Source organism: Aliterella atlantica CENA595, from assembly GCF_000952155.1.
In the GTDB taxonomy this organism is placed as follows: Bacteria; Cyanobacteriota; Cyanobacteriia; order Cyanobacteriales; family Chroococcidiopsidaceae; genus Aliterella; species Aliterella atlantica.
The window spans coordinates 1-54,037 of sequence record NZ_JYON01000036.1 but is presented as its reverse complement, the minus strand read 5'-3'; the positions used below and the strand labels follow the sequence as shown (position 1 = coordinate 54,037).

42 protein-coding genes and 2 pseudogenes are annotated in these 54,037 nt (G+C 42.2%); 19 read left to right on the top strand and 25 right to left on the bottom strand.

The genetic code is table 11. The features are described 5' to 3' along the window. Positions 1-121 precede the first annotated feature (121 nt). The 3 genes from UH38_RS22560 to UH38_RS22550 form a co-directional block, all read right to left on the bottom strand. The gene (locus UH38_RS22560) at positions 122-1,081 is read right to left on the bottom strand and encodes an AI-2E family transporter (protein WP_045056960.1); all 960 of its coding nucleotides are present in this window, start codon (positions 1,079-1,081) and stop codon (positions 122-124) included. A gap of 82 nt (positions 1,082-1,163) precedes the next feature. Further along, positions 1,164-1,565: a hypothetical protein gene (locus UH38_RS26035; RefSeq protein ID WP_052672527.1), complete on the bottom strand. Its 402-nt coding sequence runs from the start codon at positions 1,563-1,565 to the stop codon at positions 1,164-1,166. 25 nt (positions 1,566-1,590) lie between these two features. Then, positions 1,591-2,637: an HAD-IC family P-type ATPase gene (locus UH38_RS22550; protein WP_045056953.1), complete on the bottom strand. Its 1,047-nt coding sequence runs from the start codon at positions 2,635-2,637 to the stop codon at positions 1,591-1,593. Between the two features lie 479 nt (positions 2,638-3,116). Between UH38_RS22550 and UH38_RS22545 the strand changes: the two genes are divergently transcribed. The 5 genes from UH38_RS22545 to UH38_RS27510 all read left to right on the top strand — a co-directional run bounded on the left by UH38_RS22545 (position 3,117) and on the right by UH38_RS27510 (position 7,127). Then, complete coding sequence (locus UH38_RS22545; protein WP_045056952.1) at positions 3,117-3,920, top strand: bacteriorhodopsin; 804 nt, start codon at positions 3,117-3,119, stop codon at positions 3,918-3,920. Between the two features lie 142 nt (positions 3,921-4,062). After that, complete coding sequence (locus UH38_RS22540; protein ID WP_045056951.1) at positions 4,063-5,076, top strand: DUF389 domain-containing protein; 1,014 nt, start codon at positions 4,063-4,065, stop codon at positions 5,074-5,076. A 156-nt stretch (positions 5,077-5,232) separates the two neighbouring features. Then, positions 5,233-5,586 carry a phage holin family protein gene (locus tag UH38_RS22535; RefSeq protein ID WP_045056950.1) on the top strand — a complete coding sequence of 118 codons (354 nt, stop codon included), beginning with the start codon at positions 5,233-5,235 and terminating at the stop codon, positions 5,584-5,586. Positions 5,587-5,615: 29 nt separating this feature from the next. Continuing rightward, on the top strand, positions 5,616-6,959 hold the full coding sequence (locus UH38_RS22530) for a ferredoxin reductase family protein (protein WP_200892580.1): 1,344 nt from the start codon (positions 5,616-5,618) through the stop codon (positions 6,957-6,959). Between the two features lie 15 nt (positions 6,960-6,974). Then, the gene (locus UH38_RS27510; protein WP_200892579.1) at positions 6,975-7,127 is read left to right on the top strand and encodes a hypothetical protein; all 153 of its coding nucleotides are present in this window, start codon (positions 6,975-6,977) and stop codon (positions 7,125-7,127) included. Positions 7,128-7,460: 333 nt separating this feature from the next. On the opposite strand, the gene UH38_RS22525 is transcribed toward UH38_RS27510, so the two are convergent. The 5 genes from UH38_RS22525 to UH38_RS22505 all read right to left on the bottom strand — a co-directional run bounded on the left by UH38_RS22525 (position 7,461) and on the right by UH38_RS22505 (position 14,204). After that, the gene (locus UH38_RS22525; RefSeq protein WP_045056948.1) at positions 7,461-9,032 is read right to left on the bottom strand and encodes a cation:proton antiporter; all 1,572 of its coding nucleotides are present in this window, start codon (positions 9,030-9,032) and stop codon (positions 7,461-7,463) included. A gap of 180 nt (positions 9,033-9,212) precedes the next feature. Next, a complete protein-coding gene (locus UH38_RS22520; protein ID WP_045056947.1) occupies positions 9,213-10,538 on the bottom strand; it encodes a DUF2254 domain-containing protein in 1,326 nt (441 codons plus the stop codon). Continuing rightward, positions 10,535-11,557: a mechanosensitive ion channel family protein gene (locus UH38_RS22515; protein ID WP_200892578.1), complete on the bottom strand. Its 1,023-nt coding sequence runs from the start codon at positions 11,555-11,557 to the stop codon at positions 10,535-10,537. The genes UH38_RS22520 and UH38_RS22515 overlap by 4 nt, the downstream gene beginning before the upstream one ends. A gap of 275 nt (positions 11,558-11,832) precedes the next feature. After that, complete coding sequence (locus tag UH38_RS22510) at positions 11,833-12,786, bottom strand: mechanosensitive ion channel family protein (RefSeq protein WP_045056946.1); 954 nt, start codon at positions 12,784-12,786, stop codon at positions 11,833-11,835. Positions 12,787-12,920: 134 nt separating this feature from the next. After that, positions 12,921-14,204 carry a DUF389 domain-containing protein gene (locus tag UH38_RS22505; RefSeq protein ID WP_045056945.1) on the bottom strand — a complete coding sequence of 428 codons (1,284 nt, stop codon included), beginning with the start codon at positions 14,202-14,204 and terminating at the stop codon, positions 12,921-12,923. 230 nt (positions 14,205-14,434) lie between these two features. On the opposite strand from UH38_RS22505, the gene UH38_RS22500 reads away from it, so the two are divergent. The 3 genes from UH38_RS22500 (at position 14,435) to UH38_RS22490 (ending at position 20,722) form a co-directional block, all read left to right on the top strand. Beyond that, positions 14,435-15,829 carry a sensor histidine kinase gene (locus tag UH38_RS22500; RefSeq protein WP_045056957.1) on the top strand — a complete coding sequence of 465 codons (1,395 nt, stop codon included), beginning with the start codon at positions 14,435-14,437 and terminating at the stop codon, positions 15,827-15,829. A 145-nt stretch (positions 15,830-15,974) separates the two neighbouring features. After that, on the top strand, positions 15,975-18,308 hold the full coding sequence (locus UH38_RS22495; RefSeq protein WP_045056944.1) for a glycoside hydrolase family 31 protein: 2,334 nt from the start codon (positions 15,975-15,977) through the stop codon (positions 18,306-18,308). A 98-nt stretch (positions 18,309-18,406) separates the two neighbouring features. Further along, entirely contained in the window at positions 18,407-20,722 is a 2,316-nt protein-coding gene (locus tag UH38_RS22490) for a hybrid sensor histidine kinase/response regulator (RefSeq protein ID WP_045056943.1), read from the top strand. Between the two features lie 225 nt (positions 20,723-20,947). Here the strand turns inward: UH38_RS22490 and UH38_RS22485 are convergent, their stop codons facing one another. From UH38_RS22485 to UH38_RS22465, 5 genes and pseudogenes are all read right to left on the bottom strand, one after another. Further along, positions 20,948-22,588, bottom strand: coding sequence for a tetratricopeptide repeat protein (locus UH38_RS22485; RefSeq protein ID WP_045056942.1), 1,641 nt, complete (start codon positions 22,586-22,588; stop codon positions 20,948-20,950). Next, positions 22,578-23,864, bottom strand: a pseudogene (locus tag UH38_RS28380) (P-loop NTPase fold protein). The gene UH38_RS22485 and the pseudogene UH38_RS28380 overlap by 11 nt, the downstream one beginning before the upstream one ends. Positions 23,865-23,918: 54 nt before the next feature. Next, positions 23,919-26,666 carry a family 10 glycosylhydrolase gene (locus UH38_RS22475; protein WP_052672526.1) on the bottom strand — a complete coding sequence of 916 codons (2,748 nt, stop codon included), beginning with the start codon at positions 26,664-26,666 and terminating at the stop codon, positions 23,919-23,921. Further along, the gene (locus tag UH38_RS22470) at positions 26,666-27,982 is read right to left on the bottom strand and encodes a TIGR03279 family radical SAM protein (protein ID WP_045056941.1); all 1,317 of its coding nucleotides are present in this window, start codon (positions 27,980-27,982) and stop codon (positions 26,666-26,668) included. The genes UH38_RS22475 and UH38_RS22470 overlap by 1 nt, the downstream gene beginning before the upstream one ends. A 35-nt stretch (positions 27,983-28,017) precedes the next feature. Beyond that, the gene (locus tag UH38_RS22465) at positions 28,018-28,974 is read right to left on the bottom strand and encodes an undecaprenyl-diphosphate phosphatase (RefSeq protein WP_045056940.1); all 957 of its coding nucleotides are present in this window, start codon (positions 28,972-28,974) and stop codon (positions 28,018-28,020) included. Positions 28,975-29,234: 260 nt separating this feature from the next. Here UH38_RS22465 and UH38_RS22460 point away from each other — a divergent pair, with 260 nt between their 5' ends. Then, positions 29,235-29,969: a DUF3120 domain-containing protein gene (locus UH38_RS22460; RefSeq protein WP_045056939.1), complete on the top strand. Its 735-nt coding sequence runs from the start codon at positions 29,235-29,237 to the stop codon at positions 29,967-29,969. A gap of 48 nt (positions 29,970-30,017) precedes the next feature. On the opposite strand, the gene UH38_RS22455 is transcribed toward UH38_RS22460, so the two are convergent. The 8 genes from UH38_RS22455 to UH38_RS22420 form a co-directional block, all read right to left on the bottom strand. After that, on the bottom strand, positions 30,018-30,932 hold the full coding sequence (locus tag UH38_RS22455) for a diacylglycerol/polyprenol kinase family protein (protein ID WP_045056938.1): 915 nt from the start codon (positions 30,930-30,932) through the stop codon (positions 30,018-30,020). 513 nt (positions 30,933-31,445) lie between these two features. Beyond that, complete coding sequence (locus UH38_RS22450) at positions 31,446-31,691, bottom strand: DUF6737 family protein (RefSeq protein ID WP_045056937.1); 246 nt, start codon at positions 31,689-31,691, stop codon at positions 31,446-31,448. Positions 31,692-31,918: 227 nt separating this feature from the next. After that, a complete protein-coding gene (gene rpmF, locus UH38_RS22445; RefSeq protein ID WP_045056936.1) occupies positions 31,919-32,092 on the bottom strand; it encodes a 50S ribosomal protein L32 in 174 nt (57 codons plus the stop codon). Positions 32,093-32,181: 89 nt separating this feature from the next. Further along, positions 32,182-33,105, bottom strand: a complete 924-nt coding sequence (locus UH38_RS25075; protein ID WP_052672525.1) for a hypothetical protein — start codon at positions 33,103-33,105, stop codon at positions 32,182-32,184. A 358-nt stretch (positions 33,106-33,463) separates the two neighbouring features. After that, positions 33,464-33,715, bottom strand: coding sequence for a Mo-dependent nitrogenase C-terminal domain-containing protein (locus UH38_RS22435; RefSeq protein WP_407640464.1), 252 nt, complete (start codon positions 33,713-33,715; stop codon positions 33,464-33,466). Between the two features lie 655 nt (positions 33,716-34,370). Next, positions 34,371-36,137 carry a ribonuclease J gene (locus tag UH38_RS22430; protein ID WP_045056934.1) on the bottom strand — a complete coding sequence of 589 codons (1,767 nt, stop codon included), beginning with the start codon at positions 36,135-36,137 and terminating at the stop codon, positions 34,371-34,373. 136 nt (positions 36,138-36,273) lie between these two features. Further along, positions 36,274-37,188, bottom strand: a complete 915-nt coding sequence (gene dapA / locus UH38_RS22425) for a 4-hydroxy-tetrahydrodipicolinate synthase (RefSeq protein ID WP_045056933.1) — start codon at positions 37,186-37,188, stop codon at positions 36,274-36,276. A gap of 26 nt (positions 37,189-37,214) precedes the next feature. Then, positions 37,215-38,264, bottom strand: coding sequence for an aspartate-semialdehyde dehydrogenase (locus UH38_RS22420; RefSeq protein ID WP_045056932.1), 1,050 nt, complete (start codon positions 38,262-38,264; stop codon positions 37,215-37,217). A gap of 534 nt (positions 38,265-38,798) precedes the next feature. On the opposite strand from UH38_RS22420, the gene tig reads away from it, so the two are divergent. The 4 genes from tig (at position 38,799) to UH38_RS22400 (ending at position 43,332) form a co-directional block, all read left to right on the top strand. Continuing rightward, the gene (tig, locus tag UH38_RS22415; protein WP_045056931.1) at positions 38,799-40,196 is read left to right on the top strand and encodes a trigger factor; all 1,398 of its coding nucleotides are present in this window, start codon (positions 38,799-38,801) and stop codon (positions 40,194-40,196) included. Between the two features lie 176 nt (positions 40,197-40,372). Then, the gene (gene clpP / locus UH38_RS22410; RefSeq protein WP_045056930.1) at positions 40,373-41,047 is read left to right on the top strand and encodes an ATP-dependent Clp endopeptidase proteolytic subunit ClpP; all 675 of its coding nucleotides are present in this window, start codon (positions 40,373-40,375) and stop codon (positions 41,045-41,047) included. Between the two features lie 13 nt (positions 41,048-41,060). After that, positions 41,061-42,410 carry an ATP-dependent protease ATP-binding subunit ClpX gene (clpX, locus tag UH38_RS22405; protein WP_045056929.1) on the top strand — a complete coding sequence of 450 codons (1,350 nt, stop codon included), beginning with the start codon at positions 41,061-41,063 and terminating at the stop codon, positions 42,408-42,410. 19 nt (positions 42,411-42,429) lie between these two features. Further along, positions 42,430-43,332: an alpha/beta fold hydrolase gene (locus UH38_RS22400; RefSeq protein WP_045056928.1), complete on the top strand. Its 903-nt coding sequence runs from the start codon at positions 42,430-42,432 to the stop codon at positions 43,330-43,332. A gap of 23 nt (positions 43,333-43,355) precedes the next feature. On the opposite strand, the gene UH38_RS22395 is transcribed toward UH38_RS22400, so the two are convergent. Then, positions 43,356-43,679 (bottom strand): ArsR/SmtB family transcription factor, encoded by a 324-nt coding sequence (locus UH38_RS22395; protein ID WP_045056927.1) that lies wholly within the window; start codon positions 43,677-43,679, stop codon positions 43,356-43,358. A 79-nt stretch (positions 43,680-43,758) separates the two neighbouring features. On the opposite strand from UH38_RS22395, the gene UH38_RS22390 reads away from it, so the two are divergent. The 5 genes from UH38_RS22390 to UH38_RS22370 all read left to right on the top strand — a co-directional run bounded on the left by UH38_RS22390 (position 43,759) and on the right by UH38_RS22370 (position 48,781). Then, on the top strand, positions 43,759-44,514 hold the full coding sequence (locus UH38_RS22390) for an SDR family oxidoreductase (RefSeq protein ID WP_045056926.1): 756 nt from the start codon (positions 43,759-43,761) through the stop codon (positions 44,512-44,514). 68 nt (positions 44,515-44,582) lie between these two features. After that, positions 44,583-45,800, top strand: a complete 1,218-nt coding sequence (locus tag UH38_RS22385) for an MFS transporter (protein ID WP_045056925.1) — start codon at positions 44,583-44,585, stop codon at positions 45,798-45,800. Between the two features lie 74 nt (positions 45,801-45,874). Continuing rightward, on the top strand, positions 45,875-46,576 hold the full coding sequence (locus tag UH38_RS22380; RefSeq protein WP_045056924.1) for a glutathione binding-like protein: 702 nt from the start codon (positions 45,875-45,877) through the stop codon (positions 46,574-46,576). A gap of 128 nt (positions 46,577-46,704) precedes the next feature. Then, entirely contained in the window at positions 46,705-47,877 is a 1,173-nt protein-coding gene (gene purT / locus UH38_RS22375) for a formate-dependent phosphoribosylglycinamide formyltransferase (protein ID WP_045056923.1), read from the top strand. A gap of 1 nt (position 47,878) precedes the next feature. Then, the gene (locus UH38_RS22370) at positions 47,879-48,781 is read left to right on the top strand and encodes an alpha/beta fold hydrolase (protein WP_045056922.1); all 903 of its coding nucleotides are present in this window, start codon (positions 47,879-47,881) and stop codon (positions 48,779-48,781) included. 281 nt (positions 48,782-49,062) lie between these two features. Here UH38_RS22370 and UH38_RS22365 read toward each other — a convergent pair whose 3' ends face one another. Then, positions 49,063-49,266 carry a hypothetical protein gene (locus UH38_RS22365; RefSeq protein WP_045056921.1) on the bottom strand — a complete coding sequence of 68 codons (204 nt, stop codon included), beginning with the start codon at positions 49,264-49,266 and terminating at the stop codon, positions 49,063-49,065. Positions 49,267-49,418: 152 nt separating this feature from the next. Next, positions 49,419-50,120: a tetratricopeptide repeat protein gene (locus UH38_RS22360; RefSeq protein ID WP_052672524.1), complete on the bottom strand. Its 702-nt coding sequence runs from the start codon at positions 50,118-50,120 to the stop codon at positions 49,419-49,421. 121 nt (positions 50,121-50,241) lie between these two features. On the opposite strand from UH38_RS22360, the gene bchH reads away from it, so the two are divergent. Next, positions 50,242-53,859, top strand: coding sequence for a magnesium chelatase subunit H (gene bchH, locus UH38_RS22355; protein WP_045056920.1), 3,618 nt, complete (start codon positions 50,242-50,244; stop codon positions 53,857-53,859). A 66-nt stretch (positions 53,860-53,925) separates the two neighbouring features. Here the strand turns inward: bchH and UH38_RS28375 are convergent. Continuing rightward, positions 53,926-54,037, bottom strand: a pseudogene (locus UH38_RS28375) (IS982 family transposase); the annotation flags it as partial.

Sequence of the window (54,037 nt, the reverse complement as noted above, 5' to 3'; positions counted from 1 at the left end):
CCGCAAAGCTTTCGCGGTTTGTCCTGAACAATTGGATGCGGCAGCGATGGGATGAATTTGATAACTTTCGTGATTGTGTTGATGCCGCCTTCAAAGACTGTCCTAATGTTCTTGCGTAGAGCTATAGCGCTAACAATAATCCTAAAAAACCAAAAAAGCTGGTAAAAAATATTTGCGCCGTGAGAGTTATCGCAGGTAATAGTGCTACCTGATGCGCCATGACAGTAGGAGTTAACCAATAGCTTTCAATATTCTGAATTGCTAGGTACAAAATTAAAACTGCACCTGCTTTCCAAGGAGCATCTAATAGAGCGATCGCCATTGGTAATACAACACTCAAGGTTGGTCCAATATTAGGAATAAAGTTGAGTACCCCAGCTAAAATAGCATGGGCGAGTATTAGTGGTACTTGCAAAATCCATAAGCCTATACCACTCAAAGCGGCAATAAATACCATTTCTATTAAAGCACCTACCGTCCAATTCTTTAAACCTGACTCACAAAGCAAAAGAATTTCATCAACTCGTTTGCGGTAGAAAGAAGGGAACAGTTTTATAAATCCTTGTCGATAAGGTTGGGGATTAACTAGCAACATAAGTGTCAAAACTAATACCAAAAGCAGTTGCAATATAGCGCTAATAGGTAGAAACAAAAAATTAAAATTATTCCTAAATAACTGGTTGGCTAAAGGTTGAACTTGCTGAACTATTTGTTGAACTAGAACATTTATATCGGGTAAATCTGGATACCATCCTAAAATACGATCTTCCAAAGTATTTAACCAATCTTGAATCCGTGTCAGTCCATTGGGGAAGAGTTTTACAAGTTCTTGAAACTGCTCAACAAAAGGCGGCACAATCAGCAACAAAAAGACAATAAACAGCGCAAATGAAGCACTGACACTTATAAAAATAGCCCAAGGACGCTTAATGTGTAGTTTTTGAAATTGTTGTACAAGCTGATTTATTGCTGTCGCTAACACCACTGCTGTAAATAAAAGTAATAGTATTTCTCGAATTTGCCAAAGAATGTAGAGAGAAATAATTGTAGCTAATAAGCCAATCCATTTACCAAGTTTCACAATGCGTTATCTCAATATTCAAAAGTAGGAATATCGCCCGCCCTATAAATAACGATATTTAAATAAACGGGTAAATATTTGTCTATTTATAAATATTATGTCTAGGATAATAGTCGGGGCAATTAATTGCTTCTGCTTTTAAAGCCAGGTCTGGATGTACCGCGCATTTAAGATAATAGTTGTGGCTAAAGAATCGACAAAGTTTACAAGGAATTTGGCTTGAACGTTTGGAGGTAGCATCTTGAATTTTTCCGGTTTGATAAGACTTAAATGATTTAATAATTATTAGCGATACAGCAAACACAAAAAAATAAATAACAGTTAAAAGCATTTCACTGCTATAACTTGTCGATTCAGATTGCACTTTTACATTTATTTCTTCTTTGTTCGGTCTTACATCAACGACCTTTACTAGCTCTAGAGCTTCTTGCCTAAAGTTTATTTGTGTTTGTGCAAAGTCATTTAATAATTCATTATTATTCATCTTAGTTATCTCTTTTGTAAGCCACTTAGTTATGAGGATATAAGCGATTGACTAAAGCAGATGTCGGAATCATTGGCAAGCCTACAACTAGATAGATAAACCACTGATTTAAGTTCAGTGTCGTTGTATAAAATAAGTTGTTCATAAAACTCAATTGACTGAACAACACTTGTAAAATTACAGCACCGATAATACCAATTACAATTGCTGGGGCAGTATCGATATTTACTGCTTTTCTTTGCAGCTTACCTATGAAATCATTACTTAATTGACTAATGCTCAAAAGATAGAAAATTCTGCCCGCTACTAAAGATTGAATTGCCATTGTGCGAGCTAAATCGATATTTCCCGTAGATTGTTGCACCCATTTAAATACACCAAAGATGACAATCCAGTTAAAGGCGGAGATAATCAAAATGCGCTTTAACAAATTGCCCGACAGCAAAGGCTCCTTGGGGTTGCGTGGGGGATATTCCATCTCTCGCTTGGACTTTGGCTCAAAAGGCGGTTGAGTGTCCTTTTCTACGGCAATTGATTCACCTGTCAGTGCTGATTCATTGACTTGCAAGTTACGGACTTTAATTAGTCGCAAATCTCCTGGTACTATGTCTCCAGAGGCGAGTAGCACTATATCGCCAGGGATTAACTCTGTAGAAGAAATTCGTACTTTTTGCCCGTTACGAATGATATTTGCTTCGGTGGTGACTGAGGAGGCTAAAGCAGCGATCGCACTTTCAGCTTTTGCTTCTTGCACGTAACCGATGATGGCATTAATGACTGTAACACCCCAAATTACCCACGCATTTGCCCAAGAGCCGAGTAAAGCCTTAATTGCTCCAGCTATCAGCAGTATGTATAGCAATGGCTGGTTAAATTGCCCGATAAATCGCAGCCAAGGGCTTTTTCCTGGTTTACTCTTGATTTCGTTAGCCCCAAAGTGCTGTTGGCGCTGTACCGCCTCGTTAGCAGTCAAGCCCAATTCTAGATCGCTCTCTAAATGTCTAGTGACTTTTTCTACTGACAAATAATGCCATTGAGATTCCAGCAATTGTTTGGTTGCGGTTGCTGTCATATTGTTCGCTCCGAGAGGGTATGGTAGGGCAATCCCACAACTAAAGCGGATTCGATAGTTTTACGCGATCGTGCAAGTCTCTACCTAAATTTAGTTTTAGAGACAAATGTGACTAGAAAGTGATAACTGTCATTTTTTACTCACTTTTCCAGACAATGCTAAAAATAGACTTTTTTAAATAAGTTGAACTTAATTAGAAACAATAAACTTTAGGCTGTAATCTTTGTGAAGTGTTGTATCTGTTCTTCCTCTAATAGAAACTCAAGAAAGTTTCAAGCTTTTAAACGCCTGTAAAAATTGTTTGTACTTCAGATTGACAGCAAAATTAATATTTAACTCACTCTGTAGATAGATAAAAAGCAAACTGTAATAATGATTCATTAAAAAAACGAATAGCCAGAAAGCAAATTGGACTTATAAGTAGACACAACGTCTTATTCTCTAAAAATGTCCAATTTTCAACGATTGTGAGGTAAATTATGGATTTGCAAGCTTTATTTCATTGGCTATACATTATTGGCATGGCGATCGGTGCTATTCACTTTATATTACTAGGCAAAAACCCGCGCGGCGTTCCCCGATACGAATATTTAGTTGCGTCTTTTATTCCTATTTGGTCAGGTTTAGCTTATCTGTCAATGACTTTGCCGCATGGGGAATTAGAACAGGGAAAAATTGAAGTTGCAGGGCAAATTGCCCATTTTGCCCGCTATATAGATTGGGTTGTAACTACACCGTTGTTGCTATTAGCCTTATCTTGGACAGCAATGCACCATCTACAAAAAAAAGACTGGACGCTAATTGCTTCATTGATGATGACACAAGTAATTGTCGTCGTTTGTGGCTTGGTTGCTGATTTATCGACAGTACCTTGGGTGAGATACTTGTGGTATATCAACGGAGTTATTGCTTTTTTGGTTGTTTTAGGCGGAATTTGGGGACCTCTGCGTGCCAAAACTAGAAGCCAAGGAGCGGAGTTATCAAGCTTTTACGATCGCCTAACGACCTATTTCACAGTGCTATGGATTTGTTATCCAGTTGTGTGGATTCTTGGTCCTTCTGGGTTTGGGGTTTTTAATCAAACCGTCGATACATTTCTATTTTGCTTAATTCCTTTCTTTTCTAAAGTAGGATTTAGCGTCATCGATTTACACGGCTTACGCAACCTAAGTAGCTCATCGCCAACTAGCGTTGATAACACTGTGAGCAATGTTATGCATTTTTTGGGCAGTATAACTAATGATTCAGAGCGGCGGCGTTTAGCAAGGAGAAATAGAGCCTAAAATTTGCAACAGGTATTAGCGATCGCTAAAAGATAAATTTTTATCAATGAATTTAGGTGTTAGTATCCGTTTTACTATAGGGTATTAAAACGCTTTTTTATGCCTCTTGCCTGCTTGCAACCAAAATACAAGGAATAGCAGCTTGTCAAAGATAAACAATATACGCGCTCGCTTTAATAACTTAAAAGATAAAAAAATTCCGCTACAGCAAGTAGAGGAAATGCGTCGAGGATTGCTAGAAGAATCGACCATAAGTATTACTTACCTGGTATTGATTTTAGGTTCCTGTGTAATTGCTACATTAGGGCTGCTTTCCAATAGTGCGGCGGTAATTATTGGGGCGATGATTATTGCTCCTTTGATGTTGCCAATTCGCGGAGTAGCATTTGGAGCATTAGAAGGCAATGTTATCCTTTTTCGTAAAGGTTCAATAGCAATCTTAGTGGGAACTTTTCTGGCAATTGCTTTAGCTTTTTTTATCGGCTATTTAGTAAGCTTGCCCGTATTTGGTAGCGAGATTATCAGCCGTTCAGCACCCACTTTACTAGACTTAGGCATAGCTATTGCTGCTGGAGGGATCAGTGGTTTTGCTAAAGTACAGCCGAAGATTTCTGAAAGTGTAGCAGGAACGGCGATCGCTGTTGCGCTGATGCCACCAATTTGTGTTGTTGGTTTAGGTTTAGCTCATGCTAATTGGGGGCTTAGTCTGGGTGCAACTCTGCTTTATTTAACTAATTTGTTGGGCATTACTCTTTCTTGTATGCTGACATTTTTAATTACAGGTTGTACTTCTGTAAGGCGTGCGCGTAAAGCTCTACTTTGGACGCTGGCTTTTACTAGCATACTGATTGTCCCTTTGAGTGCAGGGCTATTTAGATTAATCAGGCAATCTCAGCTTGAAGCTAGTGTTAGGCAAGCACTGCTAAATCGAACTTTTACATTGCAACGCATGGTATTACTTAACAGCGATGTTAATTGGTTCTCTAACCCGCCTCAAGTCCGCTTGAGCGTTCGGAGTAAAGAACCTGTAACTCCAAGACAAGTAATGCTTTTAGAAGAATTTTTAGAAAAAGAGATTGGTCAAAAATTTACGTTGATTTTTGAAGTTGGAGAAATTGAAGAAGTTAGAAGCGCTGCAAGAAGTTCTACCTTTTAGTAGATGTTTTAAGTTTAAACAGGGTTATTGTTAACCAAGTATATTGGGCGCTAACTTGGCTTATATGTATCACTTTTGAGTAACTTTTGTTGTCAATACTAGAAGCACAAACAGACGCAAGCGAAATCAAATAGTTATTATGTGGGAGTTTTTGCCATGACTGGATTATTTGTTTCTTGGTTAGTTACCACGCTTAGTTTTCTGATTATTTCTCGACTACCAGTAGGGGTAGAAATTGACAGTTTTGGTAAAGCAGCAATATCAGCAGTAGTATTTGGAATTTTGAATGCAATTTTACGACCAATACTAGGGTTTTTTACTTTTCCCTTGATTTTGCTAACGTTTGGGTTGTTTCTATTTGTGTTGAATGCAATTATCTTCGGACTAGCAGCAGCAATAGTTCCAGGGTTTCGCTTGCGTTATGGAATTTGGAGCGCTTTGATTGGCGCGATCGCCTTGAGTGTAATTAACTCCCTACTCTTTAATCTGCTTGCAGCACTTAGATTGTAACCGTAGCAAAATTAGGAGGCGATCGCCAGATGAGAAGTCTACTAATGAGAAATCCCATAGTTATTGGGATGTCTTGGATAGCTGTATATTTAGGAATTATTGTTTTACCCTTACTGGTTCTACTTTTTTACCCGCCTACACCAAACGCAGAACGGAGCTTTTGGCTAGAATTTTCTGTCGCCCTTGGCTTCATTGGGCTAGCAATGATGGCAATGCAATTTGCTTTAACTGCTCGGCTCCACCCTATAGAAGATTCTTACGGAATCGATCTAATTCTTCAGTTTCATCGCTACACCTCAGTAGTTGCCTTCTTTTTCATCCTTGTGCATCCATTAATTTTGTTTATCGACAACCCAGAAACACTGCAACTATTAAATTTCTTTCAAGCTCCTTGGCGGGCTAGAGCAGCAGTAATAGCTACATTGGCGCTGATTGCGCTGGTTGTGACCTCAATTTGGCGCAAACGCCTGCATATACCTTACGAGCCTTGGCGGCTTGCTCATGGCATTTTAGCAGCGATCGCCGTTGGTTTTGGTTTAGGTCATGCTTTGGGTGTAGGCAACTATTTAGAACTATTCTGGAAGCAAATTATTTGGGTGGGTATGGCGGCGGCGGCGCTGTGGCTGCTATTGTACGTCCGCTTGCTCAAGCCTTTGTTTATGCTCAAAAAACCTTATTTGGTAGAAACTGTAATTCCCCACCGAGGTAATGTCTGGAATCTAGTTTTGCGACCGAGAAGCCATCAAGGGCTAAATTTCCAACCAGGTCAATTTGCTTGGATAACTTTGCAAATTTCTCCGTTTCGGATGAGAGAACACCCTTTTTCTATCGCTTCTAGTGCCACACATCCAGATCGCTTAGAGTTTGGGATTAAGGCTGTAGGAGACTTTACAAACACAATCAAAGATGTAAAACCAGGCACGAAAGCTTACCTTGACGGTCCTTATGGAGTTTTTACCACCGACCGCTATGAGGATACAGCCGGATTTGTCTTGATTGCTGGCGGTATAGGCATTACACCAATTATGAGTATGCTTGTCACCTTAGCCGAACGCGAAGACGAACGTCCTTTACTGTTGATTTACTCTAGTAAGTCGTGGGAAGACATTACTTATCGCGAAGAAATTGAGGCTTTAAAAGACAAGTTAGACATTACAGTGGTCCACGTGCTGCGAGAACCATCAGAAGATTGGTCGGGAGAAAGTGGCTACGTTGACAAAGAGTTGCTGCAACGCTACATCCCTAAACGTCCCGCAACTCGTAACTACTTCATCTGCGCTGTACCAAAAATGATGGAGCAAGTAGAGGCAGCCTTGCACGACTTGGGAGTGCCTGTTACGAACGTCCACATGGAACATTACAATATCGTCTAGCAAAATTAACAGATTATGCGTTATGACCTTATGGTTCAGCTAGTAGCAGCCATTACTTTGATTTTTCTCGGTACGGCAGCTATGTTTGCCTGGTTGCAATACCGTCCAGGTTTAGAAGAAAGGACGCAGAGCATTTTACCAGTTACCCGCGATCGCCTGAAAGTTTGATACTAATTAATCAAACTTTCAGGCGTGAGGCGATCGAGTTGAACGACAGATTTCCAGCTAGCAAGTAGTAGGAAAGAAGGAAAGGAAACGAAAATAGATGCAATTTCCTTTGCCTTTCCTCTTAACTTTTACCCTTTAAAATTGACTTGACAAGCACGCAAATTATATCTGGGTACTTAACTTGTAGTTTCACAGTTCTTGGTGAACTGGTCATGAAATGTTTATGAGAGTTTTTTCATGAAAACCCTAATATGGCGATCGCGATCGATTAAACTTTCAAGCGATCGCCCATGCCGCGAACAGTCTGTATGCGTTCGGTTTGAAGCTTTTTACTTAACTAACTTTCTCATCGCTAGCGCCTACTACTTCTGATAGCCAAGGGGATAGCTGTTTATTCAACCGTCCGGCTTTGACAAATTCAGCGTAAGTGTTGGCTTCAATTGCTAAAAGTTCTGCTCGTACTTGCTCTGTTACATAGTCTTGAAGATGAGGATACTCCTGCTGTAACTTGTTAATTTCTAATTGCAGATCCTCAATCCCGCCTTTAACCAAGGCTTCTTGATAGCGGTAAAATTCTGGCTCTATATCTGGGCGCTGGTCTGTTTTTAGGTGGTCTAAAACGCGCTTGAGGGCAACAATACGCGCCACAAATTCCATATACTGCTGGCGTAACGGTCCGTCGCCGATTAATTTGAGCTTTTGCACTAAAGGTTTGACGGTTAACCCCTGAAATAGCAGCGTAAATAAAACTACACCAAATACAGTAGCAATAATTTTATCTCGCTCTGGCAAGCTAGCAGGTACGCTCAACGCTAGAGCAATAGAAACAGAACCGCGCAACCCTCCCCACCACAGAATAGTTTGCTCGGATAACCCGATTGCAGACTTGGTTAAGTAATTGCTGAAACTACTCAGGGTATAAATAGCGATCGCCCGCGTGCAAATCATCGCTATGATTGTCAGAGCAATAATTCCGATGTTGTCTCCGATAGTAGAAAAGTGAACTTGGTCGCCAATCAGCAGAAACACAATCGAATTGACGAAAAATGCTAAAAATTCCCAAAATTCGCTGACAATAATCCGAGTGCGGGGATTCATACCGATGCGAGAACCAAAATTCCCCAAAATCAAGCTAGTCGTCACTACCCCAATTACTCCAGAACCGCCTAAATCTTCAACAATCAAGTAAGTACCATAAGCAGCAACCAAGGTTAGCGACTGTTCTACTAAAGGTAAATCGAATCTTTGCGTCAAGTAGGAGATACCAAACCCGATTAAGCTTCCTACCGCTATACCAACACCGACAACAGTCAACAATTGCACCACAATCGGTTGAAATGCTAGTTCAGCTTTTCCTAAAGGCAGTGCTACCAAAAAACCAAAGGCAACTACTGCCATGCCATCGTTGAATAAGCTTTCGCCTTCCATCAACGTAGTCAGACGACTAGCTACACCTAACTCTCGAAACAAAGCTGTAACTGAAATTGGATCGGTTGCAGACAAACTAGCACCAATCAGTAAAGCCGTAGTCAACGATATTCCTGCCAGTTGATTGAGACTAAGCGCCATCCCCACAATGGAAATAACAACTCCCATAACGGCATAGAGGCAAATCGGTACTAAGTTTTGCTTCAAATGCGACCATTTCAAATTCCAAGCAGCTTCAAATAGTAACGGTGGCAGAAAAATTGACAAGATTAAGCCAGGGGAAAGTTCAATGAGGCGGACATCAGCAAACGCTAAACCTAAACCGACAATTACCAGTAGCAAGGTATAGGGAATTTGGCGAAACCAGCTAAATATTTGTGGTAGTGTCGCTACGCTTAAAGAGACTGCCAATACCAAAAGAAACTGCTTTAAGTTTGTTTCAATTGCGACTTCGCCTATTGCTGATTCAAGTGCCATGCGCTAAATCTCAGTAAACTTTAACAGTTGATTCTACTTAAACCATTGCTAAAGTATGACTACCTGGCGACAGGGCTTCAATCGAGTAGTATAAGTTAGGCGTTTGTTCAAAAGTAACGAATTTCTCGGCTGGGCTAGTTTGAGCAATTAAAAGAATGTTTCTGGCTTGCTACTTGCCATCTAAAGCGCTTTTAAAACTGCTTGATATTGCTTTTCAATATCTTGTTTATCTAATTCTTCTGTAACTGCCTCTTGACTATCGCGCCTAATCATTTCCGCATGGCGGCGTAGTGCTGCACGATCTTGCTGATTTTGAGTATAACGAGCAATAGTAGCGATCGCCTCCAGCAAACGGATAGTTACAGCCACATCAGAATTACTATACTGGCGGATCTGGTTAAAGGCAGCATCAGTTAGCCCTGCAAACGTCACGCTTTGGGCAATGACGCGCAAATTACCCAAGTCGTCGTAGCGGTAGGGAGAAGGAAAGTCTCGCCCCGCGAGGCGCGATAGCCCCGCACTCAATCTGTCAATACACCGAATTGCTGTAAATGGATCGTTGATTCCAGGCGAAATAGCCCGCAAAGCAACTTCAACTAATTGATGGATGGGAAACTCTATATCCTGTTGCTCGGTGCGTTCTTTACCTAAAATAAAGGCATCCCGCAACTTTTTGGTCAGTTTTTGATTTACTTGTCCGCCAGAATAAACCGTAACTAACTCGCTACCTTGGACGACAAACTTGCCTGGTCGAAATTCTAGGCGCATTAGTAGATCGAGTTTTGAGGCAATTTGCATCAACTCATCATCATCAATTGCTTGCAAATAACCGCTTTTTGCCGCTTTAACTGGGTAGGCATCTACTGCAAAATCTGCTGGGATTTCTACCTTTGATTGCCCAGATTGAGATAAGCCTTTGCCAATTTTTGCCGGAAATAATCGCTCTGTAGCGCGGTCGAGATCGGCGCTGACTTCAGATATAACGTGCGATGCTTGAATGATAGTAGAGGCGTGATGGATAAAGTAGATCAACAAACTAATGCTAACTAACGCTAGCACTAAAGCAATTGTCACCGATAGTTGCGGGATGAAGGAGTCGTAATCATCCCCGTCTCCTCGCACTGTCCGCAGCACCAGCAAGCAGTAGATAAACGTGCCAATAAATGTCCCTAATACAACTTGATTGCCAATATCGTGCATGAAGTTACGCAGCAAGCGGGGACCAAAATTAGACGCAGCTAGTTGCAGCGCCACAATTGTAATTGAGAAAACAGTACCCGCAACGGTAATCGTCGAACCAGAAATGGCAGAGAGCATTGCCCGCGCACCATCTGTACTGCCAGTGTATATCCAGCCCCAGTTTTTCAACGGTCCATAATAGCCTTGGCGATCGAGGTTTAACATCGCATTAGCCAAAGCGATCGCAATTGCTACGATCGCTGCGGGTACAAAAAAGTAGCTCGATTGCAGGGAGTCCCAAAATTTCGCAAGTTTGACGTTTTTCATTTATCATCGCCTGCTGTGCGATTTTGACTGCCATTGCCATTACCGTTTTTTGCGGCGCGGATCTCAGCTAGATGCTGGAGAGAACCGCTGATATTGCGTGGTTTTGGCACTGTTTTGTTGCCACTGGGCCATCCTTCACGCTGACGATGGCGATCGCCATCTGTTTCTTCGGTTTGGTCGTGAAATAGAATTTGTTGTGTAGGATAAGGCAGGTCTATACCATTTTCTAACAGCTTTTGCTTGATGGCAGAAATTACCTTGTCCCGCGAAGTGAGATCGTCTATTCTTCTAGGTGGTTTAATCCACCAACGAGCGCGGATGTTGACGCTACTTTCAGCTAGTTCTAATAAAAGGACATCGGGAGATGGATCTTTTAAAATCTCATCTATGCTACTGATTGTTTCTAGCATCAACCGCTTTGCTTCTTCTACATCGTCACCGTAACCGATGCCAAAATCGTATTCCATCCGACGACTATCATAGGCAGTATTAACAGTTACCGAATTTGTAAATAATTCTGAGTTGGGAATAACTATCCGGCGACCATCGTAGGTTTTGATTGTTGTTGCCCGCGTTTGAATATTTTCTACTGTTCCCTCAAAGTTTTTGAACACAATTTGATCGTCGATTTGGAAAGGCTCCGTTAATAGAATTAGAATGCCTGATAGGAAGTTTTGCAAAATATCGCGAAAAGCAAAGCCAATTGCTACTCCACTAATACCTAATAGCTGGACTAAATCTCCCGCTCTAAATGTTGGAACTACGATTGATAAAGCGACAAACAAACCAATCAAAATCATTGTCCCTTGAGCTAGCCGTCCTAGCACCATACCTAAATTGCGTGCCTGTCGATGCCTGCGAGTAATACGTTTTACTAATAGTTTCAGCCACCGAGCAGCGAAGAAAAATAGAATAAAAACAATCAGTGCCAATAAGATATTTGGCAGCATGACAATAAAGCTTTCAACTAATCCGCCAATTTTGTCCCATGCTGCTGTTATTGCTGCTTGAATATTCATAGCTGTTAATCCTAATGCCTATAAATTAGCTATTTAAACTTAGATTTTGAACTGATAACTTTTACATCTATATAAATTTTTTAATAAAGAAACTGTTTTAAAATAAAATAACATTCAGTATAATAATTGATTGCATGGTTAAAATCTACCTGCAGTTAGGAGAGCATCACTTTTAAGAAGCAGAAAATATAATTTTGCATATTTGGGAGACAGCGATGTGTAAGTAAATGAAGTTTAAATGCAAACAACGTTTTTACTTAGATGAGTGCAGCAGACTAATGCTGGAAATTTTCTTTGATATTATCAATTTGTAGGGGAGGCAATCCGACAATATTGTAAGTCGTCGTAGCAATATTAATTCCCGCTGCGTCGAAAGCTTTGAGTAGATCGCGGCTAACAGTATCTTTAAGATCGCGAATCCCGTGTTCTCTAACGACAAAGCGGACAGTTAGTTCTAACCAGTTGTTCGTAATCCGATAGTAGACCTTTGGTGTTAAATCGGCGGCATGGAGAAAATAGCGATCGCGCATCACCCGTAAGGATTCCTGACTCATCTGATTGATATTTTCCGTATGGCGAGCAGCGCAATCTAACAAAATTTGTTCGGCGACTTGGCGATCGGCGCTGTAAGAAATGGGAATGCTGATTTCCTCCCAAAGGTAAGGAAAATCCTGCGTGTAATTGTAAACTGGTTCCTCAAAAATCCTGTCATTGGTGACAGTGACAATTCTGCCAGTGAATTGACGGCTTTTGACCCAGCTAGGAGAACTCGAATCTTGAATCGAAACAGGCTGTCCCATCTCCATAATTTTGGTATGGATAAAACCTAGCGCAATTACGTCGCCGCGCACGCCACCCATAGTAATGCGATCGCCAACACTAAAAATATTACTCCGCAAAATTACAAAGTAACCTGCGATCGCCGCAATCACTTTTTGCAGAGCAAAAGCGATACCTGCTGTAACTAAACCGATTGCAGTAGCAAGTCGATTGGGATTGTCAAACCAAATTTCTAGCAGCCCCAAGATTAAAAGTACGGCTGTCAATAAATTTAATCCTTGCCCTGCCCAAAACCAGATTTGTCCGTTGTAACGATTGCGGATCGATTCTCTAATAAAAGCATTAGCTACACGACGCAATAGCCAAAGTACAAGCAAAAATGCGATCGTAAACAATACCTTTAATCCGATTTCGGTATTAATGCTAATAAAATTGAAAATTTGCTCCAACTTTTAACTCCTGTTTTAACCGCGATAAATAACGTACATTCCACCAATGTATAGGGCAAGCAGCGCTAGTCCATCCCAAGGAATGTATATTTTGGCGAGCGGCGCGCTAGATGAACTCAACAGCAGTTGAATCCTCAAGTTTGATTTGGTGCTTCTAAGACGTTGACATCAATAAGTGGTGTCACATTAAAGCCTTGTGCTAATAAGCGCGTTTGGATCGCTCGTGTAAGCGTGTTGCTAATTTCGTCACTTGAGACGGTGACTCCCGATCGACGCTGGACGTAGACAACACCCAGCAGCGTATTTTGCCCTCCAACTTCTGAGCGAGTGAAGCGGACGTTAGCCTCTACCAATTGGGTAGTGCCACTTGCGTTTATCACCTGATGAATTTCAGCAGTAGCGCGTTGGGCGCGGGTAGAACGCATAAACTCTGGCGGGTTACTCAACTGCCAAGTTAGCAAAATAATCAACGCTGCGACTGTTACACCTAGAGTTGCTGCAAATACCCACTGCTTGCCCCGCCCGTAGCGAGATCCTCGTGTAGATAAGCCAAAGAGGCGAAATAACATAGCAGCAGTCAAGTTGATTCCCACAAGTTGCAGCAACAAGACAAACAATCCGCTGATTACCATATCCCACCTGCCGATCGCCACTGCCATCCCTACCAGTCCCGCTGGCGGCGCTAGCGAGGCTGCAACGAGCATTCCTACTGCTGCTCCAGAAACCAGGCTACTTCTTTCTGATTGCACGAGATTAAGCGCACCTGCTGCACCTGCTGCTAAGGGCAGTAGCACCGCTACTGAGGATAGTTCGCTTGTCTGTACCATTTGAGTTGTGGCAATCTGCTGTTGCAGAATTATACTCAGGGCTAGAGCAACAACTATTGTCACTACCAGGGCGCTAAAGTAACGTAACAAGCTGCGTTTGAGCAACATTATGTCTCCCCTGGCGGTAGCGATCGCTAAATTCATTGCTGGACCTGCAAACGGTGCAATCAGCATTGCAGCAACAAGTAGATAATTAGTATTGGTATATAAACCAATCCAAACCACCACGCCCGCCGCCGCCGCATATCCTAGAAAGCCTTTCCAAGAGCCGACACTTTGCAAACCAGCTAAAAAGATTTCAATTGGGCTGCGAAGTTCTACACTTGTAACTTGCTGCGGCGCTTCCTCTGGCGGTGGTTGTAGCGCCATTACTCCTTGGGGGATCAAAGTAACTTGCAATTGCGGCAAAGATTCCAACTCTGCTAATAATCCCTCAATTTTATTATTGGAGATATGGACGATCGCTAAGTCGATTGCACCATTGCTCCCAGTTGCCTCAAATAGTGCTAAGTTTGCCCCGTCAAAAGCTTTAGCAGTTTCCAGCACTTGTCTGCCACAGCCACGCGGAACTTGGATTAGTAACTGACGCATAAAATCCTCTTACTTGTTGCGATGCCTGGATATTTGAATCATAAAAAGTGTGACGCGATGCCTTAAAAATTTAGTAATTTTTAGTGCTAAATCTCGACTACAACGTGCCAGGCTAGTACGCTATTGCATCTTGATATCGGTTATGAAGTTATAATTCGTGCTAAAGTGCTAGCCAACAAAGCCGCTCGCAGCGATCGTCCCTCAACAACCTACCACCGCCGCCTATGAGTTTGTTGTGTGTTAACCAATTACTAACGCTAGAGTTGTTTGGCAGCTTACCGCAACACCGTCTGGAATGGATATGCGATCGCGTTAAAGAAATCAATCTCGCCGCCGAGCAAATTTTAGTGCGCGAAGGCGAAACAGGAATAGGGTTTTTGCTGCTTTTTTCTGGACGCATCAGTATCACTCGTCATTATGATGGAGTAGAAGTTCCTGTCGGACAGCACCAAGCACCTGCTTTTTTTGGGGAAATTCAAGTGCTAACAGATGAACTCGTACCTGTAACGCTGCGTACCCTCACAGACTGTACGATCTACCAACTATCGTGCGCGGACTTTTTGGACTTATTGCACTCTTGTCGAGAGTTTGAGCGCCAAGTATTTTTAATTAGTCAACAACGGATGCGCGGACTAGAATCGTTTTTGCGTACCCGTGAAAAGATGGCAGCACTAGGAACTTTATCTGCTGGACTTGCCCATGAATTGAATAATCCTGCGGCGGCTGTAGTTCGTGCCTTAGAAGATGTAATTCCGGCTTTACTCGAACTACAACGCATGAATTTAGTTACTGGACAACGCCAACTTGACCCCGACCACATCCAGGAATGGATTCGCGCCCGCGACGAGGGATACAATGCAATATTGCACGATCGCGTTGATACCATGACCCTGAGCGATCGCGAAGATGCCTTACTCGACTGGTTAGAAGACTACGGCATCACCGATGCCTGGAAGTTAGCAGAACCCCTTGCCGCAGGCGGTATTGAGGTGGAAACACTCAACACCTTAAGCGATCGCTGGCGCAACGATCCTACAGAAATGCGCGAGATGGGCATCCGTTGGCTGGCGCTATCTTTTGATGTCATGAGTTTAATTTCCACTGGTTCGCGCGGTGCAAAGCGAATTTCCGATCTAGTCCAAGCAATGAAGTCTTATTCCTACTTAGATCGAGGCGTACAACAGCTTGTAGATGTTCACCAACAACTCGAAGATACCTTACAACTGTTTGCTTACAAACTCAAACAGGGTATTGAGATTCGCCGCGCTTATGACAAGTCAATTCCTCAATTTATGGCGTATGGCAGCGAACTAAACCAGGTATGGACAAATCTACTCGATAACGCAATTGATGCTATTGCTGGCAAAGGGACAATTAAAATGAAAACGATTAGGCATAGCGATCGCCTAGAAGTGCAAATAATTGATTCTGGATTGGGAATTCCGCCAGAAATTAGTTCGCGCATTTTTGAACCATTTTTTACCACCAAACCAGTAGGCAAAGGTACGGGATTAGGGTTAGAGATGGTGCGCCGCATTGTCGAAAATCGCCATCGCGGGACGATCTCCTTTTCCTCCAAACCTGGAGAAACTAAATTTACTGTCTGCTTGCCAATAGCTGCTTAATCGTGCCTAAAAAAGAGTAAATCAGCGCTTAACGCTGATATTTGGCGAATGCAGTTATCCAGCAAAATTAACTTCTAGCGATGGGTTGATTTTAAATGCAACTGAGTTTGAAAAGATAGCATCATGTCTTCACACTTGGTACAGTATGCCTCAATACTTCGGACAATTAGAGACAACCGAGCAGCCTTGGCTAGCAATAGGTGCAGTTCAAACTGTAGAACGCGATCGCCAAAATATGCGCTTCAAGTGTGGAGATGCTTGCCTAATAATTACCGTAGTAGCAGCCAACCTAATTCGGGTGCGTTTATCACCCACAAGTGAATTTACACCGCGCCGTTCGTGGGCGGTAGCAATAGATGACGAGCAATGGGCGATCGCACCTTTTGAAGTTACAGAAAAGAGCGAAACTATCCAAATTACTACAGAGCAAATCAAAGTAGTTATCAACCGCGATCCTTGCAAAATTAGCTATTACGACTCAAAAGATCGCCCCTTTGCTCAAGATGCAGATATGAGTATGGGTTGGCGGATGGGGACAATTGCTGGATGGAAGAAAATAGAAGCTGAAGAACATTTCTACGGTTTTGGCGAACGCACAGGTTTATTGGACAAGCGATCGGAACGTAAAACCAATTGGACTGTAGATGCGCTTGATTTTGACGTACTTAGCGATGAAATGTACGTAGCAATTCCTTTTTTTATGGCTTTGCGCCCAGAAGTTGCTTACGGAATTTTCTTTAATACTACATTTTGGAGTCAGTTTGACCTCGGCGCAGAACATCCAGGAACTTGGCAATTGCAAACCTGCGACAAACAACTCGATTACTATATTATCTACGGTCCACAGCCAGCCCAGATCCTTGCTACTTACACTCAACTTACAGGCAGAATGCCTTTGCCGCCAAAGTGGGCGATCGGTTATCATCAGTGTCGCTGGAGTTACGAATCAGAAGAAGTAGTGCGCCAAATTGCCCGTGAGTTTCGCACTCGCCGCATTCCCTGCGATGTCATTCACTTCGATATCGACTATATGCGCGGCTACCGCGTCTTTACCTGGACTCCCAAGCGTTTCCCCAACCCCGCTCAATTGGTAGGCGATTTAGCCAAAGATGGTTTCAAAACAGTAACTATCATCGATCCAGGCGTAAAGTACGAACCAGAAGGCGATTATCATGTCTTCGATAGCGGATTGAAAAATGACTACTTTGTGCGTAAAGCTAATGGTCAACTTTATCATGGTTACGTTTGGCCCGAAAAGTCAGTATTTCCCGATTTTTTGCGTCCTGAAGTGCGTCAGTGGTGGGGAGACTTGCAACAAGCCCTCACTAGCGTCGGTGTCGCAGGAATTTGGAATGATATGAACGAACCAACCGTTAACGATCGCCCGTTTAGCGAACCTGGAGAAAAGGTCTATTTTCCCCAAGATGCACCTCAAGGTCCCTGGGATGAGCGGACAACCCACGCTGAAGCGCATAATTTGTACGGGATACACATGGCTCAAGCTTGCGCTCAAGGGTTGGAACGGCTACGCAATGGCGATCGCTCTTTTGTCTTGACGCGCTCTGGTTATGCTGGCGTGCAAAGGTGGTCGTCGGTATGGATGGGCGATAATCAGTCGTTGTGGGAACATCTGGAAATGTCTTTGCCGATGTTGTGCAACATGGGCTTATCTGGGGTTGCTTTTGTTGGTTGCGATGTTGGTGGTTTTGCTGGCAATGCTACGGCGGAATTATTTGCGCGGTGGATACAGGTGGGGATGCTGTACCCGTTTATGCGCGGACACTCGGCTATGACTACAGCCCAACACGAACCTTGGGTATTTGGCGATCGCACTGAAAGTATTTGCCGCGAATATCTCAATTTGCGCTACCAATTATTACCCTACTACTACACGCTATTTTGGCAAGCAGCAACTACGGGTGCGCCCATCTTACGCCCGTTGGTTTACGAGTTCCCCAACGATCCCAAAACTTATGCTCTTTACGATCAAGTGATGCTCGGTTCCTCAATTATGGCTGCACCTATATATCGCCCAGGAATTGAACATCGGGCTGTATATTTACCTGCAGGAACTTGGTACGATTGGTGGACGGGCGAAGCGCTTGCAGGACAAACTCACATTTTGGCACACGCACCTTTAGAAAAAATGCCTTTATACGTCCGTGCTGGCTCGATTATTCCCATGCAGCCTGTGATGCAATATGTAGGAGAAAAAGAAGTTGAGTCATTAACTTTACGCGTCTATCCAGGTACAGGAGAATTTACTATGTACGAGGATGACGGTAAAACTTTCGATTACAAACAAGGTGCTTGGGCAACTACTACTTACAAAATTAATGCTGATGGACAGCAAAATGATTTGGAAATTAGCGCTAGAGTTGGCAGTTGGCAGCCATCACCAAGGCAAGTAGTTATAGAGTTTGGTCAAGAAATATTGCGATTTAATGATGATGGTACAGCACGTCATCATCGCTTCTAGGCACAAATCTTAAGATTTTATTATAATTCTCTATATAATTGTAAATTAAGTTAAGTAGCTTGTGCTACTTACTTACAGCAGCCTAAAAATAGGGGAATATGCGGACTAGCACTGAAATTAAGGCAGAAATAGAGGAAAAATTTGGCTTCTTTCCGCCATTTTTCAGTCCAGCACTACAAAATCCCCAAGTGCTAGAAAATTTGTGGCAGCAAACGCTGATTGCCTATGTAAATAATCCTTTGTCTGCGGTATTCAAAGAAAAGCTTTCTGCTTACCTGTCGCGTTTTTGCTCTGTTCCTTATTGCATGATCTGTCATAGCTGTACCTTGCGCCCTTTGGGATTAGATGCCCATGAAGTTTTAGCACTACTAGAATCGCCACCGCCAATAGAAGAAGAGATTGAGAAACATCTAAATATTCTGGCAACTCATCCTAGTTTGCTGACAGAATTACCTCCAGCACATTCAGAGCTAGAAGAAAGTTTACTAATTTGTTCGATATTTATATTTTTAGAACGAGAAGATGCTGATGATTACCGTACTGAACTACGCCGCATATTAGGCTGGGACAATTACCAGCATTTAGCAGCATTTGCGGCTTACGTCAAAACTTGTCACGTCTGGATGGAAGCAAACCCAGAAGTTTCTTACGAAGCAGACAAACGAGTACAAGACAATTTTGCGGCATTGGTAGAACAAGAGCCAGCTTTAGCTGAATTTTTCCGCACGTATAAAGAAAGAGTCAAGCGCGAACGTTTAAATCGGCAGATAGCGCAAGCAGAACTTGCCGAACGGCGGCGGAATATGGCAATACTGCGCGAAAGCGAAGATAGATACAGAAGGTTAGTAGAATTGTCACCAGACACGATCTTGATTCAATGCGAAGGTAAGATCGTGTTTATCAATTCTGCTGGGGCTAAATTGTTGGGTGCAAATAGTCCAAAACAGTTGATTGGCAAATCGGTATTGAATTTTGTTGCCGAAAGCGATCGCCCTATAGTCCAACAGCGTATAAACCAGTTACAAGTAGGAAAAGCCGTACCTTTGATTGAAGAAACGTTTGTGCGGCTTGATGGTACAACTGTCAACGTGGAAGCAGTTGCTTCTCCTTTTACTTACCAAGGTAAACTAGCAGCGCAAGTAGTTGTACGCGATATCAGCGATCGCAAACAAGCAGAACAAGAAAAAATTGACTTGTTGGCGCGAGAACAAGCAGCAAGAGCAGAGGCAGAAAAGGCAAATCGTTCTAAAGATGAGTTTTTAGCTGTAGTTTCTCACGAACTGCGATCGCCACTAAATGCCATTATGGGTTGGGCAAAGCTGCTAAGATCGCGCAAGTTTGACGCAGCTACTACAAATAAAGCATTAGAGACAATCGAGCGCAATGCTACCGTCCAAAATCAATTAATTGAGGATCTATTAGATATATCGCGGATAGTTCACGGCAAAATTAAACTCCAACTTTGTCCTACTGATATAGCAAATGTTATTACTGCTGCGCTCGATACCGTACATCTGTCCGCTGCTGCTAAAGATATTCAGCTTGTATCTCAGTTAGAGCCTCATAACTTAGTAGCAGGCGATGCCCAACGCTTGCAACAAATAGTTTGGAACTTGCTTACCAATGCGATTAAGTTTACACCCCAAGGCGGACTTGTCGAAGTACATCTCAGGGTAATTAGCGGACTATCCCAATGCGTGCAAATTTCTGTACGCGATACAGGTAAAGGGATTGCACCCGAATTTCTTCCTCATGTCTTCAACCGCTTCCAGCAAGCAGATAGCACGAGTACGCGATCGCATGGTGGTTTGGGATTGGGGCTTGCGATCGTGCGTCAATTAGTAGAAATGCATGGCGGTACTATTGATGTTGCTAGCCCAGGAGAAGGACTAGGGGCAACATTTACAGTCAATTTGCCTTTACTAAAGGCAAGGTGTGAGGATGCACAACAGCCTACTATTGTCCTAAATTCAGCCCTCAATTTAGAAGGTTTGCAGATACTTGTCGTCGATGATGAAGCTGATATCCGCGATTATGTAGTTACGGTGCTAGAACAATTTGGCGCACGAGTAACTTGTGCGACTTCTGCTGCTGAAGCTTTAAATGTTTTGCAATCGACGCAGTTAGATATTTTAGTCAGCGATATTGGTATGCCTCAAGAAGATGGCTATACGCTGATTCGTAAGGTGAGATCCTTAGCCGTACAAAATGCTCAAATAATAGCGATCGCTCTTACTGCCTATGCTAGAGAAGAAGACCGCAGCCATGCTCTGCAAGCAGGCTTTCAAGCCCATCTTACCAAACCTGTTACACCTACCGAGTTAGTGACAACAATCGTCAACTTAGCCAAAGCGAAAGTTATAGCAGGTAAAAAAACTAGCGAAAATGTCGCCGTTAAAGTTCCAAACAATTAAGCGCCGAACTAGAAATAAAATGCGCTCGCAGCTTCTAGCAATTATTTTTGCTGCAATACAATGCGATCGCCATATACAAGCGATCGATCTAAAGTATCTAACCGATTCGACCAGACTTTAAATTGATAAGGATTTTTAACTCGGTGAAAGCGCATCCAGTTATTGAATTGTGGATTGACAAGCGATACTGCTTCGTGCCGTATATCAAGGGGTTGTGTAGCAAAATTAAACCTCTACATTAGCAATACTTATGAAGAGGGTGTCCATATTTTTACGTATAGTAATAGTTAGTGGATTGTCTACTGCTAATTCTTGTTCGCAAATTTGTAAGGCTTGTGAATATAAATTTGTTGCTTCTTGGTAGTGTCCTTCAGCTTGATAAATTAAAGCTAAATTATTCAAAGTAGATGCAATATGGGGATGTTTTTCTCCTAGTAGTTGTTGCCCTAGTTTCAATGCTTGCAGGAACAGAGGTTTTGCTTCTTCATAACGACCTTGATAGTAATAAAATAATGCTAGATTGTTTAGGCTTGCAGCGACTTCAGGATGCTCTTTCCCTAACAAGCGAATTCTAATTTCTAATGCTTGCATATATAAAGGTTCGGCTTCTTCGTAGCGACCTTGAGCTTGGTATAGTCGTGCTAAATTATTGATATTAGCAGCAAAAGCAGGATGATCTTCTCCTAACGATTTTTGATTCGTCTTTAAAGCCAGCGAATACAAAGATTCAGCTTCTTCATAGCGACCTGTATCGTAGTATAATAGTGCTAGATTGTTGAGACTAGCAGCAACATCAGGATGATCTATTCCTCTTAATTGCGTAATCATTTCTATAACTTGTTTATATAAATCTTCTGCTTCTCGATAACAACCTTGAATGCGGTAAAGTCCTGCTAAATTATTTGAGACAGCAACAATATTAAGATTCGCTTCTGGCAAACCTTCCTTATTCATAATTTCTAATGTTTTTATATATAGAAATTCTGCTCTTTTATATATTCCTTTAGCTTGGTATAACAAGGCTAAATTATTGAGTGTACTAGCTAAATCCAGAGACTTACTTAGTTTGGTTTGCAACTCAGCAGCTTTGTGAAAATACTCAATTGCTAAATTTTGTTCTATTTGATAGTTTTGAGCTTCGCTATTTTCTAATCGTCTTTTATATATTTGTCCTACTCTAGTGTATAGAGTAGCTAAACTAGGATCTTCTACTCCTCGCTGTTGCTCTATATATGCAATTAAAGCTTTTAAGTCCTCAATTGGTAGAAAATAAGGATTATCTTCATTAATATCTGCCAAATTTTGATCTTCTAAATCTATACCTAATAGATTAATATGCTTTCCTAAAATCGCATTTGTCTTTTTACTTGCAAATCTAAACACACCTTTACGCCAACTCCAAAAATCAGGAGCTTTTTTGCTTAAATTTACTAACATTTGGTTTGTTACCCATAAAACAATAGGATAGGAAAATTCTTGTAAAGCTTCTCGCGTCCATTGTAAGTAACCAAAGAAAATTTCTTGTTCTGACTTTTCAGCACCAAGTTTGAGAAAATATAGCTGTTCTGTACCTGTTACAGTTATGACAGCTTTACCACCAGTTTGCAGATATTCATTATTTTCTACTAATTGAGCGATCGCAGTCTTTAAGCTTGGCTCTCCTCTTTGTATCGTTAATTTAAAGTTACGAATATCTGAACTTAATGCACTTTCATATCTCGTAATTATCTCTTCTCTTAAATTGCTATCGTCGCAAACAGCAATTAATATGCTCAACATCCCGACACTAACCTCAATCGAGACTAGCAAATCGTCATAACTATCTTCGTTATTAATTTCTACATTAGTTGAGGTTTTAGCTACCATTAATCAAACCTCTATCTCTCAAAATTTCTACAATTATGGGGTGAACGTCATACCAAATCTGCCTGTTGCGATACTCTAGAATATGTAGACCATGCAGCAATTCTAAAAACTCAGATTGCTTGGGATCTTCCGGCATATATTTATTATATACAACTTGCAAAATTCCGTAATCTACTCTCCCTAAAGGTAAAGTGTAGTCATTTCTTAAATCATTTATTGCTTCTTCTAAAATCGCATCATCAATAAGTACATCTCGATGACGACGAATAAGCCGCAAGCAAATTCTACAACATTCATTAGTAATTCTGATTAATTCTCTTAATACTCCCCCACTATAAATTATCAACTTTTGTTGAGCCTCTGCTGTTATAAGTTTCTCATCTATCCTTTTATTTAAAATTTCACTAAATAATTTAATTACTTCATCTCTGGGGATTGCTCCAGCTAGGCGGCTATCTCCTTTCGGAAATAACTTTAATACTGGCATAGCAACAACTTGGTCATTTGTTTCGGCTTCAATAATCGGCTTTAAAAATTTATCTCTTAAGGCTGCGATAGGAAATGTGTATATTATATTGAAAAGCAGGTAGACATAAGGCTTTAATATTATCTTTGTAGACTTCATTAACGACTCCTAACTCTAACTTATCTAAATCGTCAATTATTACAATAATTTCTTTTGATGTTGCAACTTGAATAGTTGCAGCAATTTCATTTATTCGAGCAATTAAGTCTGTTATTTTCTTTGAAATTTAAGCTTAATTTCTTCACGGATAATTGCATCAGCTTTCAGTTTTCCAGCAATTATTTTAAATAGATCGAAACCAACAGAAGTTTCAGCACCTATAGTATCGATTTTAGTCTGAGTGTGTTCGGCAAACCATTGATGGAAGGTATCTTTCGCTGATTTAGATATTTGCAATTTATGCTCTTCGGCTGCTTGCATCAAATTAATTGCAATAGCAAACAAAATATTAATATGGTTGACATCTGACATTTCAATAGTGTTAGCTATCGAAAATAACACTACAAAGTATTTAGTCTCGCACTGTTTGCTAAATTCAGCTAATAAAGTAGATTTCCCACAACCTCTATGCCCAGTAAACATAATCTTACTATCGGCTGCTGGGCTATCTTCTACTAATTGCTGCAATTCTTCAATAACTTCGTGGCAATAGTCTACTCTAAACTTATCTAATTCGGCTTGATGTATTAATGGTTGCAGTTCTAAGTTTCTATAAGCAGTCTGAAAAGACTCAAACAATTGATTGTTCATCTAGCTGTACTGACGATCGCACTTCTACCATAAGCTAAAATGCGATCGCCTATCTTAACGCTTATTTTCAGCTACAGGCGGTAATTTTTGCTGCAAAACAATGCGATCGCCATATACTAACAATCGATCTAAAGTATCTAACCGATTCGACCAGACTTTAAATTGATAAGGATTTTTGACTCGGTGAAAGCGCATCCAAGCTGTAAATTGAGTTTCAAAGTCAAGTAAAGCCGCCTTAGCTACAGTTAACCGCCTAGCACTAGGACGATCGGCAAGTTCATTTAAAGCTTCTTCTAAAACTTGCGCCTTAGCATTGAAAGACGATCGCCCAGTATTTGGTAATACTAATTGATTATTTTCTGCTAGATAACTCCATTCTTGCTGCAATGCCATAAATCGAGCCGCCGCAGTGTGAAAAGGCTGACGATAAGGAATCGGCTCTTTTTCGTTGCCTTGAGTCCGCTGGAAGATTGTTTGCAAGTCGCCATCAAGATTTTCGGCTGCAAATAGCGCGTAACCGCTAATTGGTAAATCTCGTGATAGCTGAATTTGATCGACTGCTACAGGCAAAGATAAGTTGAGCAAGCGAATTCCTGGTACTACTAGCGCCGAACCTAATTTAATCGAACCAATCCAAGGTTGAGCTAGGCGTTGGAACCGATAAGTATCCAGCGCGTAAGTCATGGGAATAACTAAATCCACATCACCGCGCCGCGCCCAGACTTCCCAGTGCTGTTGGAGTTTTTGCAAGCGTTCGGCTTCAGAAAGCGGAAATACAGCAACAGATGTAATTATGTTAGGGCGCTTGGCTTTTAACTGCCGCGATACTTGGGCGACAAAAGAATCAATTTGCTTGGTGCGAAAATCAGTCCATTTTTGCCACAAAACGCGATCGCGCGGACTAATTTTGGTCGGATCTACCCCAGTTAATTGCTTAAACTGCTGCCTTGCTGCCCTACCATAGCCGTAGGTGCGATCGGCGCTAGGATCTTGAAACGGATAGCGAATGTAATCTAGTTGAAAACCGTCGATATCGTAGCGGCTAGCAATCTCGTCGTACAAATCGAGTAAATACTTACGTGCTGCTGGATTTGCCGGATCTAAAAATGGTTTAGCTTGCCCGTAAGGAAACAAACTGCCTCGATTATCATAACTTGCCCAATCTGGATGAGCCGAAATTACTGGTCCTGGATAGTTCGCAGGCAGATTTAAAATTTTGTTATGGCGTTGATTGCCAGCAGCAAAAGCCCACACCCAAGCGTGCAACTCCATTCCTCGCTGGTGAGCTAGTTTGACTCCAGAGGCTAAAGGGTCCCAACCTCTAATTAAAGGATTAGATTGCGGTGCGACTTTGCTGGGGTAGATGGGATAACCTGCGTTGACAGTTTCGAGGAAAACTGTATTAATTCCCGCCGCTGCTAGCTTGTCAAATACTTTTGCAAGTCCCTGTTCGGAACCAGCGCGGACGATTGTACCTCGATCTAACCAAATTGCTCTAATTTCACTTTGCGCTAATGGGCGGTCTGTAGGGTAGTGTTTCCACAATAATTGAGAAGCTTTGAGCCATTCTTGCCTTGCGGCTGTATAGTTTCTCGCTTTAACTAGCTGCGGTAATCTTTCCGCTATTTTTTTAGCATCTATTAAAGCTTGCGTAGTAGGTTGGGGTACTGCCCTAATTTTAGAACTAGCTATTTCTGTTGTGGAGACAGGACTATTACCTCTAGAATTTGCTGCTAGCTGGGCGCTCTCAAATCTACCAATGAGGTTATTTAATTCTTGTTGGAGGGCAAAAGCCTCGACGCTGCTAATGGGCGCTTTGGAATTAGGAGGAACTAAACCTCTGGGTGCTAAACGATCTATAGGCTCGTCTAATTGATTTCTTGTGGCATTTGGAACTCGATTTATCGAACTTCCAGTAGCAACTGATTGAATTAAATTTGAGGAGTTATTATTTTGCCAAGTGGGCTTGACTTGGGTTTGGTTGGTGCTTTGGGAGACGGGTGTAGCTGATGCTATGCTACCGTTGCAATTTTTGGGGTTGGGAATATTAGCATTAGTTGCTAGCTTAACGTGACGACTGAGGGCTGCACGCAACCAATTTGTATCAAATTCTGGATTTGCTGCGGAAGTTGCTCCCCAATTCCAACCTAAAATTGTGGCTCTTTCTGTGGTGACAACTGCGGAAGGGGTGTCGCCGACTTGCCAGATAGCAGCCGTTTGGCTAGTAACGCTGGTAGGAACTACTGCACCTCCCCAAGCTGTACCGCCTAACGAGTCGCGTACCCATTGCTGATGGTTAGTTTTGAGTGGTTGCAGTTTTGATGGCGATCTAAAACCGTAACCCCAATATGCGCCTAATAGCGATCGCAAAAGTTGTCTTACGCCTGGCTGACTTTTATCGCCAACTGCGCCGCTAGTAATTACTTTGCCGCCTCGACTCACCCATGCTTCTAAGGCGATCGCTTGAGCGGGTGTTAATGTCTCTACTCCAGGCAAAAATACCACTGGGCGATCGCTCAAGTCTGTTGCACTTCTAACATCTACTAAGTCAATGATGCAATAATTAACTCCCGATGCTTGCAAGCGCTTACTAATGCTTGCCCACTGACTCGCATTGTCGCCGCTTCTAACTACTCCTAATACTTCTTTTTCTGCTGCTAGTGTTGGCGATGAGACTAAAAAACTAGAGGCAACAGGTAACAAACAGCAGGCAATAGATAAGATTCTATTGTTTTTTGGCGCTTTAGCAAGAGCCGATCCCGACTTCGGTCTCAGTACGGTTAAACTGAATTTTATAGGCATTATTTAATACAAGTCTCGATTAGCTCTTCAACTCCTCGGACGGGCAAAATCGGTGTACTGAGTTTCCAACCTAGTTCTGCAACTGTCATGTCGTCTAAAAAACAAGTATCGCCATGCTTAAGCATCATAGCAGGTAGCAGGACTCCATTACCCAAACTCTTCTGTTGTAAGCCGAAAAATAAATCTTGTCCAGTTAATAAGCCTGTAACGGTGATGCTTTGTCCCCAATAATTGCTACACAAAGCAATCATGTTTACTTCTAACCCTTCAACTTGATTTAGGCGTTGCAAGATTGGTTGAAATGCTTTTTCGACAGCGTTACCTACTACCCAGGTAAATTTGCGCGGGGTTACGCGATCGGGTAATTTTTGAGCAGCCATTTGAAATTGCTTGAGAAAAGAACGAATCGAACCTACGCCGTTGTCTATTTGCGGATAGTTTTCGTAGTGCGATTCGGGGGGTAGTTCTTCCCCAGCAATTAAGAACCATTCGTCAGCTAGCCAAGCAAATGTAGATTTTAAGGAAGTACGGAATTTTGCTTGCAGCGATCGCACTTGCTCAATTACTTCGGCGGCTTTTTCGGGGGTGACTGGTATGAGTTCGTCTTGGCTGGGGCGAAATTTGGTTAACCCTACGGGTACTACGGCTACCGATGCTACTGCGGGGATTTCGCCTTTGTGGAATGCTGCTAAGTCTTGCAGGGTTTTTTCTAAATGGATGCCGTCATTGATTCCTGGGCATACTACTACTTGAGCGTGTATTTGCAGCCGCTTTTTTTGGAACCATTTTAGGTGTTGCAATATTTCCCCAGCGCGGGGGTTTTTGAGTAGTCTGGTTCTAATTTCTGGTTCGGTAGCGTGTACGGATACATATAAGGGCGAGAGGCGCATTTGCTCTATTCTTGCCCATTCTTTTTGACTGAGGTTGGTGAGGGTAAGGTATGAGCCGTAGAGGAAGCTGAGGCGGTAGTCGTCGTCTTTAAGGTACAAGCTTTGTCGTTTGCCTGGGGGCTGTTGATCGATGAAGCAAAACGGACAGTGGTTGTTGCACTGGATCAGGCTGTCGAATAGGGCTGTATCGAATTCTAAGCCTAATCCTTCGTCGTAGTCTTTTTCGATCTCGATGTGGTGGGTTTTTCCAGTTTTGTCTACTACTTCTAGTTCTAAGAGTTCGTCGGCGCAGAGGAATTGATAGTCGATTAGATCGCGGGGAGGTGTACCGTTGATTGATACGATCGCATCTCCTGGTTCAAAGCCCATTTCGGCGGCGATGGTGTTGGGCAGTATTTTAGTAATTTTGGCTGGATTGGGGGGCATAGAGGAACAAACCGCAGAGGACGCAGAGAGGAGTTTTAGAGGTTTGGTAGGAGTTTGGTGGCGATCGCACCTAAGATTGCTGCCCCGAATGCTAGTCTGTACCAGACGAATACCCAGGTGTTTTGAGTTTGCAGGAAGCGTAGTAACCAGGCGATCGCTAGGTAGGAGAAGATTCCGGCTGATATTACTCCTACTACTATTGTAATTATGCCTTGGTTGCTTATTCCTTGTTCTAATGCTCCTTTTAGTTCTACTATTCCAGCTAGAGTGATGGCTGGTATGCCTAAAAGAAAGGAAAATCTGGCGGCGGCTGCTCTTTCTAAGCCCATGAATAAGCCAGCAGTTAGGGTGGAACCGGAACGGGATACTCCTGGGATTAAAGATAAAGATTGTGCTAATCCCATTAATATGCCGTCTTTGAGAGTTAGATGTTCAAAGTCTCGCGTGCGCTTGCCTGTTTGTTCTGCTAGTCCTAGTAGTAGGGACATGACTATGGAAGCGATCGCTATTGCCCCTAAACTGCGTATGGGTGAGTTGTCGAAGTCTGGAATCAATGCTTTTATTAGTAGTCCGCAAAATACTATGGGTATTGTTCCGAGGATAATGCCGATGGCTAGGCGCAAGTCGTAAGATTTATAGTTTTTTTCTTGGAGTGCAGCGATCGCTCCGGTGGTAATTTTGCTTAAATCGCTCCAAAAATACCACAGTACAGCGGCTATACTCCCTAGTTGAATTACGGCGGTGAAGGCTACTCCTGGATCTCCCCAGCCTAGTATTATTGGTACTACTTTGAGGTGGGCGGTGCTGCTTATGGGCAAAAATTCTGTTAGCCCTTGCACCATCCCCAGAATAATGGCTTGAAATATGTTCATTTGCCCTGTTGCTGGAGCAGTGTTTGTCTGACTAATTACTTTTACAGGTAATGAAATAACTGCCAAAGCTGTTGTTCCTGCACCAATCAGCATCAATGTTCTATTTCTAAGTGAAGCCATAATTCTGTTTTTACTTATATGTAGCCATGCCTAGTTCAAGTTAAAGCGTGAAACACTTCCATCCCAATGTAAAGTACAAGCCAAAAAAGCAGGTTAAAAGAAAGTAAATTCCCCTTGTCTCCTACCCCCTGTAGTCCCTTTTATCTCCAATCTATCCGCAATCCCAATAATTAAGGTATTATAAATATGCCCCTGGGGGGGATCGATGTCATGCTATCTTTAAGTAAGATTAAGTTAAGTTAAGTATATTTAATAATAGGTTGGTAAACAATACCTTGTCTTCTTACACCGTCTCTACCACTCCTATAGAGCCAGTTACTAACAGCAGTTCTGCTGCAAGTTTGGCGTGGAAAGTTGGCTCTAAGCAAGCCTGGTTAGTTTTTGTCGCAGCAGTTTTTTTGGTAACAGTACCAGTATTTGTTGAAGCGCCATTAGTGCGATCGCATCCAGGGCTGAGTTTGACGCTCACTGCTGGCTTGGTATGGCTAAGTTATAAGTTGATGGATAAAACAGCTACTTATACTTGGGGCGATTTGTTACTCGGCTTTAGTTGGAGTTGGCTGGCTGGCTCAATCTACTGGGGTTGGCTGCGTTGGGAACCCTTGTTGCACTTGCCTGTAGAGGCGATCGCTTTGCCGTTTGCGATCGTTTGTCTCCGGCGCGGCTGGGGTAAGGTAGGCAATTATTTTTATTTGGGTTCTTTGCTGGGTACGGTGCTAACGGATGTTTATTTCTACTTGGTAGATTTAATTCCCTGTTGGCGGCAAATTATGCGTGTAGATGCCGATTTAGTACCATCAGTCTTACAAAGTGCTTTAGTGCAAGTGCAAACACCTTGGGGGCTAAGTTGGGCAATACTACTAGCTAGCGTGCTATTAGTTTGCGGTATATTGCCTTTACGTTCTGGGCAATTGCATTGGTGGGCGTTTGGTGGTGCAGTTTTGAGTACGATTTTAGTAGATAGCTTATTTTTGGTAGCAGCGATCGCAGCTTAAGCAATTTGGCTTTCAACTTCTGACAAGCTAATATAAGATTTTTTGCCTTTAGAGGTGAATAACATAAACGGCAAATATCAGGCAAACTAGGGCATTTCCTACAGGAATGAAAAAGTTGTCTGTACTTCTAGGGGCAATTAATTCAATAGTAGATGTAGTCGCTGCCACACTTAAGCAAAGCAACCACCACTCCGCAGGCAAATTATTTAATGAAACTACTAATAATAAGGGCAGCAAGCTTCCTAAGAAAACTGAAACTGTCCCTAACACAGATTTTCTATTAATTTGCCCAACTCCCCATACTCGTATTTTTTGTTTTCCCCAAATAGTCCCAATAATTTCACCTAAAGCATCACCTATAATTAAGGGCAAGAAGATAAAGAAAGAGAAAAATATTAAATTATCTTCATTACTTATATTTTTTCTAGCAATATATTCTATAAAAACTAAAACATATAAATTTAAAAAAGCAAGTTGAGCAATAAAAAAATTCTTTCTCCCATCTAGTCCATCCCGAATCCTGCTAGTCGCACCATACATTATTCCAGCCAATCCAAATACTTTATTTGAAGAATAACTGAGGCTGCAAAGTGCAATTATAAGTAGACTTTTAACAAAAGCAGCTTGCCACGCTATTCGAGTATCTTGAATAACTAAATTCAAGAAGACTAAATGCCATATTCCTGAAAAAATGTGGAGCAGCTTGCGAGATAACCCGTCTGCAATCCGAAGATTGCGATCTCCATATTTATTAACAAAATAAGCTAAATTAAAATTGTTTTTGCGGCTAGAAAAAATGACTTCTTTATCTTTTAAAGTTACACCTAAGCGGCTAAGAAGATGCCATTTGAAATAAGTCAGCAAAGGATAAAGAATAAGAATATCTAGGGAAAGTCCTATACAGTAAGGCAAAATTTTGAGATCGAAATCGAAATAGCTAGCTAAATAAGAGAAAAAGTTCATATACGTAAGAATTCTATTTCTATTGCATAACCATTTCTTTACCATTATTTAACCAAATTAGCTAGCTCGGCAAAAAACTATACATTTTGCATTAGTGAGTAACTTTGACGAGAAAAGTAGGTGGATTGCTAATTTTCCGACTGCTTTCCTACTTCTGTATCCAGTTAAATTAAGCACCTAAATAATTAGGGTACTGATAGTAAAACAAATTAAGAAGAAGATTTCTATTTCTATTAGGACTTACACGAAAACTATTTGAAGATTTAAGATTTCGTTCCTGCGTGTCTTTTGTGTTCTAGATGCTAACGCCTAACGCCTACGGCTTCCTGCACTGGCGCTTCGCTAACATGGTTCGTTCCGTCACCTATGCGAAGGATGCGATCGCAACTACTCAATAGAAAGTTGTAGAACCGAACAAATAGTTTATCTTTTTTAAATTCGTGCATCTATCTACAGGTATAGAAACTGACAGCTAATTCGTAGATAAAGGTAGATAGTATGCAATAGTAGGTATTATTTTGGTTCGCTCTGAGAAAGGTTAATATTGCGCTGTACTAGCTTGGGATACAACAAAATAAAGTAACTCATCCATATTATTACAGGCACAGAAGCGATCGCTGTTAGCCAAATTTTGTGTAACAGCAACCAACTACCACTAATTAGGGCGATACCTGTAAGCAATATAGACCAAGGCTGACACCACCAAGGTTTGTATTCCCAAACGTCGATAGCTATTTCTTTTGGGGATTGTTGTTCCATCACCAAGCTTAAATGTAAATCTTCACTATTACTAGCACGAGTTTTAGGCTTGTGAGTTGGAGAATATGCTCAGTAATATAAGCTGATGGAACTCCTTTAGTAGCCAACAAGACTATTACAGGCTTTACTTTAGCCTGCAAATTTTAGGGCATCCAAATACATTTTTACACGTCAGCGCCAACGGGCTTTTAGCCGTTGGCTTTTTTCAATCATCGCCGCTAATAAACTTATTCTTCTTCCGACTCTTCTTCACCAGTCGGATAAACAAACTTAGAACGTCCGCTCAAAATTGATTTGCCAAGAGAGAGCGCTTTTTGAGCTTCTACTGCTGCTTTGTGTCTCCAGGTTGCTCTACGCTTATCTCGCTTTGACTTTGATGTTTTCTTCTTGGGAACTGCCATGATGACTCCTGCAATTTTTTCACAACCTTTCTAGTATAGAGCATCCACTGGTTCTAGATAGAGCGATAGGTTGCCAGGCGATCGCAATTCTAAGGTAGTGTAGGAGTATTGGGATTTGTACTATTAGAGGGAGTTCCCTGCGGCAAGCTTGGCTGATTAGTTGGAGTCGGACCAGTAATTTGCGGCGTAGTATCATTAACTGGAGGCGGAGTAATCTGCGGATTTGACTCGTTAACTGAATTTGGACTTGTAGTTGACGGTGTCGCATTATTAACTGGAGGAGCAGTATCGTTCTGCGGCGTGCTACTGGGAGTTGAAGTATCGCTTGGAGAAGTTTCCGGCGTACTAGGTTGTTGGGGATTTGGAGTTAGAGCCGGACCGCCAGGAATAGGGCTGGAAGTAGGTGTAGCTCCTGGTGGGGTAGGAGGTGTTATTGGTTGAATTGGGGTGTTATTAATAACTTCTCTAGAACTACCAGGTGCATTAGAGTTGTTTTGTTGTCCTTCGGGTGGAGTTGGGGGAGTTTCTGATGACGAAGGTTGATTGGGATTGAGATTATTAGTATTAGCTAATTGTTGCTCTTCTAAACCTAACAGCGATCGCGCACTACTAAAATAAGTAGTACCGCTTTGCACCTCGCTACTATTCCACTGCGGGCGGCTGAGTTCTACTGTCAACACGGGGGCAATTGTGCCTTGATTCTGCCCTAGAACGACTACAGAAACATCAGTTACTCGATTGCCTTGGTCAAAGCCTTGTTGAACTGCTGACCTGGCTGCGGCTTCTGCACGCCCGATTAGGCTTTCGTAGGTTTCATCAGGTTGGCGCTCTATAGTAATGTCATCAATACGTGCAGTTTCAGCTTGGGCAACTTCTATTGTTCCCCAACTACCTACGAGTAAAAATAATATAGTTGCTAGTTTTACTGTTTTTCCTAGTTCTTGCCAAAAATCAATATTAGAGTGGGCTATTTCTGGCTTTATCTTTGAGGCTTGCTTGCGAAATAACCTCATAATTGCAATGCTCCTTGTCAGTTACAAGCGATCGTTAGCTCATGTCTAGTTATAAACATTTGTTCGCTGTTTGGTGTGGAATGTAGCTAAATGTTTAGTTAGACGCAAACGAGCCTGAATATAATCTGCAAGCATTGTACTACAGTAAAGAGCGCAATTTTAACTGCAATGCATTACACGCAAGCAGTGCGACTATACTTTAGGTATTTAATCAAATAGGAAAAATTCTTTTTGGCTTAATTTGGGTAGTTTATCGATTAAGTTGGAGAGAAAATCGCTAACTACATACCAACGAGATAATGTATTGAGCTTTAACCGACTGAACTAGCTAGTAATGAGTGCTTTCTTATCTTGAGACTTAGCAGTAGGCTGTAATATCCTCTCCACATTCGTCAGCCAAATAGCACAGCGCTCGGAAGCGTAATGCAACTACTTCTTCATATAAAGGATTGAGCTTGCACATTGGTGGAATATGAAATAACTTGCGACCAAATAAAGTGATATCGCGCTCGAACGGACATTGTGCAGGAATTAGTTGGCACAAACGATGTGCAAGTTTAGGATTGCAGACTTCTACTCGGTCTAGGCGTTGGCGCAGAGTTTTCAACATAGTAGCAGTGAATTTAGCAACAGGAGAATTTAAGGAGTTGGGGTTGGCGATGGATGTATTTAAGTTCATAACTCACTCTCTCTTGTTTTAATCGGGTAAATTTAACTATCTAAAAATATCTACAGAGGTTTAACGGAGTTTTCGGAAGGAATGCTGTTTTCTTTTGGTTGTCCCTCAAGTCGCAGCCCTTTGATTTGTTTTTATATTGCCTGAAGTTTCCTAAGGACGAATTAGAGACATCACTGAACTTTCCCATTGCAGGATCTTCAACTTCAGCGATCGCACTTAGATGTAGACTCCTTAGTATGATTTGCGAAGTCTCTAAGGCTAAAATCCACAAATATACAAGCCTTACTTACGTAGTGCCGTCAGGTAAAAATTAAAGCTCTATATTTAAGGTAGTCAGTAATCCGCTAAGAAGGCATTAGACTTAGTACATAAATTTCTCAAGTGTTTAGAGGCTGTAAGTCTATCTATCGCTATATTCATTACAGCTTTTTCAGTAAATAAATACTCAGTTCAACTATACTCGTTGGCAAACCTCTTAGTAAAAACAAGTAGCATTAGATACAGAACAGATATAAGCGAACAAAAAATTAGGTGAAGAGTCATTGCTAAACCCTCCACCTAACTTAAATTACTTGCGTTCTAGTGCTTAAGATGCAGCTACTTGAGCGGTTGTCCGTCGCCGCCTACGCCCATCGACTGCCTTAGCTGCTGGCTCATCTGGAGTCTGCATCAAAAGGATAATTGATGGCTGACATTGCAACTCGCGGCGAATAGCACGTTGTAATTCGCGTTCTAACTGCACTTGTACGCCTGCCCAATCTACTTCTACAGGTTCGCCGTTAACGAATTGAGCAAAACTAGACCAACGATCGCTTAATACTTGTTCCATCCGCTCTTGTACCCATTTTTGCAGAAGCGATCGCTCAATGGAAGTAACTACACCTCGGACGTGAATCTCTGGCTTCATCATCAATTTGCCTTGCCAATCTACAGCAGCGGCGATGACGATTGTACCTTCTTCTGCCATTTGCTGGCGCTCTTTAAGGACGCGATCGCTTACTATTCCGGTACGCGACATATCGACCAATTCGACACCTGATGGCACTTTCCCAGCGACGCGAATAGCCTCTGGTGACACTTCTACCACATCGCCATTCTGAATAATTACCATATTCTCAGCAGGTATGCCCGTACTCTGTGCTGTCTGAGAGTGCTTGATTAGCATCCGGTGTTCGCCGTGAACTGGTAGGAAAAACTTGGGCTTAGTCAAAGCAATCATCAATTTTTGATCTTCTTGGCAACCGTGTCCAGATACGTGCAAGCCTTTTTCGCGCCCGTAAATTACGTTAGCACCTTGCATCATCAAGCGATCGATTGTATTGACTACAGCTATTGTGTTACCTGGAATAGGATTAGCTGAAAATACAACAGTATCGCCTGGACGAATTTTGATGTGCTGGTGTTCGCCTTTAGAAATGCGCGTCATGGCTGACATTGGTTCTCCCTGCGAACCTGTAGTCAGAATCAATACTTTCTCGTCTGGTAGGTTGCGAATTGCTTGCAATGGTTGCAGCAAATTATCTTCGCACTTGATATAACCCAAATTTCGAGCGTGGGCAATTAAGTTTAACATCGAGCGCCCTACTACACCGACTACACGATTTTGCAGCTTTGCTAGTTCCAAAATCATATTAATTCTGTGTACGGAAGAAGCAAAAGTTGTAACTAATAGTCTGCCTTTGGCTTCGCTAAATACTCGCGCTAAGTTAGGATAAACCGATCGCTCTGAAGGGGTGTGTCCTGGTATTTCCGAATTGGTAGAATCGCTAATTAGGCATAGTACGCCTTTTTCGCCGTGTTCTGCTAGCCGTTGAATATCAAAATGTTCTCCATCTACGGGCGTATGGTCGAATTTGAAGTCTCCCGTGTGAATAATTATCCCTGCTGGCGTATGTAAAGCAACGGTGAAACTATCGGCGATAGAGTGAGTATTGCGGATAAACTCAACTACAAAGTGCGAACCCAAGCGGACCATATCGCGGGGACGTACCGATCTTAGCTCAGTGCGATCGCGTACTCCAGCTTCTTCTAGTTTGCCCTCTAGCATTGCCATTGCCAACCGAGGACCGTAAATAACGGGAATTTCTAACTGTTTTAAGTGGAAGGCAATACCGCCAATATGGTCTTCATGACCGTGTGTGACAATCATGCCTTTGATTTTATGGCGATTTTCGCGCAAATACGTCATATCTGGCAGCACGATATTTACGCCATGCATACCATCGGTAGGAAAAGCCAGTCCTGCATCTAGTAAAATAATTTCGTCTTCGCACTCAAAGACACAAGTATTTTTACCAATTTCGTGCAAACCGCCTAGTGGAATAATTTTGATTGTTGGTGATGATTTGGTCATATTATATCCTTCGAGAAATAATTTGTTAGCGATTGAGAAAAAATTGTATAAGTTAGCCCTAGTTGAGTTTTAAAATTGTGTTTCTTCTCAACTCAATTAATATTTATTCAAGCTAGCTTGCAGTCAGTCAGAGCATTTAATTAGTTATTGCCGATAAATCTTTAGTGCTAGTAGCAATATCTTTAAGAATATCTTTGAGAGCTAGTTCTATCTTGTCTTGTTCGTCGCACTGCAAAGGCAAACGAGTAGAACCAACGTCCCAACCTGTGAGTTTGAGCGCTATTTTTAGGGGAATTGGGTTAGTAGTAATAAATAGTGATTTGAACAATGGTAGAAGGTTTAAATGAATTTGAGTTGCAACTTGATTGTTCCCTGTCTCAAAGGCGCGGATCATTTGTTGCAGTTGATTGCCCACCAGGTGACTTGCTACGCTAATTACTCCTTTGCCACCTACAGCTAATAAGGGCAGTGTTAAAGAATCATCACCAGAATAAATTTGAAATTCACTAGGTGTTAAGCGCCGAATCTCACTAGCTTGGTCTAAGTTCCCCGTTGCTTCTTTAACGGCAACTATATTCTCTACTTGAGCTAAACGAGCTATAGTTTCCGGTAACATATTTTGCCCTGTACGACCGGGAATGTTATACAACACTAACGGCAGATCGGGGCAAGCTCGTGCGATCGCAGCAAAGTGTTGATACAATCCAGCTTGAGGGGGCTTGTTGTAATAAGGAACGACTTGCAGCGATCCATGTACTCCTATTTTAGCTGCTTTTTGGGTAGCTGCGATCGCTTCTGTGGTCGAATTAGATCCTGTCCCTGCCATCACCAAAGCTTTTTTGGCTACTGCTTGCAGCACAACTTGAAATAATTGGTACTCTTCATCCCAACTTAAGGTAGGCGATTCGCCTGTTGTTCCGCACACTACCAAAGTATCGCTGCCATTATCTGCTAAATATGCAGCTAATTTTTCTGCTACAGCATAATCTACGCTGCCGTCTTGCTTAAACGGCGTTACCATTGCTGTAATTACTCTTCCAAAATCTACCACCTACTTTCACTCCTCGCTGATATCATTTAGCTAATGGCTGATGATTGATAGCTTTTAGCTGATAGCAGATTTTGTTCTACTAATAATTCGGCAATTTGAACGGCATTTAAGGCTGCACCTTTACGAATTTGGTCGCCACACAGCCAAAGTTCTAACCCGTTGGGATGAGAAATATCAAGGCGGATGCGACCAACTAAAACGTCATCTTCACCTGTTGCGTCTATGGGCATGGGAAAATAATTTGCTTGCCAGTCTTCCACTATTCGCACTCCTTTTGACTGACTTAATATTTCTTTTGCCTCTTCGACGCTTAATGGTTGCTCGAATTCTAGATTAATCGCTTCTGAATGCGCCCGCAGTACGGGAACCCGTACGCAGGTTGCAGTAATTCTCAGTTGTGGTGCATTAAATATCTTCCGCGTCTCGTTCACCATTTTCAATTCTTCTTCACAATAGCCGTTTGCTGTCATTGGCGAATTATGAGGAAAAAGATTAAAGGCTATCGGATAAGGGAATACTTCGCTAGTTGGCGCTTTACCTTGGAGAATTTCTTGACTCTGGTTTTTGACTTCCTCCATTGCTCTTGCACCCGCACCGCTTGCTGACTGGTAAGTAGCAGCAACAATCCGCTGAATCTGTCTGGCTTTATGTAAGGGATAAATTGCCACTGCCATCAAAATTGTCGTGCAGTTGGGGTTAGCAATTATGCCTTGGTGGTGGCTAGCTGCATCGGGATTGACTTCAGGAATTACTAAAGGTACTTGTTCGTCCATGCGAAAAGCACTGGAATTGTCGATAACGACAGCACCCGAAGCAACTGCTTTCGGCGCTAAAGCTTTGGACGTAGAGCCTCCTGCTGAAGCTAAGACAATATCTACATTAGCAAAAGAGCGATCGCCCACTTCCTCTACTAACAAGTCTTCTCCCTTAAATTTCATGGTTTTTCCAGCGCTGCGGGAAGATGCGAACAGCTTTAAATCGCTTAAGGGAAAGTTCCGCTCGTCCAATAGTTCTAGTAATTCTGTGCCAACTGCACCAGTAGCTCCCAAAATGGCAACACGATAAGATTTTGTCAACTTTTTCTCCTGAGATAACGTTAATTAATGTCTAAGCTTAATAAATATATTTATATGCAGATAACCTTTAGCAGCCAACCAATTTTTTAATATTCGATTATATAACAGCAGACTTTGAGGGAATTTTGCTTGCACTCAATACTAAGTATTGTGACATTTTGGCAATAAGTGAGTCAGGACATGGTTAAAAACAGCAAGATAAATCTGTAAATGTAGTTAAAAGCCAAAAGCGCTTATAGATTAGGACAATTTAAAAAACTATAAATTAAAGCGTAGCATTAGGCTTTAGTGCCAAATTATAGCTAAACTAAAAACTGCCAAGAGATACCATCGCTAACGACGCTTGCCAAACTTAGGATACCACGAAGTCGCAAGACCTATACTGGAAGAACGCTTTTACGGCTAAGTGCTTTCAATCCCAAGCAGGGTAATGTTGCTCTTGCGCTTGAGGTTGCCCTTCTAGCAGGCAGAAGAAAAAATAGAGGCAGGCTAGCTCTCACTACATAAGTCAAATTGTCAGATAAAACTGTAAACATGAAAGTCACCCAGGAAAAACTCCCCGCAAGTCAAGTTGGATTGGAAATAGAAATTCCTTCCGAAAAATCCAAGCAAGCATACGAGCAGGTGATTCAAAACTTCGCCCGTTCTGCCAACATTCCTGGTTTTCGCAAAGGCAAAGTTCCCCGTCATGTATTAGTCCAAAGGCTAGGCAACGTCCGCATCAAAGCAGCAGCCCTAGAAGAAATGATTGATAGCAGCGTCAACGAAGCGCTCAAACAAGAAGAAATTAAAGCTATCGGTCAACCGCAGTTACGCACCTCATTTGAAGAATTAATCGGTCAATACGAGCCAGGGAAGCCGTTGATTTTCTCGGCGGCAGTAGATGTCGTCCCAGAAGTAAATCTCACCCAGTACAGCGGCTTACAAGTCCAAACAGAAGAGATTAAATACGACCCTGCTAGCGTCGAAAAAGCAATTGAAGAAAATCGCAATCAAATGGCAACGCTAGTTCCAGTTGAAGGACGTGCCGCGCAAATGAACGATACCGCTGTAGTAGATTTTAAAGGCATTTTGGTCAACGAAGCGGAAACAGACGCAGAACCAGAAGAAATACCAGGCGGTCAAGCAACAGATTTTCAAGTAGAGTTGCAACCAGGGCGGTTTATTGAAGGCTTCATTGACGGCATAGTTGGCATGAACGTTGGTGAAACTAAAGAAATCGACGCTCAATTTCCCGAAGACTATCCCCAACAGGAATTAGCAAGTCGCAAAGCCTTATTTACCGTGACTTTAAAAGACTTGAAAGCAAAAGAGCTACCAGAAGTCGATGACGACTTTGCTCAAGAAGTTAGCGACTTTGAGACGCTAGCCGAACTACGCGAGTCTTTAGAAAAGCGGTTTCAAGAAGAAGCAGAAAATAAGACCAAAGCCAATCAACAGCAAGCACTGACAGAGGAACTGGTAAAACACGTAGAAGTAGACTTGCCAGAAACGTTGATAAATCAAGAAGTAGACCAAATGCTGACCCAAACAGCAATGCAGTTGAGCAGACAAGGCATTGATGTCAAAAGGCTATTTACTCAAGATACAATACCGCAGCTAAGAGAGCGATCGCGCCCTGAAGCTATAGACCGTATCAAACGTTCTTTAGCCCTGCAAGAAGTCGCCAAGCGCGAATCGCTGCAAGCAGAACCAGCTACCGTTGACGAGCGTATAAAAGAACTGCTAGCCCAGTACAAAGACCAAGACATCGACCAAGAAAGATTGCGGGAAATAGTCACTGAAGAAGTATTGACCGAAAAAATCTTAGATTGGCTGCAAGCTAACGCTACCGTCGAATTAGTACCAGAAGGAACGCTCGCTCCAACTCCAACAGAGGAAGAGGAATTGACACAAGCAGAGGAAATTGACAGCCAAACAGATAGTGAATAAATTAGGGATTATCTGTCAATAGGGCGATCGCTCTATTATCCTTTTCTTAGGAATCTGACGGTAGTAAAACAGATAAGGCATAATAGTTCACAGATAGCGGATAAAAGCAACTCCTAAGGTAAAAAGCGCCTAATTCAAGCTGCACCGCGTCGGTTAAACTTTCTAACCTTTGTTCTATGCTTGAATCTAAATCTGTGAATTTCCCCATCAACAGCGTTAACAACCTGGAAATTAACAATATTGTTCCCACAGTTGTAGAACAATCTGGAATGGGAGAACGTGCTTTTGATATCTACTCTCGCCTGCTTAGAGAGCGCATTGTCTTCTTGGGAACTCAGGTAGATGATGCTGTTGCCGATTCGATTGTCGCTCAACTGCTATTTTTAGATGCCGAAGACCCAGAGAAAGATATTCAGCTGTATATCAACTCTCCTGGCGGTTCGGTAACAGCGGGGATGGCAATTTATGACACAATCCAGCAAATTCGTCCTGATGTTGCTACTATTTGTTTTGGACTCGCCGCTAGTATGGGAGCATTTCTCCTGAGTGCTGGAGCTAAAGGTAAACGGATGTCACTACCAAGCGCCCGAATTATGATTCACCAACCATTAGGTGGCGCTCAAGGTCAAGCCGTTGACATTGAAATCCAAGCAAGAGAAATTCTCTATCATAAAAATAGGCTGAACGAGTTACTAGCCGAGCATACTGGTAAGCCCTTAGAGAGAATCGAAGCTGATACCGAGCGCGACTTCTTTATGTCCGCAGAAGAAGCCAAAAACTACGGCTTAATCGACCAAGTTATCTCGCGGCAAAATATCCCCCAAGCGGGTGCTACAGTTACCATCAAATAATTCGAGGCTTTATATGTCAAAGTATGACTCCCATCTCAAATGTTCATTTTGCGGCAAGTCGCAAGAGCAGGTACGCAAATTGATTGCCGGACCGGGAGTCTACATTTGCGATGAATGCGTTGACTTGTGTAATGAAATTCTCGATGAAGAATTAATCGAACATAACTCTAGTAGCAATGCTGCATCGCAGCAAGCACAACGTCCAGAACCGCCGCAAAAGCGCCGGACTCGCGCGGCAAATCTGTCGTTCAATCAGATTCCTAAGCCGCGCGAAATCAAAAATCATTTAGACGACCACGTAATTGGGCAAGACGAAGCTAAAAAAGTGTTGTCTGTTGCCGTCTACAATCACTACAAACGTTTGAGCGTACTGCAAGCAAAAAATAGCGGCAAAGGTGCGCCAGAAGATGCAGTAGAACTGCAAAAATCAAATATTTTATTGATTGGACCAACAGGCTGCGGCAAAACTTTGTTAGCCCAAACTCTAGCAAAAATTCTCGAAGTACCTTTTGCGGTAGCAGATGCCACAACATTAACAGAAGCAGGTTATGTCGGCGAAGATGTAGAAAATATCTTGCTGCGCTTGCTCCAAGTTGCTGACTTGGATGTAGAAGAAGCACAAAGAGGCATTATTTACATTGACGAAATCGATAAAATTGCCCGCAAGAGCGAAAACCCCTCAATTACCCGCGATGTTTCTGGCGAAGGCGTTCAGCAAGCTTTGTTAAAAATGTTGGAAGGGACAATTGCCAACGTACCACCACAAGGAGGACGCAAGCACCCCTATCAAGATTGCATCCAAATTGACACCAGTAACATACTATTTATCTGCGGCGGTGCGTTTGTCGGCTTAGATAAAGTAGTAGAACAGCGCACTGGCAAAAAATCAATGGGCTTCGTGCAACCAGGTGAAGGACAATCGAAAGAAAAACGTACGGCTGACGTGTTGCGCCACCTAGAACCAGAAGATTTAGTTAAGTTTGGCATGATTCCCGAATTTATCGGCAGAGTACCAGTAGCAGCAGTAGTGGAACCATTGGATGAAGAAGCTTTAGTGGCAATTTTGACTCAGCCGCGTAGCGCTTTAGTCAAGCAGTACCAAAAACTGCTGAAAATGGACAACGTACAGCTAGATTTTAAACCCGATGCCCTCAAAGCGATCGCCCAAGAAGCCTATCGCCGCAAAACAGGCGCTAGAGCTTTACGCGGTATCGTCGAAGAATTGATGCTAGAAGTTATGTACGAGTTGCCATCAAGAAAAGATGTTGCCCTCTGCACAATTACCCGCGAAATGGTAGAAAAACGCTCTACAGCGGAACTTTTGGTACATCCTTCATCGCTACCAAAGCCTGAATCTGCCTAACATTAAGTCACATTTTGCTATGCCTTACATTTGCGTTCGTGGTGTCGAGCATTATTACGAGTGGATAAAAGCAGAAGACAGCAATTCTGTTAAGCCTGTAATGGTTTTTGTTCACGGTTGGGCGGGTTCGGCTCGCTATTGGGAAAGTACAGCCAAGGCGCTAGTTAATGATTTTGATTGCCTGCTGTACGATATGCGCGGGTTTGGACGCACGCGCGGGCGATCGCCTTTAGCGCAAGCCAGCATAGCCGTAGCAGATGCAACAGCCCCTCACGAACAAGCGGAAGCGGTTGAGGAGTTGACCTACGAGCTAGATGAATATGCTAGAGATTTAGCAGCTTTGTTAGATGCCTTAAAAATAGGGCGGATTTATCTCAACGCTCACTCTACAGGCGCATCGGTAGCAACGTTGTTTCTCAATCTTTACCCTGAGCGGGTGGAAAAGGCAATTTTAACTTGCTCAGGTGTATTTGAGTATGACGAGAAAGCTTTTACTGCTTTTCACAAGTTTGGCGGCTATGTAGTGAAGTTTCGTCCCAAATGGCTAGCCAAAATTCCGTTTATAGATCGCATATTCATGGCGCGATTTTTGCGGCGTTCTATCCCTAAACGCGAACGCCAGGCTTTTTTAGCAGATTTTTTGATGGCAGACGAGCAAGCAGCTTTAGGTACGATGGTTACAGCGGTAAGTAAGACAGCAGCCGAAGTAATGCCCCAAGAATTTGCCAGGTTAAAAGTACCGACATTATTAGTAGCTGGGGAATACGACCAAATTATTCCCGCTCACATGGGTCGTCAAGCAGCAGCAATGAGCGATAAAGTCGAGTTTATGCCGATCGCTAATACGGCTCATTTTCCCATGCTGGAAGATAGCAAAACTTACTTACAACAGGTGCGGAAGTTTTTGCAGTTAGAAGCATAATTAATTAAATTTGCTCTTTTTTGCTATCTCGCCTTCTGTACGCAACCCAATACAACATCTAGCAAGCCTGGAAAACGCTCCTCCAAATCCTGGCGGCGAATTGTGTTGAGGTGCTGAGTGCCTTCTTTACGACAGCAAGTAATGCCCGCTTCCCGCAGCACCCTAAAGTGATGGGACATTGTTGATTTGGCGATCGCAAGTCCTAGAGCTTCACACACAGCCGCGCAGGGCTGTTCTCCTTCGGTTGCTAAATGCTTGACAATTTCTAAGCGAATTGGATCGCCCAACGCATATAGTACTCCTGGGAGCGAAATATCTTTTGTGTCTGGATGATAAAACAATCTCATACTTGCATTATCTCACAAATCCCCTTATAGTTTAATTGTTCGATATTACCGAACAATTGAAATAATAGAGAGCAAACACATGACCCAAAAAGTAGCGCTTGTAACTGGAGCTAGTCGTGGTTTGGGAAAAGCGATCGCTTTAAGATTAGCTCAAGATGGGATGATGGTTGCTGTGCATTACGGCAAGAATCAAGCAGCCGCAGAGGAAGTAGTCTCTAAAATCGAATCTACAGGTGGAGAAGCTTTTGCCGTACAAGCTGAGATATCTGAAGTTGCCAGCATCAAAGCAATGTACGAAACATTAGATGCCGAACTGACTAAAAGGACAGGAGCGGCAAAGTTTGATGTACTTGTAAATAATGCAGGAACGGCAATCGGCAAGCCTATTGAAGAGTGGAGTGAGGAAGAATTTGATTATCAGTTCGATTTGAACGTGAAAGGCTTATTTTTTGTTACCCAATTGGCACTATCGCGAATTAATGACAACGGGCGGATTATAAATTTAGGGAGTGGAGTAACGCGCTTTTCTTACCCACTCTACGCTGTTTATGCTGCCTCCAAAGGCTCAGTTAATGTTTTAACCCAGTATCTAGCAGCTATACTTGGCGATCGCGGCATAACGGTAAATACCCTTGCTCCTGGAGCAATTGACACCGATCTTAATGCTGGGTGGTTGCGTTCAGAAGCAGGAAAAGCACAAACGCTAGCGACTTCTGCTATCAAGCGGATTGGAATGCCTGATGATATTGCAGACGCGGCTTCATTTTTGGCTTCTAATGATAGCCGATGGGTTACAGGGCAGCGAATTGAGGCTTCTGGAGGCGCTCACCTCTAGAGACTGAAGAATTTATTTGTGGAGAGCAATTAGTATTAGGCAACGCCAAGCAATCGCCAAGTAAATCCATGGCAGAAAAATCACGCTCTCCTAGAGTTTCACTATTACTTTTAGGCGCTGCTGCTTTTATAGTAATTGCCGATGCGCGGGTAATTGACCCCTTGCTACATATCATTGCCAATGAATTTGAGGCAAATGTCGGTACTACAGCGATTATTGTTAGTGCTTATACAATTCCCTACGGATTGTTTCAATTAGTTTACGGACCATTAGGCGATCGCATTGGCAAAGTGAAGGTAATGACAGGAGCAATGGCAGCTTTTGCGATCGGTACAGCAGGCTGTGCATTTGTCCCTAATATTGCCTTGCTGACTCTACTGCGGTTTCTCACAGGCATGGTTGCAGCGGCAATTATTCCCCTGTCGCTTGCTTATATTGGCGATAACTTTCCTTACGCCGAACGCCAAGCTGCAATTGGACGTTATTTGAGCGCTTTAATGTTGGGGCAAATTCTTGGCGGTAGTATTGGGGGAATTTTTGGCGATTATCTAAGTTGGCGGGACATCTTTCTCGTATTTGGAGTAATTTCATTATTGATTGCAGCAGCACTATGGCGAGCAAATCAGCGCTTAGATGAACCAATAAAACTGCAAGATCGTCGGGGTAAATCTGGTTTTAAGCCTTGGGGTAAATCTGGTTTTAAGCCTTACTTGCAACTGATGAAATCGCCTGCTACTCGTTTGATTATTACGGCTGTATTTATTGAAGGATTTTTTCTATTTGGCGGCTTTGCTTACCTGGGGGCATTTTTACGCGATCGCTATAACTTACCTTATATTGCGATCGGCTTTATGCTCAGTGGTTTTGGTGTAGGCGGACTAATTTACAGCGCCTCAGTAAAATGGCTAGTTAGTAGGCTAGGCGAACAAGGCTTAATTTTTACAGGTGGGTGGCTAGTGTGTTTTGGCTACTTGGCGATAGTCATGTTCCAAAACTGGATTCTATTTATCCCGATTAGCGTGTTAATTGGGATGGGCTTTTATATGCTGCATAGCACATTGCAAACTAGAGCAACAGAATTAGCACCAGAAGCAAGGGGAACAGCAGTTTCCTTATTTGTATTTAGCTTATTTGTCGGACAGGGAATTGGGGCGATCGCACTTGGTGCAATTGTAGACAGTGCAGGCGGTTACATCCACTGTTTCATCACCGTTAGCGTGTCTGTGGCGCTGCTAACACTCTGGTTATATAGTCAACGGCAGCGTTTGAACGCAGCAGGAAGTTAAACTACAACTTGGGATAGAGCGTTTATAGCTCAAGGCGCGATGTATTGAAATAAGACAATCAGGAGAAATAACCCATGATCGATCTTTATTACTGGACAACGCCAAACGGTCACAAAATTACGATGTTTTTAGAGGAAGCAGAATTACCCTACAACATCTTTCCCATTAATATCGGTGCTGGCGATCAGTTTAAGCCAGAATTTCTCAAAATTTCGCCAAATAATCGGATTCCAGCGATTATCGATCGCGAACCTGTAGGCGGTGGCGAACCTATCTCAGTATTTGAATCGGGAGCAATTTTGCTGTATTTAGCAGAAAAGACTGGTAAGCTAATTTCTACAGATTTACGCGATCGCGTAGCAACTTTAGAATGGTTATTCTGGCAAATGGGCGGTTTGGGACCTATGGCTGGGCAAAATCACCATTTCAACCGCTATGCTCCTGAAAAGATTCCTTATGCTATCAACCGTTACGTCAATGAAACAGGGCGTTTGTATGCAGTGCTAAACAAACGGCTAGAAGGGCGTGAATTTGTTGCTGGGAATTATTCTATCGCCGATATTGCTTGCTATCCTTGGGTTACAGGCTACGAAATGCAAGGGCAGAAGTTAGAAGATTTTCCCAATTTACAGCGGTGGTTTGAAGCAATTAAAATTCGTCCTGCTACCGTTCGCGCTTACGAAAAGGCTGAGGCGTTCAAAGAACAAGCCCTAGATATAGAAAAATCGCGATCGCTATTATTTAACCAATCTGCTAATACCATAGGCGGCGCTTGAAACAGTGACCAGTAACCAGTAACCAGTGACCAGTGGCTATTTACTGGTCGCTAAATTAGTGCGCTCGCCTGCTATAGTTTCGCTTATTATCTTATCTGCGTTCATCTGCGTTCGTGCTTCATAAGTGTATGCAAAACTCAATTAAGCTTCCCCAAAAATTGATGCTCTTAGGTTCGGGAGAACTAGGAAAGGAATTTGTTATCGCTGCTAAACGCTTGGGAAATTACGTGATTGCTGTCGATCGTTATGCTAATGCGCCAGCAATGCAAGTTGCTGACTGCGCGGAAGTAATTTCTATGCTTAATGGTGACGAGTTAGAAGCGATCGCTTCAAAACACCAGCCTAATTTTATTATTCCTGAAATTGAAGCAATTAGAACCGAGAAATTAATTGAATTTGAGCAGCGGGGAATTACTGTAATTCCCACAGCTACAGCGACTCATTACACCATGAATCGAGACAGAATTAGGGAATTGGCAAGCAATAATTTAGGAATTAGAACAGCTAAATATGCTTATGCCACAAATTTAGAGGAATTAATTGCAGTTTCAGCAAAAATTGGTTTTCCCAACGTAGTCAAACCAGTAATGTCGTCTTCTGGTAAAGGTCAATCAACAGTTAATAATCCAAGTGAAGTCGAGCAAGCCTGGAATTATGCAATTGCAGGTTCTAGAGGCGATAGTCAAAAAGTAATAGTTGAGGAATTTATCGACTTTGAAATTGAAATCACATTATTAACAATTAAACAGTGGAATGCACCAACAATTTATTGTGCGCCTATCGGTCATCGTCAAGAAAAAGGCGACTATCAAGAATCGTGGCAACCAGCTATTATTAACACTAAGCTATTACTAGAAGCTGAAGCGATCGCGCAAAAAGTTACTGATGAGTTAGGCGGTGCGGGTATATTCGGCGTTGAGTTTTTTATTACTAAAGATGAAGTAATATTTTCTGAACTTTCACCTCGCCCTCACGATACTGGAATGGTAACGTTAATTTCGCAAAACTTGAACGAGTTCGAGTTACATTTAAGGGCTATATTAGGCTTACCAATACCCAATATAGAACAGTTAGGATTTGCTGCTAGTGCAGTTATTTTAGCTAGCGAACATTCAAAGCGTATTTCATTTACTGGTGTAGCCGAAGCTTTAGCAGATAAAGATGTAGATTTAAGATTATTCGGTAAGCCTGATTCTCGCCCAGGGCGGAGAATGGGCGTAGCTTTAGCTAAAGCAGATAGTATTGAATTAGCAAGGGGAAAAGCAACTAAAGCAGCCAGCAAAGTAAAAATTGTTAGTTAAAATGTTTGCTAATTTTCTACCTCATGACGTTTATTTTCTAAGAAAATCAGAGTCTATTACTTTAGCGCAAAACATTCAGCGCGAAGCAATAAATACGCCTCTTAGCGAACAAGCGATCGCAACTTCCTATGTACATCAAGGTACAGGTAATACACCAATACTTTTACTGCATGGATTTGATAGTTCTGTACTAGAATTTCGCAGTATTATACCACTACTTGAGTCTAAAAATGCAATTTGGGCAGTCGATTTATTAGGTTTCGGATTTACAGAAAGATTGCCACAAATTAACTATAATCCATATACGATTAAAACCCATCTTTACTCCTTTTGGCAGCAGCTAATAAATCAGTCAGTAATGCTAGTAGGTACTTCAATGGGCGGTGCAACCGCAATTGATTTTACTCTTACTTATCCCCACGCTGTCAAACAGTTAGTTCTGATTAATAGTATTGGTTTTAGTGGCGATGTTTCTTTTGGTAAATATTTGTTTTCACCTATAGATAGCTGGGCGGTAGAATATTGGCGACAGCGCAAACTACAAGCTTTATTTTTTGGTAGTAATTTTGGGAATTTACAGCCTAGTGAGATTGAAGCAATTAGATGTGCGACGCTACACTTAGAAATGCCTAATTGGCGCGAAGCTACAATTAGTTTTACTAAAAGTGGTGGTTATAGTGACATAGCCAAAAAGGTAGCTCAAATAGACAAAGAAACTCTAATATTATGGGGAGAGTTAGACGATACTTTGCCTAAATTAGATGCAGAGAGGTTTAGGAATGCGATCGCAAATTCTCAACTAACTATGCTAAATTGCGGTCACGTCCCGCATTTAGAACAACCTTCAATTGTCGCTAGTTGTTTGCAAAGGTTTGATAAAGCTACCAGACATACTACAGATTAGTTTATCAGTAGACCCTTTACTTAGTAGCCACAACAGTTTAAGTCTTCTCACTCATGCCTTGTTTATGTCACACGAATAAGTTACATCTATCGATTGGGGTAGATATGTCAAGATACTATGAACTTTTATAAAAAAGTCTGTGTTTCCTGTTACAATACGAAAAGAAATCGGGAACGACAAAGATTTGTACCATCTGTAGCTTTGGGAAAGCGCAGTTGGGTTTCCACAGAATCAAACGACAATCTAAAATTGTAGACCAGCTTGGTAGGCTGGTCGTTTTTTTATAAGTAACCAGCGTATCTTAAAAGCAATCTGGGAGCGCGATCGCCTTCCCAATAAAAGATCTTTTCTACCTCGTAGTAGTTATTACCCAAAACTATATATTCCCGAATTCTAGGCAAAATCCGAAATTGGGCTTGCTTATAGCCTTCAAATGGGCGTTCTCCAGGGGGCGTTCCAGCAATTTCTAGTTCAACTTCAATCATGAGCCTTTTAGAGCGAGTTTATAATTGAGAATCGCATATACAGGCGCATAAGTCAGCGATCTCCGATCTACTAATTTGCTTCTCCAATTAAAGTAAACTTGTAAAAAATTCACTGAAGTAAAATATAAGCAAAAATTTAGAATAAGGAAAACTTAGTTTTCCTGAAGTTTTTTGATAATTTCCTGAGTACGTTGATAGCTTTGGGTATCATTCTGAGATTGATACAATTTAGCTGCTTGCTGCAAATCTTCTACAGCGCCTTTTTTATCTTTAAGTAGATAGCGCACGATCCCTCGTCTTCTATAAGTATCGGGGTTTTCAGGATTGAGTTTAATTGACTGATTGAAATCTTCAATAGCGCCTTTGTTATCTTTAAAGTTGTCAGCCCGGATAACACCGCGATTGGCATATGCAGTAGCATTTTGGGGATTGAGTTTAATTGCTCGATTGAAGTCTTCAATAGCACCTTTAGGATTTTTTAGCCCTTCAACCCGTACAACTCCACGTGCGGCATAGACACTAGAAGTAGCATTATTATTAGGTGGTTTGAGGCGAATTGTTTCTGTTAAGTCTTTATCAGCACCTTGATAATCTTTGAGAATAAAACGCGCGATTCCTCTTCGGTAGTAAGCATAAGCATATTTAGGATCGCGGCGAATTACCTCATTCCAGTCTGCAACAGCACCTTTAAAGTCTTGTCGAGCAAACTTTTCTTCTCCCTGCTGGAATAACGCCTCAATAGTCTTTTCTTGGGCTAGCAGTGTTGGGTGCGATCGCGCGTAAACTAGAGGAATACCTATATTAGTAAAAGTGACAATCCCAAAAATTGCAAGGGCTGTAGGTATAGCTTTCATAGCATTAACCTCAAAAAGTCGGTAGATGTACGTTGAGAATCCACAAATTATTACACGGCTTGCGATCGCAATTCCTGAAATTACCTAAGATCGAAATAACACTATATTCCAATTTCTGGGCATGAAACGTATCGTCTTAATTGCTGGCTTTGAATCATTTAACGCCGAATTGTACCGAGAAGCGGCAAAATTAGCTATTAAACGCTGCCCAGAATTAGATATCAGAGTATTTAGCGATCGCGCTATCTCTAGCAACCCCAAAGAAGTAGAAACAGCATTGCAAGGTGCGGATGTATTTTTTGGCAGTTTGCTGTTTGATTACGACCAGGTATTGTGGTTAAGCGATCGCATCAAACACATTCCCATTCGCTTAATATTTGAGTCAGCCTTAGAATTACTTGCTTTAACTAAGTTAGGCGCGTTCGCAATTGGCGACAAGCCCAAAGGAATGCCTAAACCAATTAAATTTATCCTCGATAAGTTCAGTAACGGGCGAGAAGAAGATAAACTAGCAGGATACTTAAGCTTTTTAAAAGTAGGACCAAAACTACTCAAATTCGTACCAGGGCAAAAAGTACAAGACTTACGCAACTGGCTAATTATCTACGGCTACTGGAATGCAGGCGGACAAGATAACGTTGCAGCTTTATTTTGGACATTAGCAGAAAAATACTTAGGTCTAACAGTAGGCGATATTCCGCCACCTGTAGAAACTCCAAATATGGGGTTATTACACCCCGACTATCAAGGTTTTTTTACATCGCCGCAAGAGTATTTGCAATGGTATCAAGCTCGCTATCCAGGTGCAAATCAGCGCGTAGCTATATTGTTATATCGCAAGCACGTTGTTACTAAACAGCCTTATATTGGGCAATTAATTCGCTATTTTGAACAAGCAGGATTGACACCTATACCTATTTTCATCAATGGTGTAGAAGGTCATGTTGCAGTTAGAGACTGGCTGACTAGCGATTATGAAACTAGCCAAAGACAGTTAGGAAATATCGCCCAGCCATCTTTATCTAAAGAAGCAGTCAAGGTAGATGCGATCGCTTCCACAATCGGTTTTCCCCTAGTAGGCGGTCCAGCAGGTACGATGGAAGCAGGCAGGCAGGTAGATGTTGCCAAACGCATCCTCACAGCGAAAAATGTACCTTATATCGTTGCTGCACCCTTGCTAATTCAAGATATTCATTCTTGGACAAGACAAGGAATTGGTGGATTGCAAAGCGTGGTATTGTATGCTTTGCCGGAATTAGATGGAGCGATAGATACTGTTCCGCTAGGTGGTTTGGTAGGAGAAAAGATTTATCTAATTCCCGAACGAGTACAAAGATTAATTGGTAGGCTAAAAAGCTGGATATCTTTACGGGAAAAACCAATGTGCGATCGCAAGATTGCTATTATCCTATACGGTTTTCCCCCTGGATACGGCGCAACGGGAACGGCAGCATTATTAAACGTCCCACGCAGCCTGATAAAAGTGCTGCAAGCTCTTAAAGAACAAGGCTACAACGTGGGTGAAATCCCGATTGATGGTGAAGAGTTGATTCGGCAGGTCAAGGTGGCAGATGAGACAATAGAAGGCGATCGCGTAGACACCAAACAACTAGCAAAATGGCTAGGCTACTTGCTAACATCTCGCATTGAAAAACAATGGCAATCTTTAACAGGTAGCGGAATTAAAACTTACGGTGACGAACTATTAGTTAACGGCGTGCAACTAGGTAATGTTTGGATAGGCGTACAACCACCTTTAGGCATTCCTGGAGATCCAATGCGGCTGATGTTTGAGCGCGATCTTACACCGCATCCTCAGTATGCAGCTTTTTATCAATGGTTGCAGCATGATTTTCAGGCTGATGCGGTAGTTCATTTTGGAATGCATGGCACTGTAGAATGGCTACCTGGTTCTCCTTTGGGCAATACGGGTTATTCTTGGTCAGATATATTGCTCGGAAATTTGCCTAACTTATATATATATGCAGCTAATAATCCATCTGAATCTATCTTGGCAAAGCGGCGCGGTTATGGAGTAATTATTTCTCACAACGTACCACCATACGGTCGGGCAGGGTTGTATAAAGAATTAATTGCCATACGCGAGTTGATTTTGGAGTATCGAGAAGATCCAGAAAAGAACTATGTCCTCAAAGCAGCTATTTGTAAAAAGATTGTCGATACTGGCGTAGATACAGATTGCCCATTTGCAGAGGCAAAGAAATTAGGCATTGCCTTTACTCCTGAAAATGTGCAAATGTTTAGTGCAACGGCATTTAATAAGTATTTGGTGCAGTTGTACGAATATCTGCAAGTCTTGGAAAATCGGTTATTCTCCTCTGGATTGCATACGCTAGGCGAATCGCCAAACCGAGAGGAATTAGACAGTTATTTACAAGCATATTTTGGTGATGAGTTAGTAGAAGAAGAAGCAAAACAAATTAGCGAGTTACTGACGCAGAATAGCGACGAACTAACTAATCTCTTACGTGGGTTAAATGGCGAGTATATTCCTGCATCCCCAGGAGGCGATTTACTACGAGATGGCGCTGGCGTATTACCTACAGGGCGTAACATTCATGCTTTAGATCCTTATAGAATGCCATCACCTGCGGCTTACGAACGCGGGCGAGAGATTGCCCAAAAGATTATTGCTCAACACTTAAAAGAACATGGAGAATACCCCGAAACTGTAGCTGTAATGTTGTGGGGATTAGATGCAATCAAAACTCGTGGTGAATCTTTGGGTATTTTGTTAGAACTTGTAGGTGCTGAACCTGTAAAGGAAGGCACAGGAAGGATCGTGCGTTATGAGTTACAACCTTTAGCTAGTCTTAATCGTCCGCGTATTGATGTGTTGGCAAATTTATCAGGGATTTTTCGAGATAGTTTTGTCAATATTATCGAGTTGTTAGACGATTTATTTAGTCGTGCAGCCCAAATAGACGAACCAGAATCACAAAACTACATCCGCAAGCACTATTTAGCTTTGAAACAGCAAGGTGTAGATAATGCCTCAGCAAGACTATTTTCTAATCCAGCAGGTGACTTTGGTTCTTTAGTAAACGACCAAGTTGTAGAAGGAAGCTGGGAAACAGGCGAAGAATTAGGCAATACTTGGCAAAATCGCAATGTATTTAGTTATGGCAAACAGGATAAAGGTCAAGCTAGACCAGAAGTATTGCAGCAATTGTTGCAGAAATGCGATCGCATTGTCCAAGAAATCGATTCAGTTGAATACGGTTTAACAGACATTCAAGAATATTACGCCAACACTGGCGGACTCAAACGCGCCGCCGAAAAGCAACGCGGAAAAAACGTCAACACTAGCTTTGTAGAAAGCTTCTCTAAAGACACCACACCCCGCAATTTAGAAGACTTATTGCGCCTGGAATACAGAACTAAATTACTTAATCCCAAATGGGCGGAAGCAATGGCAAATCAAGGTTCGGGCGGTGCTTATGAAATATCCCAACGCATGACAGCATTAATCGGCTGGGGTGGTACGGCTGATTTTACAGATGATTGGGTTTACAACCAAGCGGTTGATACCTATGCCCTGGATGCAGACATGGCGGAAAAATTACGCAACGCAAATCCCGAAGCCTTCCGTAACATAGTCGGGAGGATGCTAGAAGCGAACGGCAGAGGTTTTTGGCAACCAGATGAGGAGAAGTTAGAAAAGTTACGCCAATTATATGAACTATCTGATGAAGAAATTGAAGGCGTAGTAGTTTAATTAAAATATTCAAGATAGATTTGCTAAATTGAATTGATGACAAACATTAATTAACGTCAGTTCGGGTTAAGCAGAATAAAGCAAATTATGAATGGTAGCAATACCTGGCTTTTTGGGCTGATGGCAATAAGCAATCAATCCACAAAGAATGTTAACAAAGCAGTTGACTGGAGAACGA

Bases quoted from the DNA above. Each gene is read 5' to 3' on its own strand.
- UH38_RS26035 (WP_052672527.1), bottom strand. From the start codon at position 1,565: ATGAATAATAATGAATTATTAAATGACTTTGCACAAACACAAATAAAC.
- UH38_RS22550 (WP_045056953.1), bottom strand. From the start codon at position 2,637: ATGACAGCAACCGCAACCAAACAATTGCTGGAATCTCAATGGCATTAT.
- UH38_RS22545 (WP_045056952.1), top strand. From the start codon at position 3,117: ATGGATTTGCAAGCTTTATTTCATTGGCTATACATTATTGGCATGGCG.
- UH38_RS22535 (WP_045056950.1), top strand. From the start codon at position 5,233: ATGACTGGATTATTTGTTTCTTGGTTAGTTACCACGCTTAGTTTTCTG.
- UH38_RS22530 (WP_200892580.1), top strand. From the start codon at position 5,616: ATGAGAAGTCTACTAATGAGAAATCCCATAGTTATTGGGATGTCTTGG.
- UH38_RS27510 (WP_200892579.1), top strand. From the start codon at position 6,975: ATGCGTTATGACCTTATGGTTCAGCTAGTAGCAGCCATTACTTTGATT.
- UH38_RS22525 (WP_045056948.1), bottom strand. From the start codon at position 9,032: ATGGCACTTGAATCAGCAATAGGCGAAGTCGCAATTGAAACAAACTTA.
- UH38_RS22520 (WP_045056947.1), bottom strand. From the start codon at position 10,538: ATGAAAAACGTCAAACTTGCGAAATTTTGGGACTCCCTGCAATCGAGC.
- UH38_RS22515 (WP_200892578.1), bottom strand. From the start codon at position 11,557: ATGAATATTCAAGCAGCAATAACAGCAGCATGGGACAAAATTGGCGGA.
- UH38_RS22505 (WP_045056945.1), bottom strand. From the start codon at position 14,204: ATGCGTCAGTTACTAATCCAAGTTCCGCGTGGCTGTGGCAGACAAGTG.
- UH38_RS22495 (WP_045056944.1), top strand. From the start codon at position 15,975: ATGCCTCAATACTTCGGACAATTAGAGACAACCGAGCAGCCTTGGCTA.
- UH38_RS22490 (WP_045056943.1), top strand. From the start codon at position 18,407: ATGCGGACTAGCACTGAAATTAAGGCAGAAATAGAGGAAAAATTTGGC.
- UH38_RS22485 (WP_045056942.1), bottom strand. From the start codon at position 22,588: ATGGTAGCTAAAACCTCAACTAATGTAGAAATTAATAACGAAGATAGT.
- UH38_RS22475 (WP_052672526.1), bottom strand. From the start codon at position 26,666: ATGCCTATAAAATTCAGTTTAACCGTACTGAGACCGAAGTCGGGATCG.
- UH38_RS22470 (WP_045056941.1), bottom strand. From the start codon at position 27,982: ATGCCCCCCAATCCAGCCAAAATTACTAAAATACTGCCCAACACCATC.
- UH38_RS22465 (WP_045056940.1), bottom strand. From the start codon at position 28,974: ATGGCTTCACTTAGAAATAGAACATTGATGCTGATTGGTGCAGGAACA.
- UH38_RS22455 (WP_045056938.1), bottom strand. From the start codon at position 30,932: ATGAACTTTTTCTCTTATTTAGCTAGCTATTTCGATTTCGATCTCAAA.
- UH38_RS22450 (WP_045056937.1), bottom strand. From the start codon at position 31,691: ATGGAACAACAATCCCCAAAAGAAATAGCTATCGACGTTTGGGAATAC.
- rpmF (WP_045056936.1), bottom strand. From the start codon at position 32,092: ATGGCAGTTCCCAAGAAGAAAACATCAAAGTCAAAGCGAGATAAGCGT.
- UH38_RS25075 (WP_052672525.1), bottom strand. From the start codon at position 33,105: ATGAGGTTATTTCGCAAGCAAGCCTCAAAGATAAAGCCAGAAATAGCC.
- UH38_RS22435 (WP_407640464.1), bottom strand. From the start codon at position 33,715: ATGTTGAAAACTCTGCGCCAACGCCTAGACCGAGTAGAAGTCTGCAAT.
- UH38_RS22430 (WP_045056934.1), bottom strand. From the start codon at position 36,137: ATGACCAAATCATCACCAACAATCAAAATTATTCCACTAGGCGGTTTG.
- tig (WP_045056931.1), top strand. From the start codon at position 38,799: ATGAAAGTCACCCAGGAAAAACTCCCCGCAAGTCAAGTTGGATTGGAA.
- clpP (WP_045056930.1), top strand. From the start codon at position 40,373: ATGCTTGAATCTAAATCTGTGAATTTCCCCATCAACAGCGTTAACAAC.
- clpX (WP_045056929.1), top strand. From the start codon at position 41,061: ATGTCAAAGTATGACTCCCATCTCAAATGTTCATTTTGCGGCAAGTCG.
- UH38_RS22400 (WP_045056928.1), top strand. From the start codon at position 42,430: ATGCCTTACATTTGCGTTCGTGGTGTCGAGCATTATTACGAGTGGATA.
- UH38_RS22395 (WP_045056927.1), bottom strand. From the start codon at position 43,679: ATGAGATTGTTTTATCATCCAGACACAAAAGATATTTCGCTCCCAGGA.
- UH38_RS22390 (WP_045056926.1), top strand. From the start codon at position 43,759: ATGACCCAAAAAGTAGCGCTTGTAACTGGAGCTAGTCGTGGTTTGGGA.
- UH38_RS22385 (WP_045056925.1), top strand. From the start codon at position 44,583: ATGGCAGAAAAATCACGCTCTCCTAGAGTTTCACTATTACTTTTAGGC.
- UH38_RS22380 (WP_045056924.1), top strand. From the start codon at position 45,875: ATGATCGATCTTTATTACTGGACAACGCCAAACGGTCACAAAATTACG.
- purT (WP_045056923.1), top strand. From the start codon at position 46,705: ATGCAAAACTCAATTAAGCTTCCCCAAAAATTGATGCTCTTAGGTTCG.
- UH38_RS22370 (WP_045056922.1), top strand. From the start codon at position 47,879: ATGTTTGCTAATTTTCTACCTCATGACGTTTATTTTCTAAGAAAATCA.
- UH38_RS22365 (WP_045056921.1), bottom strand. From the start codon at position 49,266: ATGATTGAAGTTGAACTAGAAATTGCTGGAACGCCCCCTGGAGAACGC.
- UH38_RS22360 (WP_052672524.1), bottom strand. From the start codon at position 50,120: ATGAAAGCTATACCTACAGCCCTTGCAATTTTTGGGATTGTCACTTTT.
- bchH (WP_045056920.1), top strand. From the start codon at position 50,242: ATGAAACGTATCGTCTTAATTGCTGGCTTTGAATCATTTAACGCCGAA.